56 protein-coding genes and 1 pseudogene (2 of these 57 cut by a window edge) are annotated in these 57145 nt (G+C 62.1%); 39 read left to right on the top strand and 18 right to left on the bottom strand.

Going from position 1 to position 57145, the window contains the following annotated elements:
* Both D460_RS0112985 and D460_RS0112980 read right to left on the bottom strand, forming a co-directional pair.
* Window positions 1–673: the 5' portion of a gamma-glutamylcyclotransferase gene (locus D460_RS0112985; protein ID WP_245267742.1), read on the bottom strand. It extends 38 nt beyond the left edge of the window; only the first 673 of its 711 coding nucleotides appear in the window; the start codon lies at window positions 671–673; its stop codon lies off the left edge, out of view.
* 115 nt (window positions 674–788) lie between these two features.
* Window positions 789–1259, bottom strand: coding sequence for a MarR family transcriptional regulator (locus D460_RS0112980; RefSeq protein ID WP_018898986.1), 471 nt, complete (start codon window positions 1257–1259; stop codon window positions 789–791).
* Window positions 1260–1390: 131 nt separating this feature from the next.
* On the opposite strand from D460_RS0112980, the gene D460_RS0112975 reads away from it, so the two are divergent.
* The 4 genes from D460_RS0112975 to D460_RS0112960 all read left to right on the top strand — a co-directional run bounded on the left by D460_RS0112975 (window position 1391) and on the right by D460_RS0112960 (window position 4778).
* Complete coding sequence (locus D460_RS0112975; RefSeq protein WP_018898985.1) at window positions 1391–1813, top strand: organic hydroperoxide resistance protein; 423 nt, start codon at window positions 1391–1393, stop codon at window positions 1811–1813.
* A 395-nt stretch (window positions 1814–2208) separates the two neighbouring features.
* Entirely contained in the window at window positions 2209–3540 is a 1332-nt protein-coding gene (locus D460_RS0112970; RefSeq protein WP_018898984.1) for an MFS transporter, read from the top strand.
* Between the two features lie 136 nt (window positions 3541–3676).
* Window positions 3677–4060 carry an MbcA/ParS/Xre antitoxin family protein gene (locus tag D460_RS0112965; protein ID WP_018898983.1) on the top strand — a complete coding sequence of 128 codons (384 nt, stop codon included), beginning with the start codon at window positions 3677–3679 and terminating at the stop codon, window positions 4058–4060.
* Window positions 4020–4778 carry an RES family NAD+ phosphorylase gene (locus tag D460_RS0112960; protein ID WP_026283091.1) on the top strand — a complete coding sequence of 253 codons (759 nt, stop codon included), beginning with the start codon at window positions 4020–4022 and terminating at the stop codon, window positions 4776–4778. Before D460_RS0112965 ends, D460_RS0112960 begins: the two co-directional genes overlap by 41 nt.
* Here the strand turns inward: D460_RS0112960 and D460_RS0112955 are convergent.
* The gene (locus tag D460_RS0112955) at window positions 4775–5221 is read right to left on the bottom strand and encodes a MarR family transcriptional regulator (RefSeq protein WP_018898981.1); all 447 of its coding nucleotides are present in this window, start codon (window positions 5219–5221) and stop codon (window positions 4775–4777) included. The genes D460_RS0112960 and D460_RS0112955 overlap by 4 nt on opposite strands.
* 84 nt (window positions 5222–5305) lie before the next feature.
* Between D460_RS0112955 and D460_RS0112950 the strand changes: the two genes are divergently transcribed.
* The 3 genes from D460_RS0112950 to D460_RS0112940 all read left to right on the top strand — a co-directional run bounded on the left by D460_RS0112950 (window position 5306) and on the right by D460_RS0112940 (window position 18808).
* Window positions 5306–6034, top strand: a complete 729-nt coding sequence (locus D460_RS0112950; protein ID WP_018898980.1) for a thioredoxin family protein — start codon at window positions 5306–5308, stop codon at window positions 6032–6034.
* Window positions 6035–6108: 74 nt separating this feature from the next.
* Window positions 6109–6888 carry a VOC family protein gene (locus tag D460_RS0112945; RefSeq protein WP_018898979.1) on the top strand — a complete coding sequence of 260 codons (780 nt, stop codon included), beginning with the start codon at window positions 6109–6111 and terminating at the stop codon, window positions 6886–6888.
* Window positions 6889–7144: 256 nt separating this feature from the next.
* The gene (locus tag D460_RS0112940) at window positions 7145–18808 is read left to right on the top strand and encodes a cadherin domain-containing protein (protein ID WP_018898978.1); all 11664 of its coding nucleotides are present in this window, start codon (window positions 7145–7147) and stop codon (window positions 18806–18808) included.
* 366 nt (window positions 18809–19174) lie between these two features.
* Here the strand turns inward: D460_RS0112940 and D460_RS0112935 are convergent, their stop codons facing one another.
* Complete coding sequence (locus D460_RS0112935) at window positions 19175–19801, bottom strand: GGDEF domain-containing protein (protein ID WP_018898977.1); 627 nt, start codon at window positions 19799–19801, stop codon at window positions 19175–19177.
* A 454-nt stretch (window positions 19802–20255) separates the two neighbouring features.
* On the opposite strand from D460_RS0112935, the gene D460_RS0112930 reads away from it, so the two are divergent.
* From D460_RS0112930 to D460_RS0112915, 4 genes are read left to right on the top strand one after another with little or no spacing between them, the layout of a single operon-like run.
* The gene (locus tag D460_RS0112930) at window positions 20256–21617 is read left to right on the top strand and encodes a TolC family outer membrane protein (RefSeq protein ID WP_018898976.1); all 1362 of its coding nucleotides are present in this window, start codon (window positions 20256–20258) and stop codon (window positions 21615–21617) included.
* Between the two features lie 20 nt (window positions 21618–21637).
* The gene (locus D460_RS0112925; protein ID WP_245267741.1) at window positions 21638–24049 is read left to right on the top strand and encodes a type I secretion system permease/ATPase; all 2412 of its coding nucleotides are present in this window, start codon (window positions 21638–21640) and stop codon (window positions 24047–24049) included.
* Entirely contained in the window at window positions 24046–25335 is a 1290-nt protein-coding gene (locus D460_RS0112920; RefSeq protein WP_018898974.1) for an HlyD family type I secretion periplasmic adaptor subunit, read from the top strand. The genes D460_RS0112925 and D460_RS0112920 overlap by 4 nt, the downstream gene beginning before the upstream one ends.
* Window positions 25336–25337: 2 nt before the next feature.
* Window positions 25338–25997, top strand: coding sequence for a ribbon-helix-helix domain-containing protein (locus tag D460_RS0112915; RefSeq protein WP_018898973.1), 660 nt, complete (start codon window positions 25338–25340; stop codon window positions 25995–25997).
* A gap of 6 nt (window positions 25998–26003) precedes the next feature.
* Here the strand turns inward: D460_RS0112915 and D460_RS0112910 are convergent, their stop codons facing one another.
* The 3 genes from D460_RS0112910 to D460_RS33010 form a co-directional block, all read right to left on the bottom strand.
* Entirely contained in the window at window positions 26004–26396 is a 393-nt protein-coding gene (locus tag D460_RS0112910; protein WP_018898972.1) for a GFA family protein, read from the bottom strand.
* A gap of 82 nt (window positions 26397–26478) precedes the next feature.
* A complete protein-coding gene (locus D460_RS33015; protein ID WP_018898971.1) occupies window positions 26479–26931 on the bottom strand; it encodes a hypothetical protein in 453 nt (150 codons plus the stop codon).
* Window positions 26932–26935: 4 nt separating this feature from the next.
* Window positions 26936–27229: a type II toxin-antitoxin system Phd/YefM family antitoxin gene (locus D460_RS33010; RefSeq protein WP_051110791.1), complete on the bottom strand. Its 294-nt coding sequence runs from the start codon at window positions 27227–27229 to the stop codon at window positions 26936–26938.
* A 167-nt stretch (window positions 27230–27396) separates the two neighbouring features.
* Here D460_RS33010 and D460_RS0112895 point away from each other — a divergent pair, with 167 nt between their 5' ends.
* Window positions 27397–27720, top strand: coding sequence for a metalloregulator ArsR/SmtB family transcription factor (locus tag D460_RS0112895; RefSeq protein ID WP_026283089.1), 324 nt, complete (start codon window positions 27397–27399; stop codon window positions 27718–27720).
* A 4-nt stretch (window positions 27721–27724) separates the two neighbouring features.
* A complete protein-coding gene (locus D460_RS0112890) occupies window positions 27725–28153 on the top strand; it encodes an SRPBCC domain-containing protein (protein WP_018898968.1) in 429 nt (142 codons plus the stop codon).
* Between the two features lie 118 nt (window positions 28154–28271).
* Here D460_RS0112890 and D460_RS0112885 read toward each other — a convergent pair whose 3' ends face one another.
* Entirely contained in the window at window positions 28272–29069 is a 798-nt protein-coding gene (locus D460_RS0112885; RefSeq protein WP_245267740.1) for a transglutaminase-like cysteine peptidase, read from the bottom strand.
* A gap of 414 nt (window positions 29070–29483) precedes the next feature.
* Here D460_RS0112885 and D460_RS0112880 point away from each other — a divergent pair, with 414 nt between their 5' ends.
* Both D460_RS0112880 and D460_RS37075 read left to right on the top strand, forming a co-directional pair.
* A complete protein-coding gene (locus D460_RS0112880) occupies window positions 29484–30716 on the top strand; it encodes a hypothetical protein (RefSeq protein WP_018898966.1) in 1233 nt (410 codons plus the stop codon).
* A gap of 194 nt (window positions 30717–30910) precedes the next feature.
* The gene (locus D460_RS37075) at window positions 30911–31042 is read left to right on the top strand and encodes a hypothetical protein (RefSeq protein ID WP_018898965.1); all 132 of its coding nucleotides are present in this window, start codon (window positions 30911–30913) and stop codon (window positions 31040–31042) included.
* 177 nt (window positions 31043–31219) lie between these two features.
* Here D460_RS37075 and D460_RS0112870 read toward each other — a convergent pair whose 3' ends face one another.
* Entirely contained in the window at window positions 31220–31747 is a 528-nt protein-coding gene (locus D460_RS0112870) for a DUF5330 domain-containing protein (RefSeq protein WP_018898964.1), read from the bottom strand.
* Window positions 31748–32200: 453 nt separating this feature from the next.
* On the opposite strand from D460_RS0112870, the gene D460_RS0112865 reads away from it, so the two are divergent.
* From D460_RS0112865 to D460_RS0112855, 3 genes are read left to right on the top strand one after another with little or no spacing between them, the layout of a single operon-like run.
* The gene (locus D460_RS0112865) at window positions 32201–33742 is read left to right on the top strand and encodes a HAMP domain-containing sensor histidine kinase (RefSeq protein WP_026283087.1); all 1542 of its coding nucleotides are present in this window, start codon (window positions 32201–32203) and stop codon (window positions 33740–33742) included.
* Window positions 33714–34787, top strand: coding sequence for a peptidoglycan-binding protein (locus D460_RS0112860; RefSeq protein ID WP_018898962.1), 1074 nt, complete (start codon window positions 33714–33716; stop codon window positions 34785–34787). Before D460_RS0112865 ends, D460_RS0112860 begins: the two co-directional genes overlap by 29 nt.
* Window positions 34788–34846: 59 nt before the next feature.
* Window positions 34847–35203 (top strand): DUF1491 family protein, encoded by a 357-nt coding sequence (locus D460_RS0112855; protein ID WP_018898961.1) that lies wholly within the window; start codon window positions 34847–34849, stop codon window positions 35201–35203.
* 6 nt (window positions 35204–35209) lie between these two features.
* Here the strand turns inward: D460_RS0112855 and D460_RS36735 are convergent, their stop codons facing one another.
* From D460_RS36735 to D460_RS0112845, 3 genes and pseudogenes are all read right to left on the bottom strand, one after another.
* Window positions 35210–36235, bottom strand: a complete 1026-nt coding sequence (locus tag D460_RS36735; protein WP_245267745.1) for a hypothetical protein — start codon at window positions 36233–36235, stop codon at window positions 35210–35212.
* Between the two features lie 6 nt (window positions 36236–36241).
* Window positions 36242–36661: pseudogene (locus tag D460_RS34525) on the bottom strand (DUF2336 domain-containing protein); the annotation flags it as partial.
* 224 nt (window positions 36662–36885) lie between these two features.
* Entirely contained in the window at window positions 36886–37092 is a 207-nt protein-coding gene (locus D460_RS0112845) for a hypothetical protein (RefSeq protein ID WP_018898959.1), read from the bottom strand.
* 532 nt (window positions 37093–37624) lie between these two features.
* Between D460_RS0112845 and D460_RS0112840 the strand changes: the two genes are divergently transcribed.
* Window positions 37625–37813 carry a hypothetical protein gene (locus D460_RS0112840; protein WP_026283085.1) on the top strand — a complete coding sequence of 63 codons (189 nt, stop codon included), beginning with the start codon at window positions 37625–37627 and terminating at the stop codon, window positions 37811–37813.
* A 4-nt stretch (window positions 37814–37817) separates the two neighbouring features.
* On the opposite strand, the gene D460_RS0112835 is transcribed toward D460_RS0112840, so the two are convergent.
* On the bottom strand, window positions 37818–38369 hold the full coding sequence (locus D460_RS0112835) for a membrane protein (RefSeq protein ID WP_018898956.1): 552 nt from the start codon (window positions 38367–38369) through the stop codon (window positions 37818–37820).
* Complete coding sequence (locus D460_RS0112830) at window positions 38362–38949, bottom strand: DUF1214 domain-containing protein (RefSeq protein WP_026283084.1); 588 nt, start codon at window positions 38947–38949, stop codon at window positions 38362–38364. The genes D460_RS0112835 and D460_RS0112830 overlap by 8 nt, the downstream gene beginning before the upstream one ends.
* A 142-nt stretch (window positions 38950–39091) precedes the next feature.
* Here D460_RS0112830 and D460_RS0112825 point away from each other — a divergent pair, with 142 nt between their 5' ends.
* A complete protein-coding gene (locus tag D460_RS0112825; RefSeq protein WP_018898954.1) occupies window positions 39092–39376 on the top strand; it encodes a type II toxin-antitoxin system RelE/ParE family toxin in 285 nt (94 codons plus the stop codon).
* A complete protein-coding gene (locus tag D460_RS0112820) occupies window positions 39348–39668 on the top strand; it encodes a HigA family addiction module antitoxin (protein ID WP_018898953.1) in 321 nt (106 codons plus the stop codon). Before D460_RS0112825 ends, D460_RS0112820 begins: the two co-directional genes overlap by 29 nt.
* Before the next feature lie 496 nt (window positions 39669–40164).
* On the opposite strand, the gene D460_RS0112815 is transcribed toward D460_RS0112820, so the two are convergent.
* Window positions 40165–42294 (bottom strand): PBP1A family penicillin-binding protein, encoded by a 2130-nt coding sequence (locus tag D460_RS0112815; RefSeq protein ID WP_018898952.1) that lies wholly within the window; start codon window positions 42292–42294, stop codon window positions 40165–40167.
* Between the two features lie 195 nt (window positions 42295–42489).
* Between D460_RS0112815 and D460_RS0112810 the strand changes: the two genes are divergently transcribed.
* Window positions 42490–42981 (top strand): YcgN family cysteine cluster protein, encoded by a 492-nt coding sequence (locus D460_RS0112810; RefSeq protein ID WP_026283083.1) that lies wholly within the window; start codon window positions 42490–42492, stop codon window positions 42979–42981.
* 21 nt (window positions 42982–43002) lie between these two features.
* Here the strand turns inward: D460_RS0112810 and D460_RS0112805 are convergent, their stop codons facing one another.
* Complete coding sequence (locus D460_RS0112805; protein ID WP_018898950.1) at window positions 43003–43347, bottom strand: MmcQ/YjbR family DNA-binding protein; 345 nt, start codon at window positions 43345–43347, stop codon at window positions 43003–43005.
* Between the two features lie 48 nt (window positions 43348–43395).
* Window positions 43396–44778, bottom strand: a complete 1383-nt coding sequence (locus tag D460_RS0112800) for an HD-GYP domain-containing protein (protein ID WP_018898949.1) — start codon at window positions 44776–44778, stop codon at window positions 43396–43398.
* Between the two features lie 240 nt (window positions 44779–45018).
* Here D460_RS0112800 and D460_RS0112795 point away from each other — a divergent pair, with 240 nt between their 5' ends.
* Window positions 45019–45684 (top strand): hypothetical protein, encoded by a 666-nt coding sequence (locus D460_RS0112795; protein WP_018898948.1) that lies wholly within the window; start codon window positions 45019–45021, stop codon window positions 45682–45684.
* Between the two features lie 76 nt (window positions 45685–45760).
* Window positions 45761–47278 (top strand): terminase family protein, encoded by a 1518-nt coding sequence (locus D460_RS0112790; RefSeq protein WP_348625626.1) that lies wholly within the window; start codon window positions 45761–45763, stop codon window positions 47276–47278.
* A gap of 75 nt (window positions 47279–47353) precedes the next feature.
* On the opposite strand, the gene D460_RS37070 is transcribed toward D460_RS0112790, so the two are convergent.
* Complete coding sequence (locus D460_RS37070; protein WP_018898946.1) at window positions 47354–47485, bottom strand: hypothetical protein; 132 nt, start codon at window positions 47483–47485, stop codon at window positions 47354–47356.
* A gap of 149 nt (window positions 47486–47634) precedes the next feature.
* Between D460_RS37070 and D460_RS0112780 the strand changes: the two genes are divergently transcribed.
* From D460_RS0112780 to D460_RS0112710, 15 genes are all read left to right on the top strand, one after another.
* Window positions 47635–48321, top strand: coding sequence for a hypothetical protein (locus D460_RS0112780; protein WP_018898945.1), 687 nt, complete (start codon window positions 47635–47637; stop codon window positions 48319–48321).
* Window positions 48322–48349: 28 nt separating this feature from the next.
* Window positions 48350–48658: a Dabb family protein gene (locus D460_RS0112775; protein ID WP_018898944.1), complete on the top strand. Its 309-nt coding sequence runs from the start codon at window positions 48350–48352 to the stop codon at window positions 48656–48658.
* 35 nt (window positions 48659–48693) lie between these two features.
* Entirely contained in the window at window positions 48694–48990 is a 297-nt protein-coding gene (locus D460_RS0112770) for a DUF6516 family protein (RefSeq protein ID WP_018898943.1), read from the top strand.
* A complete protein-coding gene (locus D460_RS0112765; protein ID WP_018898942.1) occupies window positions 48977–49339 on the top strand; it encodes a winged helix DNA-binding protein in 363 nt (120 codons plus the stop codon). Before D460_RS0112770 ends, D460_RS0112765 begins: the two co-directional genes overlap by 14 nt.
* Before the next feature lie 131 nt (window positions 49340–49470).
* The gene (locus D460_RS0112760) at window positions 49471–49872 is read left to right on the top strand and encodes a hypothetical protein (protein ID WP_037111316.1); all 402 of its coding nucleotides are present in this window, start codon (window positions 49471–49473) and stop codon (window positions 49870–49872) included.
* Between the two features lie 163 nt (window positions 49873–50035).
* The gene (locus D460_RS0112755; RefSeq protein ID WP_018898940.1) at window positions 50036–51193 is read left to right on the top strand and encodes a phage portal protein; all 1158 of its coding nucleotides are present in this window, start codon (window positions 50036–50038) and stop codon (window positions 51191–51193) included.
* Between the two features lie 64 nt (window positions 51194–51257).
* Complete coding sequence (locus D460_RS0112750) at window positions 51258–51536, top strand: ribbon-helix-helix domain-containing protein (RefSeq protein ID WP_018898939.1); 279 nt, start codon at window positions 51258–51260, stop codon at window positions 51534–51536.
* Window positions 51533–51844: a type II toxin-antitoxin system RelE/ParE family toxin gene (locus D460_RS0112745; protein WP_018898938.1), complete on the top strand. Its 312-nt coding sequence runs from the start codon at window positions 51533–51535 to the stop codon at window positions 51842–51844. The genes D460_RS0112750 and D460_RS0112745 overlap by 4 nt, the downstream gene beginning before the upstream one ends.
* A 156-nt stretch (window positions 51845–52000) precedes the next feature.
* A complete protein-coding gene (locus D460_RS0112740) occupies window positions 52001–52318 on the top strand; it encodes a DUF6107 family protein (protein WP_018898937.1) in 318 nt (105 codons plus the stop codon).
* A 39-nt stretch (window positions 52319–52357) separates the two neighbouring features.
* Entirely contained in the window at window positions 52358–52966 is a 609-nt protein-coding gene (locus D460_RS0112735; protein WP_245267738.1) for an HK97 family phage prohead protease, read from the top strand.
* A 26-nt stretch (window positions 52967–52992) separates the two neighbouring features.
* Window positions 52993–54252 (top strand): phage major capsid protein, encoded by a 1260-nt coding sequence (locus D460_RS0112730; protein ID WP_018898935.1) that lies wholly within the window; start codon window positions 52993–52995, stop codon window positions 54250–54252.
* A 112-nt stretch (window positions 54253–54364) separates the two neighbouring features.
* Entirely contained in the window at window positions 54365–54520 is a 156-nt protein-coding gene (locus D460_RS35930) for a hypothetical protein (protein ID WP_018898934.1), read from the top strand.
* Window positions 54517–54849: a DUF2958 domain-containing protein gene (locus tag D460_RS0112720; protein ID WP_018898933.1), complete on the top strand. Its 333-nt coding sequence runs from the start codon at window positions 54517–54519 to the stop codon at window positions 54847–54849. Before D460_RS35930 ends, D460_RS0112720 begins: the two co-directional genes overlap by 4 nt.
* Before the next feature lie 515 nt (window positions 54850–55364).
* Complete coding sequence (locus D460_RS0112715) at window positions 55365–55691, top strand: hypothetical protein (protein ID WP_018898932.1); 327 nt, start codon at window positions 55365–55367, stop codon at window positions 55689–55691.
* A gap of 574 nt (window positions 55692–56265) precedes the next feature.
* Window positions 56266–57145: the 5' portion of an AAA family ATPase gene (locus D460_RS0112710; RefSeq protein WP_018898931.1), read on the top strand. Its footprint extends 416 nt past the window's final position; only the first 880 of its 1296 coding nucleotides appear in the window; its start codon is at window positions 56266–56268; the stop codon falls past the right edge of the window.

Raw genomic sequence — 57145 nt, 5'->3', positions numbered from 1 at the left:
TCTCGGCGGCGACGAGTTCCTGCAGGCGCCAGAGGTTTCGGTCGTGGATGCCGAAATTCTCGAGATGCGTGACGGTGTTGTAGAGATATTCGGCGCAGGAACCGACATAGCCGCAGGCGCGTGCAAGCGTGGCGGCCACCAGGGGCAGGGGCTGCTTGCGGTAGATGCGGTTGCCCGTCGGCCCGATCCAGAAACCCAGCGCCCGAGCCCGGCCCTCGGGCGTCTTCACTGGCAGCCACCTTATAGTATCGATATGCTCGCGGTCGCTGATCTCGCGGCGCAGCAGCCGGGAGATCTGCGCCGCCCGGTCTCCCTGAGGCAACTGGTACATCATGCCGTCGCACTGCCCGCCGCGATCGAGCGCCATCATCAGCCCTGCCTGCTCGGGCGAGCCGCGCCAGCTCTTGATCTCCAGACAGAAGGAGCGGTGCCAGCCGAGAGCAGTCGCTCGGCTCTGGTCGACGAACTCGAATTCCGGTTTCCAGATCAGCGAGCCATAGGCGAAGACCCACAGCGGCTCGTCGCCGCTCTCTTCCGTCAGTCGCGCGGTGAGCGCGGCGAAATCGTCGTCCGTCAGCGTCGTGCGACGCGGGTCCGGACCGGGATCGGCCTCTTCGCGGTAGCAGAGTTGGACAAGATCGGGTGTGAGGCACATGGTGCGTGGTTTGGGCATGACATCTCGCAATTCCTCCCGACTGAACTGCGCGAACAGGCGTCGCGGCTATAAAATTCGCAAACTATCCCTCGGAGTCAACCCGCTTGTCGGCCCGGGTGAGGGGATGGAGCGGCTACCGCATCTCGGTCAGGTTGCCGCGCAGGCCTTGCAGCTTCTCGCGAATATCGGCCATCTCTTCCAGCGTGCAGCCGATCGCCTGGCCGATCTCGCCCATGATGTTGTCCACCTGCGATCGCATCGCGTCGCCCTCTGCCGTCAGCGTCACGATCACCTGCCGCTCGTCCTTGGGATCGCGGGTGCGCACGATGAGCCCGCTCTGCTCGAGGCGCTTCAACAAGGGCGAGAGCGTGCCCGAATCGAGATCGAGCTGCTCGCCTATCGTCTTCACCGGCAGCGCCGACTTCTCCCACAAAACGAGCATGACGAGATATTGCGGATAGGTGAGGCCCACCTTGTCGAGGATCGGCTTGTAGGCGCGCGTAAAGGCATGCGCCGTCGAATAGACCGCGAAACAGAGCTGTCGCTCCAGCCGCTTTTCCTCTTCCGGAATTTTCATCGTCTTAGCCATCTGCGCTTTGGTCATCGTCTTTCCCCGATACCGCATTGTCGTCTTTTCGGATTTCGAATGCAATTTGCAAAATTCACTTGCATACAATTTAATTGCGCGATATACAAAATCCAGCCCCAACGAAGGAGCCAATGAAGGAGACTCACATGCCGATCCTCTACACAACCAAAGCTTCCGCCACCGGTGGCCGCGCAGGCCGCGCCGTTTCCGAAAACGGCGTTCTCGATGTCACGCTGACGGTGCCGAAGGAACTTGGCGGCGACGGCGCCACCGGCACCAATCCGGAACAGCTCTTCGCGGCCGGCTACTCGGCCTGCTTCCTCGGTGCCCTGAAATTTGTCGCGGGCCAGCAGAAGGTCAAGATTCCAGAAGACACGACCGTATCGGCCACCGTCGGCATCGGCCCGCGTGAAGATGGCGGCGGCTTCGGCATCGAAGTGGCGCTGACGGTCAACATTCCGGGCCTCGACAAGCCGACCGCTGAAAAGCTGGCCGCTGCCGCCCACATCGTCTGCCCCTACAGCCACGCCATGCGCACCTCCACGGAAGTGCCGGTGACCGTCGCCTGATAAGGCCGGGCCTATATCCATCGCCAAAGGCGCCGCGCTCCTCCGAGTGCGGCGCCTTTTCGTTATGCGGTGCGATTCAGTGCTTCCTGATTTTGTGTATGTTCTAATATTCTGTTAAAGAATACTCACTATCTCATCATACCAGTTGACGAGTGGCTGGTAATTTGACAGGAATGTGTCGCTCGCTAGGGGAGGAGGCATGTCCGTTGGGGCTCGTGCAGCAAGGCGCATTCGGTGACGGGGCGCGGTCAGTTGCACAGGTTGCGGACATAGGAGACCGACTTTCGCGGTAGGGCTAGAGATCAACATCCAGCATTCCCGACACAGCGGGTCTGCATAGCGCAAGTCGCAATCGTAGGCTCGATGGGCCGCAGCGGTCTTGTCGGGAGGACTATGTGAACGCGACGTTTAAACTATCAGACCAGGAACAGCAGGTCGAAAAATCGGCGATCCGCAAGATCTCCATTCGCCTGGTGCCCTTCATCGCCTTGATGTTCTTCATCAACTTCCTCGACCGTACGGCAATCTCCTTTGCCGGCCCGAACGGGATGACGCAGGACCTCGGCATGACCGCGGCCCAGTTCGGCTTTGCCGCCGGCATCTTCTTCGTTGGCTATATCGTTCTGGAAATCCCCAGCAACCTGGCGCTTCACAAATATGGCGCCCGCCGCTGGCTCGCCCGTATCATGGTGACCTGGGGCGTCGTTGCGATGCTCTTCACCTGGGTCAGCAGCGTTACCGGCCTTTATTCGCTGCGCTTCCTGCTCGGCGTTGCCGAGGCGGGCTTCTTCCCCGGCGCCATCCTCTATCTCAGCACCTGGGTTCCCGGCCGCCATCGCGCCAAGATCCTGGCGCTCTTCTATCTGGCCCAGCCGCTGACCACAGTTATCGGTGCACCGATCGCCTCGCTGCTCATCCAGGCACACGGCCTGTTCGGCTATGAAGGCTGGCGCATCATGTTCTTCGGCGTCGCCGTTCCTGCGATCATCGTCGGCATCATCACCTGGTTCTACCTGCCCGACACCCCGACCGCCGCCAAGTGGCTGACCTCGGAAGAGCGTGACTGGCTGAACCGCGAACTCGCCAAGGAAGAAGCAGGCAAGCTCTCCGGCCACGGCTCGATGACCCTGCAGGCGCTCAAGGACAAGCGCGTCTGGCTCCTGTCGGTCATCTACTTCGGCCTGATTTACGGCCTCTATGCACTGGCCTTCTTCCTGCCGACCATCATTGCCGGCTTCGAAACCAAGTTCGGCACCAAGTTCAACGTCTTCGACAAGGGCCTGATCACGGCGATCCCGTATCTGCCAGCCGCCGTCGCGCTGTTCTTCTGGAGCCGCGATGCATCCAAGCGTGGCGTCCGCGCCTGGCACGTCGGTATCCCGGCTCTGGTCGGCGCAATCAGCATACCGCTCGCTCTGCTGATGTCGTCTCCTGAGGCAACCGTCATCGCCATCACGCTCACCGCCTGCGCGATCTTCTCGGCGCTGCCGAACTTCTGGTCCTTCCCCTCGCGCTTCCTCACGGGTGCCGCGGCTGCCGCAGGCATCGCGCTCATCAACACCGTGGGCAACATCGCGGGCTTCGCGGCGCCATACATCACCGGTGCTGTCAAGGATGCCACGGGTCTCTACGAGATGCCGATGTTCATCGTCGGCGCCCTGATGCTGATCTCGGCCCTTCTGGCCTTCTCGATCGGCAAGACCATCAAGGACCCCTCGGCGAAGTAAGCCTAGCCGTCACGACTATTGGCAACCCGGTCCGCACTCGCAGGCCGGGTTGTTTTCGTTTCGGGCGGAATTTCCGCCAACCATCTTTCCATTGGAAATATAATCGCTATATTATTTCCAAGGAAAGGAGATCGCCATGGCCATCGCCCAGCCGCTATCAGGCACGCATCCCCAGGAAGCCGTCGTCATCACCAAGGCCGCCGTTGCCGCTGCCGAACGCCTTGGCATCAGTGCCCGCACGCTGTCATCAGTGCTCGGCCTGTCGGAAGCCACCGTTTCGCGCATGAAAAGGCAGGACTACCTGCTCGAGCGCGGCTCGAAATCCTTCGAACTCGCCATCCTGCTAGTCCGCCTGTTCCGCTCGCTCGATGCCATCGTCGGCGGTGACGAGGCGGTTGCGCGCTCATGGCTGCGCAATTCCAACACCGCGCTCGGCGCCACGCCGCTCGAAAAGATCGTCAGCATATCAGGATTGACCGATGTCCTCGCCTACCTGGACGCCCGCCGCGCTATCGTCTGAAGCGCGACCCGTCTCCGGCCGCTTCTGGCGATTGGTGGAGGCGCAGCATCAGATCTCGACCCTGAAGATCGTCGACACACTGGAAGAGCAGGCCCTGCTCGAAACGCTGCTGGAAGAAAGCAAGCCGGTCCTGCCGCCGGAATGCAAGGGTCTCGACTACCTGCTGGCGACACCCTTCCGCTACGGCGCCATCTATCCCCACGGCTCGCGCTTCCGCCGGGCAGGGCGCACGCTCGGCGTCTATTATGCGTCGGAAGCAGTCGAGACCGCGATCTCCGAGATGGCTTTCTACCGGCTGCTGTTCTTCGCCGACTCCCCCGATACACCGCTTCCCGCCAACGCCGCCGAATACACCGCCTTTGCCGCGGCCATCGAGACACCGCGCGCAATCGACCTCACCGCGCCGCCGCTCGACCGCGATCATGCGGTTTGGAGCGACCCTCAGCGCTACGAGCCCTGCCAGGCGCTGGCCGATTCCGCCCGCGACGCCGATTGCCAGGCGATCCTCTACGCTTCGGTCCGCGATCCCGGCCATCGCCGCAACATCGCGCTGCTCACCGCCTCGGCCTTTGCCGCGCGCGATCCAGTCGAGCGCCAGACATGGCGCCTGCGCCTCTCCGCATCAGGCGTCCAAGCGCTCTGCGAATTTCCGAAAGCGAGAATTGGGTTTACCCGCGCCGATTTCGGCGATGACCCGCGCATCGCAGCGCGGAGCTAGGCCAGCGCCTGCAAATCCTGCCGCAGCCGCTCGGCATTGCCCTCGGGCAACGTCTTTTCCAGCGCCGCATGCGTGCTTTCCCAGATCGGCAGCGCGGCGGTCAGCACGCGCATGCCCTCGGGCGTCAGCCGCAGCAGCCGTCCGCGCTTGTCCCTCGGGTTCGGGAAGACCTCGACCCAGCCGCGCCGCTGCAGCGGCTTCAGCGCCGCCGTCAGCGTCGTCTGGTCCATGGCAAGCAGCTTGGCGACCGGCCCCATGGGCGGCGGCTCCGGCCGGTTCAGCGACATCATCAGCGAGAATTGCCCGTTGGTCAGCCCGGCCGGCCTCAGCGCATCGTCGAACAGCCGCGCCAAGGCCCGCGCCGCCCGCTGCGCGTGCAGGCAGAGACATGTGTCGCGCACCAGAAGCGTCGTCGCGAAAGGAATCTCGGTAGCGTTTGACATGGTCAATTTCTATTGATATCAATATATATAGTCAAGGAAAAGGAGAATGGACCGTTTCGGTCGCGCCGGAGGAGGGCGCACACGATGCAGAACCAAGTCGTTTCCCGCGAAGAATGGCTCGAAGCCCGCCGCGCGCTGCTTCTCAAGGAGAAGGAAGCAACGCATCTGAGGGACAAGGTCAATGCCGAGCGCATGGCGCTTCCCTGGGTAAAGGTCGAGAAGGACTATGCCTTCGACACGCCAGATGGCAAGAGATCGCTCAGCGAGCTCTTCGATGGCCGCAGCCAGCTGATCATCTATCATTTCATGCTCGGTCCCGACTGGGAGGCCGGCTGTCCCGGTTGCTCGTTCCTGTCCGACCATGTCGATGGCGCGCTGCCGCACCTGAACAACCACGATGTCACCTGGGTCGCCGTTTCCCGCGCCCCTGTCGCCAAGATCGAGGCCTACAAGACCAGGATGGGCTGGAAGTTCCCCTGGGTATCCTCGGCATCGAGCGACTTCAACTTCGACTATCACGTGTCGTTCAGCCCGGAAGATCTCGGCAAGGATAAAGTATTCTACAACTTTACTTCGATCCCGCCGGAAGATGCCAATGACGAACTGCCGGGATTGAGCGCCTTTTATAAAAACGAGAAAGGCGAGATCTTCCACACATACTCCAGCTACGCCCGCGGCCCGGAAGAGCTGATCGGCACGCTGATGATCCTCGACCGCGCCCCGAAGGGCCGCAACGAGGACTCGACGATGAACTTCGTCAAGCGCCACGACGAATATGCTGAGGCGCCCAAGACGTCATCCTGCTGCCACTGAGGCCTGAGATCATGGGCTCCTGAGATCATCAGCGCCCATATCGACGCAACGAAGAACGTGAAAGGGAGATCACGATGTCGGAGACCCACGGCAAGTTCATCTGGTGCGAATTGATGACGCCCGATACCAAGGGCGCCAAGGATTTCTACACAAAGGTCGTCGGCTGGACGACCAGCGAAATGACCGTCCCCGGCATGCCGCCCTATAATATCTTCGAGGCCGATGGCGTCGGCCGCGCCGGCATGATGGTCTTTCCCGCAGAGCTTGAAGGCACCGGCATCCCGCCGAACTGGACCGGCTATGTCGCCGTCGACGATGTCGATCAGAGCGCCCGGGATTTCGCCGCCAATGGCGGCTCCGTCCGCCGCCCGCCGGAGGATATCCCCGAAATCGGCCGCTTCGCCGTGGTCGCAGACCCGCATGGCGCCGTGATCTGCATCATGACACCGGCCCCGATGGACACCCCGCCGCCCGAGGCCGCGATGGGCGCGCCGGGCACGCTCGGCTGGAGCGAACTCTACGCCGGCGATGGCGGTGAGGCCTTCACCTTCTACGAAAAGCTCTTCGGCTGGACCAAGGACCATGACTTCGACATGGGCCCGATGGGCGTCTACCGCATCTTCGCCGAGCACGGCACGCCTGTCGGCGGCATGATGACCAAGCCGGAGAATGTGCCGATGCCGGCCTGGGCCTATTACTTCAACGTCCCCGCCATCGATTCCGCCATCGAGCGGGTCAAGGCCGGCGGCGGCCAGGTCGTCAACGGCCCGATGGAAGTGCCCGGCGGCAGCTGGGTGATACAGGCGATCGACCCGCAGGGCGCCTTCTTCTGCCTCGTGGCGCCGGCCCGCTGAGGCCTGGCAAGCCTTCTTGCAAACACCTGAAACACGCTCGAATCGGCCCCGGAAACGGGGCCGCTTTGCTGTGGCCGAATAGCCTCTATCGTTCTATTTTTATTAGAATTTTACCGACTAAGCGGTTTTGCGGTTAACCGTTCTTAAACATTTCTGGGTGGATGCATAACCGGCTATATCGGCGCCTATAAGGCAGTATTGCTTTTGTATCTTCGGCAGAATTATTTGGCCTCAGTTTCTCATTGGGGTATTTTGTATGTCTATCGAAGATTCTCGCATCTCTGTCGTTGAAAATGAAAACGCATCGCATGACTTGATCTCCGATATTCATCAGGACGCCCGCCTGCAGACTTCCGCCCGTGATGGCGTCGAGGTCGCACAGGCCGATACCACTCAGCCGGCCGACCAGCAGGGCGCCCAGTCGACTGAAACGACCGGCCGCTTGCCGGCAGCCCAGGAAGCCGCTGCAGCCGCACCGGCAGGCCAGGTTGTCCCGGATCAGAACAACATCGCCCACCTGCCGGCCGGCACCGCGATCGACGATATCCACGTCCGCGGCAACGACCTCGTCCTCGTCCAGGCCGATGGCACCGAGATCGTCATCGTCAACGGCGCGCTCCACGTTCCGACCTTCCTGCTCGGCGAAGTCGAGCTGCCGCAGCAGGCCGTGATCGCGGCTCTCGAGCAGAGCAACATCAACGTCGCCGCCGGCCCCGACGGCTCCTACTCCGCCAGCTCCTCCCCCTCGAGCTCCGGCGCCAACTTCCAGGACACGACACCCGGCAACGGCGGCGCGCCAACGCAGCTCGCTTCGCTGCTGGCCGATACGCAGCAGCCGGACTTCACGCCCGAGCGCACGCCTGATCTCAACAACGATACCCCGACGGCACTTGCCAATGCCGTGGTCCTGCTCGACGACAGCTCGCTGCCTGGTGGCAACGGCGAAGCCACGCTCCTCAACACCACTGGCACGCTCGGCTTCCTCTCCGGCAACGACGGCATCGGCTCCGTGCTCTTGACCGGCGCCGGCCTCGCCACGTCGCCTGCAGGCGAAGGCTCCTTCTTCCAGGCCGTCGGCGCCGATGGCCGCAGCATCGTGATCTCGCAGGTCCAGCATGGCACTAACGTCACGGTTCTGACCGTCACGCTCAGCGACACCACCTCCGGCATCTACACGATCGTCCAGAACGCCGCGATCCAGCACGCGGCCGGCCAGGGCGAAAACACCCAGGCCTTCACCATCGGCTACCAGGTCAAGGATCAGGACGGCGATATCGCCAACGGTACGCTGACGCTGAACGTCAAGGATGACGTCATCGCCTGGAGCCCGTCGGAAGACAGCAACACGACAGTCGACGAGCATAATCTCGGCAACGGCGGTGAAACGCCGGTTCTGCTGCGCGAGGCCGTCTCCTCGTCATCCACGACCGCTTCCGGCGACCTTCACATCTCCTGGGGCGCCGACAACTATGACGTCGCAGGCGCCAATGACGGCGTCGGCCGCTCGCTCGTCTTCGCCTCGGCTGCAGGCGATACCTCCGCGCAAGTCGCCGCTATGTCGGCGGTCGATGCCAATGGCGAAACCGTTGCCCTGACATCGAATGGTATCGCGCTCACCTATTCCCTTTCGGATAACGGCACGACGCTCGTCGCCACCGCCGAAGGACAGCCGATCTTCACCGTCACGTTGAACGATGACGGCAGCGGCACCTACGAATTCACGCTGACCGGCCCGTTGGACAACAAGTTCAAGGGCACCGACGCGCTGACACTGACCTTCCATACCGTCGCCACGGATTCGGATGGCGATGCGGTCCCGGTCTATTTCTCCGTTGCGGTCGCCGACGACATTCCTGTGAATCCAAGCGATGCCACGCTGTCCGTCGACGAGCACAACCTTGCGTCCGGTGCGATCGAGGCGACGGGCCATGTGTCGGCGCTCGCGCCTGGCGCCGATGGCTACCAGGGTGGCTCGCTGGCCACGGCGATCCACTTCACGACGGTTCCTTCCGACCTGAAGACGACGGCAGGCGTTGCGATCGACGTGACGCAGTCGGGCAACGTGCTGACCGGTAAGGTCCACGACACCGGCGCCATCGCGTTTACGCTGACGGTCAATGCCGACGGCACTTACAAGTATGTGCAGAACGTTGCGCTGTCGCATCCGACGCAGGGCACCGACGTCAAGGAGATCGGCTTCGGCTTCACGATCACCGACGGTGACGGCGACGTCTCTGCGCCGGCGACGATCACGGTCAAGGTGACCGACGACGTGGCGGCACCGAACCAGATTGCCGATGCGACTGCAAACCATGTCGGCGAGATGGCGCTGACGACGAAGACGCCTGCCGACAACACGATCACCGGCAGCCTGATCGACGGCAACGCAGGCGACGGCGAGATCAACTTCGGCGCCGACGGTTACAAGACCGGCTCGCTCGCCTTCGACGGCATCGCCGGCCAACCTGCGGTGACCTCGCATGGGGATACGGTTCGCTACGTCCTCTCCGGCAACACGCTTTACGGCTATGTCAGCCCGATCGCGCTTTCGGCCAAATACGTTTCCGAACATTCGGGCGTGCAAGTATTCAAGGTTGTTCTGGACCCGGCGACGGCATCCTACAGCTTCACGCTTCTGAAGCCGCTTGACCACGTCAAGGGCGACGACCTGTCGCTTGGCTTCAAGCTGACGGCGCAGGATGGTGATACGGATGCGGTGAAGTTCACGCTGAACCTGCATGTCGATGACGCCAACCCAGTCGGCACGCAGGTCAACGACGTCAACACGACGATCGACGAGCATGCGATCCTGACAGGCAATCCGCTGGATGAAGTGCGCATCGGCTCTGTGGTCGAAGGCTTCCTGTCGAACGGCGCGGTCGACTTCGGACCCGACGGCTACAAGGCGGGCTCGCTGAGCTTCGGCGCGCTGGTCAACCAGCCGCAGTTGACGTCCGGCGGTGCGGTGGTTCACTACGTCGTCGTCGGCAACACGCTTTACGGCTATGTCGGCGCAGACCCGCAGGCCGGCCATGTTCCCTCGCAGGGCTCGCAGGTGTTCACCCTGTCGCTGGCGCCCGCGCTCGGCGGCTACGTCTTCGAACTGAAGGGCGCGATCGACCACCTGGGCGACGACGCCGTCGCAAAGGAACTGAGCTTCGCGCTCACAGGCAAGGATTACGACGGCGACACCGTCAACATCGAGCTGCAGTTCCATATCAAGGACGACATCCCCACGATCGGCGCGCCGACGCTCGGCCATGCCGCTGAAGTCGGCTCCTCGCAGATCCTCGCCAACGGCACCTTCGAGCACGACAGCCTGGCAACCGGCCCGAAGGACGTGCACGAGGACTCCAACGGCAACTACAGCTACAACGCCCCGACCGGCTGGACCATCACCGGCGGCGTCGGCGGCCTGTTCGCACCGGCAACATCGATCGTCTCGGCTGAAGGTCACGATGGCGGCAACGTCGTCTGGCTGCGCGAAGGCGCAACGCTTGCCAAGGACACCGGCACGACGCTCGCCGCGGGCCAGGTCTATTCGTTGCATTTCGACGTCGGCAACCGCTCCGACCAGGCTTTTGGCGGCGGCGTCGCCAAGCTGATCGCCACCAACGGAAACCAGACGGTCGTGCTCTCCGAGGTCACGCTGACGGAACCGGCCGACGGCAAGTGGGGTTCGGTCGACCTGAACTCGCCTGTCATCGGTAGCGACTATGCCGGCTGGCAGCTGCGCGTCGAAATCACCCAGACGAGCGGCACCGGCGACCAGATCCTGATCGACGACGTCGAGCTGCGCCAGTTCACGCCGTCGGTCGCGACCGGCTCGCTCGGCATCAGCTGGGGTGCTGACAACAATGTCGACCTGCGCGGCGTCACCTTTGACGCGCAGCAGCCGACAGGCCTGACCTCTAACGGCGATGCGATCCACTACACGCTGTCTGCAAACAACACCCTGCTGACGGCGATCTCCGCCGATGGCCGCACCATCTTCACCGTCGAGCTGTCGAAGACGACGGGTCAGTACAAGCTGACGCTCATCGACACGCTCGACCATCAGTCGATACCCCAGGGCGGCCTGCAGTTCGCCTTCACCGCGACCGACGCCGATGGCGATCCGACCTCCAGCCACTTCACGGTCATCGTCGCCGACGACAAGCCTGTCCTCTCCAACGCGGACGGTATTTCACAGGCGCTGCTCTCTGAAAGCGGCATCGTGGCGGTCGGTACCCAGCCCGCCGGCACCGACGCCGGCCATGGCAACGTCGCATCCGGCAATCTGGCGGTTAATTTCGGCGCGGACGGCTTCGGCTCGACGGCCTTTGCCGGCGGCTTCACCGTGAACGGCGGCGCAAGCGGCTCGCTGGTTGCCGGCGGCGCCGGCGTCGACAGCGGCCTGACCTCCGACAAGCGTCCAGTCTTCTTTAGCCTCTCGTCCGACGCCCACACGATCGAGGGCCGCACCGCGAGCGGCGAAGTGGTGCTGCGCGCCGTCCTCAACCAGGGCGATGCCGGCTGGAAGGTTACGCTGCTCGGCAATATCGACCATCAGCCGGGCAATGCCGGGCGCGGCGCCGACCAAGCGCTCAGCTTCACCGTTGTCGCCAAGGACGGCGACGGCGACAGCGTCAACCTGACGCTTTCGACCACGATCCATGACGACAAGCCGGTGATCGCGGCGCCTGTCGATACCGGCCACCTCGCCGAGAGCGGCCTGCCTTTCGTATCGGTCGACAGCGGTTCGTTGCATGTCAATCTCGGCGCCGACAACAAGGCGGCGAACCATGTCGAGATCGGCCTGGACACCGATGGCAACCCTGTTATCAACGCCGGCCTGACCTCCGACCGCATTGCGCTTGAATACCTCGTCCGCCCGACCAACGGCGGCGACCAGGAAATCGTTGCCTTCAAGCACGGCGAGAGTGCCGACAACCCGGTCTTTATCGTTTCCGTCGTTCGTAACGGCACATTCGTTGCAACGCTGTTCCAGAACCTCGACCACGCGCCGGGCAGCGACACGCTGACGCTCAACCTCGTCGCCCGTGTCTATGACGGCGACGGCGATTATGTCGATCAGAAGTTCTCGGTCGTCGTGGCCGACAGCCAGCCGACAATCACCGGCCCGCTGCAGAACGTAAACCTACTCTCGAACGGCGATTTCACCGGCGGCACCTGGGCGCATACCGCAGACTGGGGCGCATGGGCGACGGAATCGACCGGCTGGAAGATTGAGGGCACCGCTCCCGGCCAGGCCGGCGTTCAGCTTGAAAAGATCGTCGGAACCTACTTCGGTCTCTCCGGAGCCAATAGCCACCCGATGGTCGATCTCGGCGCTTCGCCGGGCAATATCGCGATCTCGCAAAGCGTTGCCGGCCTGACGGCGGGCGACAAGTACACGATCAGCTTCCAAGTTGGCTCGCACGATCCAGACTCGTCGGCTCTTGAGGTTCATTGGAACGACAAGGTCTACTTCGTGCCGGTAACGGCTGAGATGAAGGTCGTAAGCCTTGATGTGACGGCGGGAAGCGGCAGCAATACGCTGACCTTCAAGGAGGTCGGCAACCCTGACGACAACACCGGCACCTATCTCGCCAATATCAGCCTGACGCATGGTGCTGCCGTTCCTGTCTTCACCGGCGCGACCGTCGAAGACAGCGGCGCGATCAAGTTCAACCTGCATGCAGGCACGGACTTCAATTTCGGCGCCGACGAGAAGGGCTCTGTGAACTTCGACACGACGCATATCACTATCTCGACGCCCTCGGGTACGACGATCACGCTCCCCACGACTGCTTACAGCTACGATGACAAGACCGGTGTCTTTACGATCAATCCTGGCTACAGCTTCGACGGCCTGAGCGAAGGCGAAGTCGCCAAGATCACCATCCCGTTCACTGTCACCGACGGTGACGGCGACAGCAAGTCGGCTGTTTACCAGCTGACCGTGACAGGCAAGAACGATATCGTGCGGACGTCTGAGGGTTTCCCGGACGGCGGCACGATCACCGAATACCAGGCGACCGATCCTCGCGCCGGCTCCACCACCGATCGCACAGTCTTCGACAACGCACCGAGTGGCGCTTCCGGCCACAACGGCGGCGGCTTCTATATCTATGACGACCAGGGCGACAAGCATTCGCTGACGATCAGCCCCGGCGGCACCGGCTATTTCGGCACCTTGACGGCTGTTGTCACCGAGGAGACCGCCAATGATGGTCGCGGCTGGGTCGACTGGAAGTACCATGTCGACGACGCGACGCTGAACAAGCTTGCCGAGGGCGAGACCCGCACGGAAGTGTTCCGCGTCACGGTCGACGACGGCCACGGCTCGACCACGTTCCGCGATATCACCGTCAAGCTCGTCGGCACCAACGACAAGCCGGTCTTCGACATCGTCGACCCCGCTAAAGGCTCCGTCATCGAGGACACCACCCCGACGGCAACCGGCACGATTGCCTTCACCGATGCCGACCTGATCGACACCCATACCGCGACCGTAACGGCGCCGCAGGGCCCGACCTACGGCACCTTCACGCTCGGCGCCGTGACCGAATCCGCCACCACGGCGGGCGGCAGCGTCGGCTGGACCTACAAGCTGAACAGCTCGGCTGAGGCTTTGGCTGAAGGCGACATTCGCACCGAGACCTACAAGGTCACGATCAACGACGGCCATGGCGGCGTGATCACCAAAGACGTGACGATCACCATCACCGGCACCAACGATGCCGCCGTGATCGGTGGAACGACGACGGGTTCGGTGACCGAGGACGTCGCGACCATCAACACTTCGGCACCGCTCTACAAGGAAGACTTCAGCTCCGACAGCTCGGCCAGCGGCTGGGGCAAGAACGCTCTCGTGCAGACCCGCGGCTTCTCGCAGCATCTCTCCGAAAACAACTTCGGCGATTACGATGGCCGGGAATCGATCTCCAAGACGATCACGCTTGCACCGGCCGGTTCCGCCGGCCCGGCCGTGGCCCAGATCGAGTTCGACTTCATCAAGATCGACAGCTGGGACAGGGGCGAGCAGCTCAAGGTCTACCTGAACAACGGCATGGCCTTCGCCTTCACGCCGAAGAACACCGGCAACGATGGTCTCGACGGCACCACGGGCACGTTTACGGTAGGCGGCATCACCGGCACCTATGTCATCACTTCGAGTGGTGTCGACACGCAGATGGGCGGCAGCGGCCTCTATCTCGACCGCATCTACCACATCAGCATCATTGCCGAGGGGGTCGGTAACAAGGTCACACTCGGCTTCGGCAACACCCTGAACGAGCACTACACCAACGAAGACTTCGGCATCGACAACATCGTGATCCGCGATGCGACCGCCGGCCAGCTCTTCACCCAGGGCAACCTGACGGTTGTCGACGTCGACCACGACCAGTCCGCCTTCATCGCCCAGCAGGCGACGGCAGGCAAATACGGCACCTTCACGCTGGATACGGCCGGCCACTGGACCTACACCGCCGACAACGCCAACCCTGATATCCAGGCGCTCAAGGCCGGCGCGAGCACGGTCGACAGCTTCACGGTACAGTCGATCGACGGCACGTCGAAGATCGTCACCGTGACCATCAACGGCACCAACGACGCGCCGACGGCGATTGCCCTGTCGAACAACACGGTCGACGAAAACGACGCCGGAGCCATCATCGGCAAGCTGACGACCACCGACAAGGATGTCGGCGACACCCATACCTACACGGTATCGGATGACCGCTTCGAAGTGGTCGACGGCTCCTTGAAGCTGAAGAACAACGTGTCGCTGGACTACGAAGCCAAGCACAGCATCGACATCACCGTCACATCGAAGGACAGCGGCAACCTCACGACATCGCAGACCTTCACCATCCAGGTCGGCGACGTCAATGAGAAGCCGACGACACCGATCGATAGCAACAAGAGCAACAACACCATCGCCGAAGGTGCGGCGAACGGCACGACGGTCGGTATCACCGCGAACGCAACCGATCCCGATGGCGACCAAGTCCGCTACAGTCTCGCGGACGATGCTGGTGGCCGCTTCAAGATCGACGCTAACTCAGGCGTCGTGACGGTGGCGAACGCTTCGCTCATCAACTACGAGGATGCGAGGTCTCACACGATCACCGTCCTGGCTTACGACGGCAGGGGCGAAAGCTCCACGCAGACCTTCACGATCAACGTCACCAATGTTGCTCCGTCGGGGCTTGCTGACACCGACAGCAGCAACAACACGGTTGCAGAAGGCGCTGCCAACGGCACGGTGGTCGGCATCACTGCCAACGCAACCGACGTCAATGGCGGCACGGTGACCTATTCGCTCTCCGACAGTGCCAGCGGTCGCTTCGCGATCGACAGCACGACCGGCGTGGTGACGGTCGCCAACGGCGCGCAGCTCAACTACGAGAGCGCAACCTCGCACTCGATCACCGTCGTGGCGTCCGATCCGAGTGGTGCTACAACCTCGAAGACCTTCATTATCGGGGTCAGCAACGTCGCGCCAAGCACGCCCATCGACTCCAACACCGCGAACAACACGGTCGCGGAAGGCGCTGCCACCGGCACGACCGTTGGCATCACCGCGAGTGCCGCGGATGTCAATGGCGGCACGGTGACCTATTCGCTGGTGGACAATGCAGGCGGTCGCTTCGCAATCAGCAGCACGACGGGTGTGGTCACGGTCGCCAACGGAGCGTTGCTCGACTACGAAACCGCGACGTCGCATTCGATCGTCGTCAAGGCTTCCGACCCGAGCGGCGCCTTCACCACCCAGACATTCACGATCGATGTCGGCAATGTCGCGCCGAGCACTCCGACCGACACCAGCAGCGCTGCCAATACTGTCCTTGAAGGGGCTGCAAACGGTACGCTCGTCGGCATCACCGCGAGTGCAACGGATGTCAACGGCGGCACGGTGACCTATTCGCTCGCCGATGATGCCGGTGGCCGCTTTGCCATCGACGGCAAGACGGGTGTGGTCACGGTCGCCAACGGAGCGTTGCTCGACTACGAAACCGCGACGTCGCACTCGATCGTCGTCAAGGCTTCCGATCCGAGCGGCCTTTACGCAGCCCAGACCTTTGTGATCGCGGTCGGCAACGTTGCTCCGAGCGCACCGGTTGACGCCGACACCACCAACAACACAGTCGCGGAAAACGCCGCGAACGGCACGCTGGTCGGCATCACCGCCAGCTCCTCGGACGTCAATGGCGGCACAATCACCTACACGCTGACCAATGACGCCCAGGGTCGTTTCAAGATCGACAGCACCACCGGCGTGGTGTCGGTCGCCAACGGCACGCTGCTCGACTACGAGACGGCGACCTCGCACACGATCACCGTCAAGGCGGCCGACGCTGCTGGTGCGTTCACGACCAAGGACTTCACGATCAACATCAGCGATGTCTACGAAGGCCCGGTCAACACCGCGCCGGATGCAGGTGGTCCGGTCAAGGTCATCACCGGCAATACCACGACCGCAATCCCGGACTGGGCGCTGCTTCACTTCGCCCGCGATGCGGATGGCGACACGCTGAAGATCACTGGTGCCAGCGCGACATCCTCGAACGATACTGCAAGCCATACCGGCAACGTTACGCAGGTGACGTTCAAGGATGGAGGTCAGAGCGGCGGATCGTTTAGCTATGTCGTCTCGGATGGCTCGCCGAAGGACACCGATACGGGTTCTGCCAGTGTCGTCCGTGCCACCGGTCCGCTTATCGGTTCGGCCGGCGCTGAAATTATCATCGCTTCCAACAACGGTACGACAATCGATGGAAAGGGCGGTGACGACATCATCATCGGCGGTTCGGGCGATGATGTGATCTATGCCTACAATGGCATGTTCAAGGTCGATGGCGGCGCCGGATCCGACACACTGCAGATCAACGGTGACAAGGCCATCGTCGATCTGTCTTCGACGGAGATTGTCAACGTCGAAAAACTGGTGGGTCAGGATGGCGGCAAGTCCGACTACAATCAGACGGTGACGCTTTCGGCCACGCAATGGGCCGGCTTCTCGAGCATCAACATGAACGACGGCACTGACACCGTGAACGTCAAGGTCACCGGCAACATGGATATCTCCGGTGCCTCGTCGACATCCGTCAACGGCGTCGAGATTGGTCATCTGGTCGGCAGCGATGGCAACGATACGATCACCCTGACAGGTGCTCAGTTGAACTCCATTCTGGTCGGTAGCGGCGACATCAATCTCGGTTCCGGCATTGACACGATCAATCTGACCTCAACGTCAAGCGATCTGAATAATCTGGACGACAACAGCCTGAAGGGTGTCGAAGTCATCTCAGCGTCCTCGGCGACATCTGGTGTGACCATCAATCTCTCCAGCCAGTCGGAAGGTTTCACGATCGTTGGCGGTAGCGGTGGCGATACGCTTGTCGGCGGCAACGGGAACGACATTATCATCGGAGGTGGCGGTGCCGATATCATGACTGGCGGCACGGGTGCTGACATCTTCAGGATCGCGGCCGGAGATTCGAAGCCTTCCATAGAATTGTCTAGCTCTATCTTTAGTTCGAGCTACTCGGTGACCGGTTACGATCAGATCACCGACTTCGATGCCAGCCAGGACAAAATCGAGCTTCCAAACAGCGGAAGCTTGAAGATTGCCGCTGATGTTTCGAAGGGCGATTTTGCCGATGTGACGCTCAAGGAAACCGCGCTCTTCGGCAATGGTGCCAGCTCGACAATTACGGGTCATTCCATTGTCAACGGCGTCGTTACCTTCAAGAGCGGCAACGGCAACGGCGTAGTCCCGATCAACTCGATGCTAGATTTGGCGGTGGCGGTAAAGTACCTGCAGGCGCTTGGGGACAACACGATCGTTGCCTTCAAGGCCATGCTCAAGGATGATGGCTCCAACAAGACGGTTGAACACACCTTCCTGTTTGAACACCAGACAGGATCCGACTACACCCTGGTCGATCTCAAGGGCTACTCGCTTCCGAACGATGGCTTGAAGTCTCTCTTCGGCACCACCACTTCCGCCATCGACCCCATCATCCTCGACCTCGACCACAACGGCGTCGCGCTCACCACCCTCGAGCATGGTGTCTCCTTCGACATCAATGCCGATGGTCACCAGGACAAGATCGCCTGGACGGCCGGCACGGATGGCATCCTGGCTTACGATGTGGATGGCAACGGCAAGATCGACAATGGCAGCGAGATCTTCTCGCCGCACTTTGCCGGCGGCAATTATGTCGATGGTCTTCAGGCGCTGGCGACGCTCGACAGCAACCATGATGGCAAGATCGATGCCAATGACGAGGCCTTCTCCAAGCTTCTCGTCTGGCAGGACCTGAACCACAATGGCATCAGCGATGCCGGCGAGCTTTCGAGCCTTGCCGATCATCAGATCGCCAGCCTGTCGCTCGATGCGCATGCGTCGGATAGCGCGATCAACGGTCAGGCGATTTTGGCCGATGGCAGCTACACGCTGACGGATGGCTCCACCGGCCACTTTGTCGAGGTTGCCTTCGATGCGACGCTCGGCAGTGCCGACGACAACCATGCCTACTCGCTGATCGGCAGCGATGGCGATGATATCCTGTCGGGCGCCGGCGGCATGTATACGCTGACGGGTGGCGCAGGCGCCGACACGTTCGTGCTCGATGCCGACGCGCTTTCGGACGTGAAGATCGCCGACGTGATTACGGACTACAAGGCCGGCGAGGGCGATACGCTCGACGTGTCGAAGCTCCTCGACAGCCTGCTCGGCCACCAGTCGACCGAAGCCGAGGCGCTCTCGAGCGTCAAGACGACGGTCCAGGGTGCCGACACGGTGGTCAGCGTCAACGCCAATGGCGGCTGGCACGACGTGGCGGTTCTCCAGAACACCACGGAAGCGGTCAAGATCCTGTTCGACGACAAGCACGACACCACCACCGCGCCGCATGTCGGCTAAGCGGTGACGGACAGGCGGAACGCTCCGCCTGACATGACAAGGGAAAAGGCGCGCGAGCGCCTTTTTCGCGTTTTGAGGGGGGATGTGAGGGGTGAGGGGAGCCCGTTCCCGATAGTGCTGTTCGAGGTATGGCGGATGGGTCGGGCGGTCGGTTGCTGCGGCCCGCCAGTTTGCGACCGATTGATGGCGAATGAAACCAAGCAGACTGTTTCCCGCGGAATAGCCGGTGGCGCCCTGATCCACGTCGTGGGTGGCGCCCGGCAGGGAGGGCGGCTTTCCTGCGCGCACCAATCGCTCCAAACGAAAAGAGGCGCCCGATGGCGCCTCAAGATCACGTCGCGATTATCACCTTGTCCGCCGCAGTCCTCAGGCCGCCGGCAGTCTCGAGATCGGCACGATCTCGTCGCCCTCTCCGCCGCCGCGGTCCATGGCCATCTCGTCGGCCAGCTGGCGGATGTGGTTGAAGTCGGTCGGGCCGTCGAAAACCGCGCCGCCGAGGCGGATGTCAAGCGAAAGCGGTGCGTCGCCGGCGGTAAATGCCGCCTGTTCGCAGCGGCGGCGAATGCGCATGCCGACATCCTGGGCGTTCTCGATGGTCGCGCCGGGCAGGAACACGCCGAGCTCATTTGTGGCGAGGCGCGCAACGAGGTCGCCCGAGCGCACCGAGGATTGGGTGATCGCGGCAAGCGACTGCATCACGGTATCGGCCCATTGCGGCCCGTAGCGGCGGCTGATGGCGTCGAGCGTGTCGATGACAACAGCGATCATCACGCCGCCCGCATCAGTAGAGATTCGCTTGCGGCGGTCGATATAGTGTTCGACGGCGGCCGCGAAGGCTGTTCCGTTGAGCGCCTTGGTAACGCTGTCGTGCCGCTGAGAATAGTTAACGGCATCCTGCAGTTTTCTGAGCTCGTTATTCTTGATCTGCAGCATCATCAGCAGCGGAAATGCAACAAAAAGCGAAATAGCGGTGGCTCCGACGAATCCAACCAAAAATGGTCGCTCCGGCATCAGAAGGTTTAAGATAAGTAAAAAACCGACCGAGCAGGCCGCGAAGCAGATCGAAACGATCGCGGCAATGCGGAGAGCGGAAAGGTTTGTTGCGGATTGGTAACTCTGACGGAATTTCATCGCGGGGCAGGTCCCTGTGGAAGTAACGGCAGATAAACACGGACGGGAAAAGTTGGCGTTAAAAAACCCTGTAAAATTCTAGCTTTAGCGCTTGATACTAGGGAATTAACCGTCTCCGCAGGAAAGACCTGTACCGGAATTGGAATGTGGAAAAATAGGTGTTACTTGTTTGCCGAATGAAAGCGTTCGGTATACGGGTTCACTCGGTGAATTTAGATGTTGAGGGGCATCCGTCTTGTTTAAAACCAAAAGCATTATTGCAGCATTGTCTGCCACTGTTGCTCTGAATTTCTCGTTCTTCGTTGACGCTAACGCGATGTCTTTGCAGCAAGCCATCGAAACGACGATGAAAACCAATCCGCAGATACTTCAGGCTGCAAAAGACAAAGAAGCAATCGAGTTTGAACTTCGCCAGGCGCGTGGGCTTTACTTGCCGTCGGTTGATCTGGAGAGCGGCATCGGCCGCCGCCGGTTGTCGAATTCGACCACGGGCACGCTGACCTCGAACCATGATTACCTGTCGCCCGGCGATGTCGGCGTGACGGTCACGCAGACGCTGTTTGATGGCGGCGCGCGCAAGTCGCAGGTCGATCAGCAGGCCTCGCGCGTCGATGGCGCCTCCTTCCGGGTCCTCGAGCGCTCCGAAGCGCTGGCGCTCGAAGTAACCCAGGACTACCTGGAATATATGCTGCAAAACCAGATCGTTGCCGCCGCGAAGGAAAACGTCTCCTTCCACACGGCGATGGTCGGCGATATCAATGAAAGCATCAAGGGCGGCGCGCTCACCGATGCCGACCGTCTTCAGGGCAGCGAACGTCTGCAGGCCGCCAAGGCCCGCATGCGCGAAGCGCTCGAAGAACTGGAAGCAACGAAGATCCGCTTCATGAAGGCCGTCGGCCAGCCGATCGTCACTGCCCAGACCCCGCCATCGGTCGCCAAGTATATCCCGAAGACGCTCGACGATGCACTGTTCGTCGCAAACAAGAACAGCCCGCGCATCTTCTCCGCCAACGCCGATGTTGACGCGGCCGATGCCGGTGTTCGCGGCGCCCGCGCCAATTACCTGCCGAAGGTCAATCTTGAGGGTACTGCCCGCGTCGGTAACGACATCGATGGCGATGAAGGCAACACCAACGATTACCAGGTGCGCGTCGTCGCCCGCTGGAACCTTTATCGCGGCGGCATCGATGTCGCCCGCGAGCAGGAACAGATCCGCCGCGCCGGCGAAGAGCGCTATGCGCTTGCCCAGGTGCAGCGCGAGGTGAAGGAATCGGTCAGCTCCGCCTGGAACGAACGCGTCAGCCGCGGCGAACTGTCGGGCATTCTTGCCAAGCAGTCCTCGATCAACAACCAGCTGGTCGGTTCGTACCGCGAGCAGTTCAAGGTCGGCCAGCGCTCGCTGCTCGACGTGCTCGACGCGCAGAACACCCGCTTCAACACCAAGGTGCTGGCTGATACCGCCCGTGTTGCCTCGCTGTTTGCGGAATACAAGATCCTCGCCGCATCCGGCAATCTGCTTCAGACCATGAAGCTGAAGCCGCTGGATCAGGCCAAGCCTTACGCACGAGAAGAGTTCGCTGTTCCAGCGGCCGCTCAGAATCCCGGATATGCCGAAGTCGACTCTCATCAGAAGGCTGGCATGCCTATGGACCTGCTGGCGCCGATCCGGCAGCAGTAGTAGTCAGGTGACCATAGAACATGCGGAACGTTGCATCTGAGACGAACGGCAGCATGCCGCTTCAAACATTCAAGGCCGCGTTCAAGTCCGTGGCAGCGTTCTATGGTCGACCAAGCTCCGATACGGTGCTCTTCTCCGGTCTTCCGGATGAGATCACCGAATCGCTTGAGGGCGATGATGTCGAGCAGATGGCCGAGCGCATCGGCCTGCAGGTCATCAAGCATCCGGAGCGCGATTGCCGGCTGGGCAATTTCGATTGTCCCGCCATCGTCGCCTTCGCCGATGGCGGCGTTCTCCCGCTGCTGGAGATGGCCGAGGACGGCTCCTACATCACCGACATCGTTCCCGTCGCCGGCGTTTCCTCGCGCCTGTCGCGCGAGGACCTGATCGCGCTGAAGCCTGAGACGGCTTTCGCCTTCACGCTCTACTATCAGAACGCGTCGGAAGAGGCGCTGGTCGGCAATGCCGTCGAGATCGAAAAGCGCCACTGGCTGGCAACGACGCTGGCGCCTTATTGGCGCACCTATGTCCGCGTCATGGTGGCCGCGCTCTTCATCAATCTGATCGCGCTCGGCTCGCCACTGTTTACGATGAACGTCTATGACCGCGTTCTGCCCAACAAGGCGATCCCGACGCTCTGGGTTCTCGCCGCCGGCATCACGCTTGCCTATCTCTTTGATTTCCTGCTGAAAACCGCGCGCTCCTCGCTGATCGATTATGCTGGCCGCAAGGCCGATCTGCGCCTGTCGCAGATGCTGTTCGACAAGGTACTGAACTCGACACTGGCCTCGCGCCCGATGTCGACCGGCGAATATGCCAACCGCGTCACGCAGTATGAGTTCGTCCGCGAATTCTTCACCTCGAACACGATCGGCGTCATCATCGACAGCCTCTTCGTCTTCATCTTCCTTGCCGTCATCTATCTCATCTCGGGCTGGCTGGTCGTCATCCCCGCCGTCGCCTTCGTGCTCTCGGTCGTGATCGGTCTTTACGCCCAGGCCGCCATCGGCAAGCGCATGGCGACCGCCGCAAACGAGGCCTCGCGCCGCCAGTCGCTGCTGGTCGAAACCATCTCGACGATCGAGACGCTGAAGAGCCTGCGCGCCGAAGCCACCATGCTGCGCCGCTGGCAGGAACTGACGAAATATTCCAGCCGCACCAGTGAAGAGATCAAGCACGTCTCCACCAATGCCATCAACATGACCATGTTCGTGCAGCAGATGGTGAGCGTTCTGATCGTCATCGCCGGCACCTACGAATTCTCGGAAGGCCGCATCGCCATGGGCGCGATCGTCGCGACCGTCATGCTCGCAAGCCGCGCCGGGGCGCCGCTTGGCCAGATCGCCATGACGCTGGCGCGCTTCCGCCAGGCTACCATGTCGCTGCGCATCCTCGACAAGATCATGGAACAGCCCGATGACCGCCCCTCGACGGTCGGCTTCGTCAATCGCGAGATCACCCGCGGCGCCTTCTCTTTCCAGGATGTCTCGTTCCAGTATCCGGGTTCGGATTATCCCGTCATCAACAAGCTGTCCTTCAACGTTAATCCCGGCGAGCGCATCGGCATCATCGGCCGCATCGGCTCCGGCAAGACCACGCTGGGCCGCCTGCTCGATGGCCTCTTCGCGCCGTCGGGCGGCCGCGTTTTGATCGATGGCGTCGATATCCGCCAGTATCACATGGCCGAAGTGCGGGCCAACGTTGCCGTCGCCGGCCAGTCCTCCGATCTCTTCTCGGGAACGGTGAAGGAAAACCTTCTGCTCGGCCGCGCCGACGCCACCGATGAGGACCTGCTCGAAGTCGCCCGCATGACTGGCGTCGACGAGTTCGTCGGTACCCATCCGCGCGGCTTCGACATGCCCGTCGGCGAGCGTGGCAGCAATCTGTCGAGCGGCCAGAAGCAGGCGCTCACCATTGCCCGTCTCCTGCTCACCCGCCCCAAGGTCGTCTTCCTCGACGAGCCCTCGGGCGCCATGGACCTCGCGACCGAGCGCAACCTGATCGCCCGTCTCTCCAAGGCCTTCGATCGCAAGACCACGCTGATCATCGCTACCCATCGCTACAGCATGCTGGATCTCGTCGATCGCCTGATCGTTATCGACAAGGGCCGCATCATTGCCGATGGTCCGAAGCAGGCCGTCATCGAAGCCATGCAGCGCAAGCCCGGCCCACCCCCGGCGGCCGTGGCCCCGCAGGCTGTGCCGGTCGCAAGGCAGGCTCCTGTCACGCCGGTCGCCATGTCCGTCGCTCCGGTCACCTCGGTCGCGCCGGCCCCTGCAGGCTCCGCCGCCATGCCGGTTGCCCAGGTGGCGACGGCCGCGCCCGCCCACGCGCATCCGATCCCGCTCGCGTCAGTCGCCTCCGGCGCGCCTGTCGGCCCGGCGACGGCCGCAAACGTGACGCCGATCGTACCGGGGGTTAAGCTGTCATGAAGAACAAGCACGACAACCCGCCCTTTCTCGCCCGCGCCATTCTCGGCCTCGTGGCGCTCGTCATCGCCAGCTTCGTTGCCTGGGCGGCGATCGCCAAGATCAACGAGATCGCCCGTGGCGAAGGCAAGGTTATTCCCGTCTCGAAGACGCAGATCATCCAGTCGTCGGAACCCGGCGTCGTCCAGCAGATCGCCGTCGTTCTCGGTCAGGTCGTGCGCAAGGGCCAGCTCTTGGTCCAGCTCGACAACACCACCACCACCTCGACGCTCGGTGAATCGGTCGCCAAGGCCCGCGCGCTCGGCGCCAAGGTGGCGCGCCTGAAGCTCGAGGAAGAGGGCAAGTACGACGAGCCCTATAATTGCCCTGAGGATATTCTGGCCGTCGCCAAGGAAGTCTGCGCCAACGAAGCCCAGCTTTTCGCCGCCGATCGGGCCAGCTACACCAACAAGCTCGGCGTGCTGAAAGAGCGCGTCCGCCAGCGCGAAAACGAGCTCAGCGAGGCTCACGCCAATATCGACCGCCTGACGCAGAACATCGACGGCGCCCAGCGCCAGTACGACCTGATCAGCCCGCTCGCCAAGAAGAAGCTGGTGGCCGAGACCGAAGTCTTGAAGACCGAGCGCGATCTCACGGATCAGCAGGGCCAGCTCAAGGTCTATCAGGAAAGCATCGATCGCCTTCAGGCCGCCGTGCAGGAAGCCAAGCTGCAGCTCGGCGATCTCGCGCTCGAACTGCGCCAGCAGGCGCTGACGGATAAGGCGCAGGCGCTGGCCGAGCTCTCGGTCGTCGACGAAACCGTGCGCGGTGCATCCGATCGCGTCAAGCGCACCGACATCCGCTCGCCGGTCGATGGCATCGTCAACACGCTCGAGGTCAACACCATCGGCGCCTATGTCGATCCCGGCCGCGTCATCGCCGGCATCGTTCCGACGGCCGATACGCTGCTCGTCGAGGCCAAAATCTCGCCGCGCGACGTCGCCTTCATCCGCCGTGGCCAGCCGGCCATCGTCAAGATCACGGCTTACGACTTCTCCATCTTCGGCGGCCTCGAAGGCATCGTCGAAAACATCTCGGCCGACAGTCTGGTGGAGAAGGAAAAGGGCGAGACCTACTATCTCGTGCAGGTCAAAACCGACAAGTCGGAGCTCACGCGCGACGGCAAGACCTATCCGATCATCCCGGGCATGGTCGCCTCGGTGGAAATCATGACCGGCAGCAAGACCGTGCTCAGCTATCTCATGAAGCCGATCAACAAGGCGCGCACCGAAGCGCTGACGGAGCGCTGACCATGCTGATCGTCAAGCCCGGAATTCAAGACGCAACCGATCTCGAACCATCAGACGAGCAACTGCCCGCGATCGATGCCGAAGAGATCGAGCCGCGTTTCCGGGCTGTGGCGGGTCGTGGCGGCGAGCGTCGTGGCATCCGGCTGGAGCGCATCTATTGGGACGGCCTCAGCCGCATGTCGGCCTCCGGCAAGATGTCGACCGCCGATCTCGTGCACTACACCGCCTCGCAGATGCCGGAATCCGGCAATCTCGCCTCGCTTCTGCGCGTGCTCAGCCTCAAATGGGCGCTGCGCCGGCTGGATACGGTCGAGGACATTTCCTCGCTCGCCAATGTCAACGCCATCATCCAGGCCTCGCCGTCGCCGGCGATCCTTTTGACGCATGAAAAGAAGGTGCAACTCTTCAACGACGCCTTCCTGTCGATGCTGCGCCAGCGCCTGCCGCTCGGCGATCTCGCGCAGCTGACCAAGAGCCTGCGTTTCTCGATCGATACCCAGATCGAGGAAGCCATCGCCACCCTGTCGCGCAACAAGGGCAAGACGCTGGCGACAGGCTTCACCATCACTGTCGGCAACCAGACGATGAAGGGCCAGATCAACCTGGCTTTGGCGCCCACGCACGAGAAGTCGATGCTGATCGGCTATATCTCCCGCTACTGATCCACCTCAATCCTCGAAACGCCCCGCCGCATCCCGGTCGCGCTCGTATCGATGCTTCAACGGAAACGCCGGAAGCCACCCCTCGCGGCGGATGGTCCACAGCTCATAGCTCGGCTGAAACTGGTCCTTCTGATCGAGCGACCCGAGATTGACCTCGACCTCATCGCCGCTCCGCCCAAACACCGGCGACCCGCAACGCGGGCAGAAAAAACGCCCATTATACTCCCCCGTCTCCCCTTCGACCCGCACTGCGTCCTCTGGAAAGATCGCCGACGCATGAAACAGCGCCCCATGATGCTTGCGGCAATCCATGCAATGACAGATGCCGACCCGATAGGGTGCACCGGATAAAGCCAAACGAACGCGGCCGCAGAGGCATCCCCCGGTAACTTCGCTCATTGCCGTTTCTCCTCAGTAAGCGAATCCTGGAAGCCAAACGGCGTCGCAGCGCAAAAGTTCGCAATCATGCTGCAAGCCTTGGCTACAAGGTTCGTTTCGTCAGCCTCATGCGATCGAGCCTGTAGCTCTCATGGAAATGGTTCTTGACCAGATTGAACCAGTCTTCAGGCAACGCGCCGAGCACGCAGGTGTCTTCGACGATCCGGCGCTGGGATATCCATTGCGCCGGGCGCAGGTCCGGACCTGGCCAGACGAAAGCGTTGACCTCGTCGGTGTAGATCCATTGCGGTCTGGCATCGAGCCCGATGTGGTGGCGCAATTTCGCGGGCACCTCGAGCGCTCTGCGGCCCTCTGGCGGTCGCATATGGGAAATGCCAAGCGCATAGACGAATGTCGACCCGAGTTCGTCACGCGTCGATAGGATCAGCGCGGTCGGATAAACCTTCTCGCCGTCCTGCCGTGACTTGGCCTTGCTGGCCCACAGATATTCGTAGGCAACGACATGACCGATGGGCGGCAGGGCGGGGATTTTCATCGCGTCATCGCTTCCGCTTGGGTGACACGTCTTCCTCTTCGATATCAGGCAGGTCATCCAGATTGTAAGGCGTGTCGGTCTCCACGCGCGCCTGCATGATCAGGTCTACTTCGCTTTCCGACAGAGCGCCCACGGGAAGCGAAACCCTGAAACGCTCCCAAAGCTGATGAAACATCTCAGCCGAGACGAGGTAGGCTGTCGGCCTGCCGTATTTGGTGATCTCGACCGGCGCCTGGTGGACCTTGTCGTGCCACTCGCCAAAATTCTTCTGAAACTCCGAAGCAGGGACACGCGGCATGTTGGCCTCCATTTTCCGTAACATCCGTAACATACACAAGATCGGGACGTTTCTCAAACGGCGCAAAAAGTTTCAGGGGAGGGCACGTTTCGCCTCTGTAAAGATATTCACCCATGTGGTTGACTATCGGTCGGATATACGTATATTCAACCATATGGGTGAATGAAATGGATGAAGACGCACTGTCACGGATATTGAAGGCCGCGGGGGATACCACGCGGCGGCAGATCCTGACGCTCCTCGTGCAAGAGGGGCCTCTCAGGGTGACGGGGCTCGCTGCTCATTTCGACATGTCCCTGAATTCCGTCTCCAAGCACATCAAGGTTCTGGAGGAGGCGGGGCTGGTCACCCGGCGTACTTTGGGCCGCGAGCATTTCATTGCCGCGGAGCTTGAACCGCTGAAACTGACGGAAGACTGGTTCGCGCAACTGAAGTCGATATGGGAGCTGCGCCTGACGGCGTTGGAAGAGTTACTCGTTTCAAAGGAGTGAAGTCATGTCCGAACTTGAACTGACGGTAAGCCGTAAGATCGCCGCCTCGCGCGAGAAGATTTTCAACGCCTGGCTTTCGCCAACAGCACTGGCGAAATTCATGAAGACGCCGGCTGGCAATTTCGATGCCCGAAATGTCACCACCGATCCTGTCAAGGGCGGCCGGTTCATGATCGTGATGGTCACACCGGAGCGCGAGATTCCGCATTCCGGCACCTATCTCGAAGTCGATCCCTATTCTCGCCTGTCCTTCACCTGGGAATCCCCGCATTCGCTGGATGACAGCGTCGTCACCATCGACCTCAAGGAAATCGGCCCTGAAACGACGGAGCTGACGCTGAAGCAGGTGAAATTCCGCAGCGAAGGCGCCCGCGACGGCCATATCCAGGGTTGGAACTCGATCCTCGGCGAACTCGACAAATATCTCGGCTAAGTCAGGGGACCGACATAAAAAAGCCGCCGGCAATGCAGCGTCGGCGGCTCCATTTCGCCTCGGTATCGAAGCGGGATGCGAGAGGAGGCCAGCCCCGGCCCTCGCCATTGCCTTCCAATCAGAAGGCAACACCTTCGCCAGGCGCGACCTTTTCGATCGGCATGGCAGATGCCATCTGGCTGCCGCCAACGCGCGAGCCGTGCAGGTAGCCCTTGCCGCCGGCAATCGAATAGAGCGGCATGTAGTCGGGCAGGCGGCTGTCGGCCAGAACCTCGTCGCGCATGTTGTCGAGAATATAGTGGTTGCCGCCGGCCGAGACCGAGAGAACGGCGTGGTAGAAATGGCGCTTCTGGTCGAACAGAACGACGACCGCCATGTCCTTCAGGTCGACGCCCTCGGCATTGAGTGCCGCCATCTTCAGGATCGCGAAATCCTCGCAATCGCCCTGCTGGCGCTTCAGCGTCTCGGAAGGTGTCGCCCAGTAATCGGCGACCTTGTAGGTATCGATGTCGCGGGCGTAGCGGATCGTGTGGTTGATCGTGGTGTTGATCGCATTCATCTTGTCGCGCAGCGATGCCTGCGATGTCCTCGTGAAAGATGCCTTGACCGCGCTGACGGCCTCAGTGCACTTGCCCGCGCCGCAGGAAATGGCGGTGCCGCTGGTCATTTCGTCCAGCGAAGGCGCCAGCCGCTTCAGCGCTGCCAGGCGCTTGAAGGGGATCGCCACCGATCCGAACACGCCGCCGTCATCAGGGCGCGCGGCGATCGAGGGGCGGGTTGCCGGCTTCACGGATGCGGTGGTCTCGGGGCTGAACGCGGCGGCCGCAACCGGCGCCGGCGTCTTCAGGGTCGCGAGATCGATCGAGCCGAAAGCCTGTGCGAGACCGCGTCCGGCAAGCGTGACGAGGCGTGCCATGCCACCGACGCTGACAGCGCTTGCCGCCTGCTCGGCGATGCTTGCCGAAATATAGCTGGAGTAAGATGCGCCGTACGCTTCTGTATTGTAAAGAACAGATGCCGATACGCCGTTGTAAGAAAAAGAAGAAAATGCCGAAAGAAGTGCGACAAAAGCGATTTTGTTTGTTTTTGTTCTTTTGGTCACGGGACTTAATTTCTCCACTTGTTGGGAGAAATGTACCGATCAGCCATAAATATCGGGTTTGGAAGCGTGGATAACTTAGAACGAAGTTATCCGCTCAAAAAAGCTGAAAATTTTAGCTTCTCCGTCAACCAAGTTTGGGGGAAGGGTTTGCTTTCGCCAGATGCCTATGCAGATATGAGGCCGCGAAATGGCCGCTATAGACGGCCTGATGAGGGTCTGGGGGAAGCAGTGATCGTTAAGGGCAGGGATGAGGCGCGTGGCGCGCATGGTTTACGCGGCGTCCTTCGCGGAGCCCGCAAGGGCGCGCAAACCGCTCGATCGCTCCTGCTTCTCTCCGTTGTTCTCTCCTGCGGCGCACTTTCCGCCTGCCAGTCCGACGTCGATGGCATCGCCAGGAACGTCAAGACCAACGATATCAAGCCGCCGTCGAGCGACGTCGAGGAAAGCTTCGGCGAAAACGGTGCCGAGATAACCTTGCTGATGCAGAAGGGCTCGAACGGGCTCTTCGAGGGGCCGTCGCGCGATGTGAGAGATGCCGCGGCCCTTGGCATCGGCGAGCTCGGCGCCAACCAGGCCTTCGTCAAGGTGATCGACGTTGCGAGCCCCGCCGCAGCGCCCGCTGCGGTGGCCGCCGCCAAGTCCAGAAGCTCGGCGATCCTTATCAGCTATTTGCCGCCAGCGACCACGGCAGCCGTCGCCGCCATGCCGTCCGACCAGCGCCCGCCGCTCCTCAATATCGGCCAGCCCGTGTCGGCAACATCAGGCAATGTCTACAATCTCGCATCGAGCGAAACCGACAGCGCGCTGGAAGGCCTGCGCACAGCCGCCGCCAGCGGCCACAAGAAGGTCGTCGTGTTCGCCCAGCGTGATCTCCCGCAAACTGCCGATCTGAGGCTGGCGGACGCCATCCGCGCCTCCGGCGGCACCTTTCTCGGCATCACCAGATATGACCTGACGGATTCCGCTGCCGCTGCCGCCGTTGGGACGGCCAAGCCGCAGCTGCAGCAGGCCGATACGGTGCTCATCCTCGGCCGCACGGCGATCACCACCACCATCGAAGGGGCGATCAAGGCCGGCGGCCAGAGCAATCTCAATTTCATCGGCACCAGCGCCTGGCCGCCGCAGACCTACCGTGAACCGACCGCCAACGGCACGCTGATCGCCATGGTCGAGCCCGAGGCCACCTCGCTGATCTCGGAGCGCTACCAGCGCCACTACAAGCGCCCGCTCTCGGCCGACGCCGCCTATGGCTACGACGCGATCGCCATCGCCTCGGGCATCATTCGCACCAAGGGGCCGACGGGCCTCAACGCCGAAACGCTGACCAGCAAGGTCGGCTTCCGCGGCGTCACCGGCCTCTTCCGCCTGTCGCCATCGGGCCAGGTCGAGCGCCGCTTGAGCCTTTACGCGATCGGCGGCGGCAAGCTCAACGTGCTGGCCGCCGCACCCGCTTCGTTCTGAAGCAAGCCAGCGGCCAGAGCCTTTCCATGCTCTATTGAGGCATTCCGCTGGCTTGTCTCACGACACTTCAGCGCGATGGATCATTGCGAGATGACGACAGGCAGCTCGAACCCGCCAGTCGTGGATGCCTCTCCGCATGGATGCCTCTCCGCAGGCGTCGCAATGGCGAGCGGCTCTCCAAGATGGAGAGGCAGATGGCGGCAGCAGCGAAAGAGATCGCCACGCTTGTCGACGGTGCCCCTGATCCGACAATGGCGATCGTCCCTCACGTACCCGGACTGCGCCCTTCGCCAATCGCCTTTGCCCTGACGAAGGCGTTCGCCTAACGAACCGGTTTCATCTGGCAATGCACCGCTCCCCAAAAAGAAACGCCGCGAAGGATGGGCATCCTCGCGGCGCAGCAAATTGCTGAAGAATAAACAGGGCAGGCACGTCAGGCACAGGGCGGGGCCATTGGCCGGCGCCGGTGCAAGCTTTGGGTGCGGCGGTGGCCGCGGAATTCGTTAGATCGCCGGACGCGGGGTCGGCAGCGGAATGGTGCCGGTCGTGACCCGGTCGGTCGCGACATGGGCGGCGGCCGGGCTGTCCTCGCCGTCGTCGACAGGCGGGCGGTAAGGCATCGGCTGGTTCAGCGCCACGGTGCGGTCATCGCGCAGCTGCTGCGGAGCGGCTGCCGTTGCCGGCTCTACGGCCGTCGCAGGCGCCAGGCCAACGGAAGGCGTCGCGGTCGTTGCAACCGTGGCGCTCTTGCCGCTGCCGAACTTGCTGTCGAGCAGTTCAAAGGCAACGAGGGCGCCGGAGCGTGCCCGCTCGCCGAGAACGCCGAGCGTGTTGGCGCCCTTGGCGCAAACCTCGGGCTTCTCGCCGCACATGCCGCTCAGATAGTCATAGGCGCCGGTCACGGCGACGAAAGCGTCTGCAATCTGCAATGTCGATCCGGTCTGCGTGTTCGTCTGGCGCTCGCCGCTGAAGAACGACAAGGCGACGAAGAGAAGCCCGAGCCAGATCGATGATTTGAATAGAAACCACATGTTCGTTGCCCATCCTGTTTTCCCGCTCGGTCTTGCCGCCGAATCAGGTCCGTCTTCCGGTGTGATTTCACCCTAGCCAAAACTTGCGAATGCCGGTTTTCGAAACTCGGTGGCATTTGCGTCAAATTTAGTTCAAATTTTAATCGAAACCGCATTCGGCGCATTTCGGTCGAATTGTAGCCATTGGCGTTAAGCATGCCATGAGCCACCTCCTGTAATTGCAGGCTTTCCTTGAAGCGCGTTCGCCCCAAGCGTTAACGACTTGCCGAAAAATGAGCGAAATCCGTCGCTTACTCGCTGTTAACCGTAAAAAACAAAGGGCCCTTCCGGTGGCCCAAAATGGGACTTTTCGCGCTTTCCGGCCGGGGAGCGGCACTTTCCCTTATTCTTTCCTTAAGCGCCCGGGGCCTATTCTTGGGCCTCTGTGAAGAGCCTTTTTAGGGCGGGTATTGCGTGCTTGTATTGAGTGACATCGTGGATCGGGCGACAGCCCTCGTGGACCGGGCGGCGGATCGCTGGCTCTCCCGGACGGGAGGAAGTGCCGCGGTGCGCCAGCGCGAGCTGACCATCCTGCGCCGGCTTGCGCTTCTGTCTTCGGCAGCACTTGTCGTCGCCCCCGCTGCGCTCTCCATCGTCACCAGCCCGGCCGTTGCGCTTCCGGCAGGCGTCGCCGCCGTCGTCGGCGGTTTCCTGTTTTCGGCCGTCGGCAGCATCGCGCTGTCGCGCCAGAGCATCGTCACCTCGGGTGTCGCCACCCAGTCCGCCGAAGAGTTCTTCATGGAAGCCTCGGCCGGCCTCATCCTGTTTCTCGATCCGCAAGGCTCCGTCGTCAATGTCGGCGGCCGCGACAAGCGCGATTATCTCGCCTGGATGCGCGCGCCTGACGGTCGCGGCTTCATAGAGCAGATCCACGTCTCCGACCGCATCCTCTTCCTGCAGGCGCTCGACCGGCTGCGCCAGGGCGAGGAGCAGGCGGCCGTCGATCTCCGGCTCGAGCGTCCGTCGGTCTCGGTCGACAATCGCCAGTTCTCCCATCTCAGGACCGATCTCACCGCGCGCCGCGATAGCGATGGCGCGCTGATCAGCGTCGTCGCCCAGCTGCGCGATGTCTCCGCCGAGCATCAGCTCCGCGTCGAGGCCGAAGCCCATGCCGCCGATGCCCGCTCGGCCAATGACGCCAAGTCGCGGTTCCTGGCGGCCGTCAGCCACGAGCTGCGCACGCCGCTGAACGCCATTCTCGGCTTCTCCGATATCCTGATCGGCGAGTATTTCGGCAAGCTCGCCAATGAGCGCCAGCGCGAATATGTCGGCCTTGTGCGCGATTCCGGTGCGCATCTACTTTCCGTCGTCAACACCATGCTCGACATGAGCAAGATCGAGGCCGGCCGCTACGAGCTGGTGCTCGAACCTTTCGATATCGCCACCGTCGTGCGCTCCTGCGAGGCCATGCTCGGGCTGCAGGCCAAGACCAAGGGCGTGTCGCTGACGAGCCGCATCCAGCGCGGCCTTGACGAAGTCGTGGCCGATCAGCGCGCCATCCAGCAGATCCTCATCAATCTGGTCGGCAATGCCGTCAAGTTCACCGAAGCCGGCGGCGCGATCTCGCTCGACGCCTCGGTGCGCGATGGCATCCTGACGCTCTGCGTCTCCGACACCGGCATCGGCATTCCGGCCGATAAGCTGCAGCTGCTCGGCCAGCCTTTCGTGCAGATCCAGAACGATTACACCCGCCGGTTCGAGGGCACGGGGCTCGGCCTGTCGCTGGTCAAGGGCCTGGTCGCGCTGCATGGCGGCGATTTCGCCATCGCCAGCACGCCGGGCTCCGGCACCATCATCACGATCTCGATTGCGGCGGATGGCTCCGGCGTTCCCGTCGTGGATCTCTCGGCCAATCACCCGGTCGAGTTTCCGCCACGGCTGAAAGCGTCGACTGGCATGACCGACATCTTGGAAGAGGGGCTTTTCGATGGCCGTGAGCAAGCGAAAATCGCCTAAGGGAAAGAGGGGCAGGCAGAAGCCGAGCCTTCTTCTGACCGGGGCTGCCGCCGTTGGCGGTTTGGGGCTGCAGGGCATTGGCGTGCTCGGCGGCGTCATCGGCCGCAATCCGTCGATCACAGGCGGCACGGCCGCCTTCCTCGTCATCTTCTCCTTCGTCGCCGCCAATGCGCTCTGGTATCAGCCGGGCGTGCACCCGCACCCGTTCCTGCGCACCCGCGACAGCCTGTTTCCGAGCGCGCTGATCGGCCGCCCGCCGGTCGAGGAACACACCGGCGAGGTCACCACCTTCAAGATCGAACGTGAAGGCGAGGGCGAGGCGAACAGCGCCGAGACCACCAATGCCGTCCCCCCGGCGCCGGTCGCCGGCCAACCCGCCAACCAGCTGGTCATGGATATCCAGGCCGAACTCGTCCGCCGCGGCCTCTATAACGGCGCGCCCGACGGTGTCATCGGCCCGCGCACCAGCGCCGCCATCCTGTTCTTCGAGGAAACCGTCGGCATGCCGCAGAGCGGCGACGCCACACCCGAAGTGCTGGCAGCACTCAGAACCGACGCCATCGGTCCATCCGCCATCCCCACCGAGCGCCCACGCGAGGATGTCTCGGCGCAAGCGCTCGCCGAAGACCCTGTCGCCGCAGCCATCCGCAGCGCCGAGCACCAGGTGAAGACCGCGCCAACGCCGAAGGTGGCCCCCAAGCCCGCCCCGGTTTCGGCCCAGGTGCCGGTCAGGCAGGTCCCGGTCCAGAAGATCTCGGCCCCGAAAAATGCGCTGGAACCCGTTCCGGCCAGGCAGACCTCCGTCGCCCGCGCCGCCGCAACCCCATCGACCTCGCCGTCCTCGACCTTGAACAGCGTCGATCTGGTCCTGAAGATCCAGCAGGGCCTCGCCAACATGGCCTACACCAATGTCGGCGTCGACGGCGTCGTCGGCGAACAAACCCGCGTCGCCATCCGCCATTTCCAGAAGCACTACAACCTGCCCGAAAACGGCGAGCCCTCCGAGGCGGTGCTGAAGAAGCTCAAGGACATCGGCGCGCTCTGAGCGGGCAGTGTAGTGGCCGCCGCGTTGCGGCTCCGCGCTCACAGGTCTATACCGCCTGCATGAGACTTCGCACCGACATCTTCGTATCCGCGCTGCTGCGCCGTGTCTTCGCCAAGGGCGATTTCGCCGCCGTCGAGAAGAAGGGCGCCGACGAGGCCGGCGCGGTCTTCATCCGCCAGCGTTTTCGCGATGGCTCCGAGACGCTTTATGGCCCGGCGCCGCAGAGCTTCTTCGATGAGGAAGCCAGTGGCGAACGGCTGTTCGAGATCAGGCTTGAGCGCAAGGATGCGGAGGAGGTGCGGACGATGCTGGAGCGCGAGCGCAAGTTCGACAACGACCTCTGGATCGTCGAGCTCGAAACCGATGATGTCGCCGATATCGTGCCGCTCGCCAAGGAGCGCGACGCCCGTCTCTGATCGACTTTAGCGCGAACGTCCGACGAGCCGCATGGCGCGTGCCGGCGGCTGGTGGACGGCGCGGGCATGCGAGGTCTGCTGCGTGACCGGATGGGGCGCGGCCGGCGCCTGTTCCGGCAGATAGGTATAGCTGTCGGCCCGGCGCCATGCTTCGACGCGATCGCGGCACTCTTCCGGATCGAGCGCATCGAGCACCATCCAGGCGCGGGTGACGCTGTGTTGCGCCTCGGCCAGATGCGGATAGAGCTTTTCCAGAACGAAGACGGCGTCGGAGAAATCCATGCCGATGCTGGTCAGCGTCGTCGCCATCTGCTGGCCCGACGTGTCGAGCATGATGCGCTCGGCAAGCCAGCGGCTGGCCGACAGCGTATCGGCAAGCGCCGTCGCGAAGGCCACGGCCTCGCGGCTGCGGGCAAAGCGTACCAGGAGTGCGGACTGCAATGTCGAAAGGGTGCGAAGACCGAGCCGGTCGTTATCGTCACGACCGAGATGGCGCGCCAGGCCACGCAGCGTGTCGCGAACCTCTTCCTCGCGCGCGCCGCCGGTGGCGGGCGTTTCGGCGGTCTCCGCTGGGGCAGGGGAAGGTGTTGACTGAACGCTCTGCTGCTCTGCTGCTGCAGAAGGCGCCTCGGGGGTGACCATCGGTTCGACCGGGTGCACGGCGATCGTCTCGACCACCACGACCTCGGCGGCGGTTTCGATGGCTACGGTCTGCACTTCGACAGCAACAGGCGTAGCGGCAACAACGGACACCGTTTCGGTGGCCTCGGACGCCATTTCGGTGGCCAAAGGTGCGGCCTCTGGGGCAGCGACCACCACCTTGTCGATCACCGGCGTAGCCTCGACAACTGCAGGCGCGACAGCCTCGACAGCCACAGCAACCGGTTCGCTGATCTCGACCTTTACGCTCGCGGTCTCCGCGATGGCCTTAACCTGTCCAGCCTCCGCCGCAACGAACGGCATCGCCGCGCTGGCGAGCGCTTCGGCGACCTCGGCTCTGTCGACTGTTGGCGCCGGCTCGATCGTTTCCACCTGCCGCTTCGGCGCGGCATGGCGCAGCCCGACCAGTACGTCGATCACCCGCGGCGACAGCGCATCGCGGCTGACGATGGCGCGCATGTGCTCGACGCCCTGCGTGCGGGCAACCGTGATCAGCGTATCGTCGTCGATGGCCGGCGAGGAGATGAGGAAGGGGGCGGAAATGGCGATCGGCTGGCAGCCGATGAACAGCGCGACCGCCTGCGGAATGGCGGCGCATTGCGAGAGTGCTGCCACGGCCTGGCGCTTGGCGTCATCGGAGGAGGCGACGAAGAGAGGGGTGAACAATTCGGCGAACTGGCGAAGCTCCGATCGGGTCGGCGGCTGCAATCCCTCGAAACTGCTCACTGTCGCCATGAGAACCACGTCCTTCTTCCGGCTCGCGGAGGGGGCCTCTAGGTCTCGAAACCGGTCACGCACAAAACACACCCTGAACACGCTAGAGGGATGCCGCTGGCCTGGACGCGAAGACGCCTCTACCACATACGGGATATGAACAAATCCTACAGGGACACGGTTAACCGTTGCTGAAGATTTGAGGGGAATCGTCCCGAAATGGTGCTGCGCAACATCAACGGTTACGGCGTCGGCCGGCCCGTTCGGTGCCCGTTAAACGAGTGATATGGATAACTTGTATGGACGGCTTAAAGCGCCCGGTGTCCGCGCAGCGCGGTGAGCAGCCTGTCGGGATCGTCATAGCCGGACTGGTAGAGATCGAGCGCCGTGGAGGCGGCGACCTGCGCCTTCGAGCTCTTGATGTCGATGCGCTTTTCCGCGCACCAGGCATCCAGCGCGTGGCGCAATATATCGAGATCCTCAGGCGAAAATGTCGACCCAATCATCAGAGACATCTGTCTGCCCACCCTGGTTAACCGTCAGACCCAGTCCCCAGATCAACTCCAGGGTCGGCCGCGTTTTGCCCTGCAGCCGATAATGCGACCTTAGCGGCATCTCGGCGAACTGCAATTAATATTTTTGTGAGGTAAATTTGCAACATCGGTGATGGCGGAGCCCGTGTCTGACGCTGTATCGCTAACTATATGATTTAAAGCTAAAATTTGTAACCGATAAAAGCGGCGGATCTTTGCGATCGGCATGCAACCAAAGGGCGGACCCCTGCGTTTTAGTAGAGACGTCGATCGACAGGGATTCTCCGGCCGAATTTTAATATTCTGTTAACCACCGTCTGTCTCAATCCGGGAAGCAGAACGTGCTCCTTGAGAGGGGCGCCATCATATGCATCACGGTATTGTTCACGATATGCCGTGAGAAAGGCGCGAATGACCCGATGCCGGCAGACCCGGCCAAGGGTGCGCCGGTCCGCGCAGGCGGGCAGGGTGAGATCTGAGCTTCATCCGTCTCGGGCAGTGCAGGGAGACGACAATGGCAATAGTCATCGCATTGGCTGATCGTCTATCTCGGACGCCAGGCCGCAAGGAAAGATCATCAAGCGTGGAAGGATCGCCGCTCGAAGCGCAGATCCTGCTTTATACCGGCGTGCGCTACGAACGCCTGACCGACCCCGACAAGCCGGCGTCGGTTCGCCGCGCCTCGCGCTCGAAGGGTAAGTAAGGCTCTAGTTGGAGGGAGCGAATTCCTCGCAACCGGCTTCCGACAGGAAGCTCTTGGCCGCCGCGTCGAAGCTTGTCTGCGGCGCCAGTGTTCGCAGAACCGCGTATCCGCCCGACCGCGTCGTCTCGACCAGGATCGTCCGCTGAAGCTCCTGCGGCAGCGACTTGCGCAATTCCGTGAGCTGGATCGGGCTGCCGATCAATATGTCCACGGCGCCGCCGACCGAGGTCCGGTCGTTCATGCTGAAAATCTCGTTTGACGCATCGTCGAACAGCGCGATCGACCAGAAGGGCACGTTGCCCCTGGCCGTGAACCGCACCGGGTTCTCCTCGATATCGAAGGAACAGACGGCGGTCCGCACGAAGGGATCGTCGTTGGAAAGCCCCGCCGTGTCCTCGGTGCCTCCGAGCAGGTAAAACGTGTCGAGATCGCCCTCGGAGGCGACGCGTGTCGCGGCGTCCTTGCCGGTGAAATGCGGCAGCGACAGGATGATGACGAGGTGCAGCAAGGCGGCGCCGAAAAGGCCCGCCAGAAGCGCGAACAGGACCCTAAGCATTGCCGCACCCTGTCTTTTCAAGCTTCGGCATCGCCAGATCGATGACGCCGGAACTGCCGGCCGTCGGCGTGTCGAACAGCGTCAGCACCAGCTGAAACGTGCCAGCCGCCGGAAGCGCCAGCCAGTTGTTCGGCCGTGCCCGGGTCGAGATGTCGATGGTGAAGCTGCTGTCTGGCTGGCGCAGCACCGTCCACGAATTGAGCGCACCCGGCAGCCCCGGCTGCAGCGAGGCGGGATTGCCGGAATTATCCGATGTGAACAGCGTCCAGATCCGAGCCGGCGGCGTCTGCCCGGTGATCCGGTAGCTGCACCCCGCCTCCAGCCTATTGCCGGCGTCATCCACCTTGGCGGTAAACATCAGCCCCTCGGCCGAGCCATAAAGCAGCCGGCCTGCGCGCGCGCGGTGCGATTTCGCGTAAGGATCGGCATTCTCTGTCTGCAACTCCGGAAACGCCTCCCACGCGCCAAGCTTGATGGCGCCGAAGCCCGCGGTCGCATTCAGCGCATAAAGCGAAACGAGTATCCCGCCGCCGAAAGCGATTATCAGCGTCATCGCGATAAAGAGAGGAAATCGAAACACCGGTCGCCCTTGATAGCCAAATCAGTTGAAAGGGTTACCACTGATTCTGGCTGGGCGGAATGGTGGAGGGGGAAAAGGTGGGGGCGGTTTGACAGTATGACGCGCGGCGTTATATAACGTATGGCGTCATGATGGATGGCCGATGATCACCAGCTTTGCGAATGCCGAAACCGAAAAGATCTGGAACGGCGTCCGCAGCCGCAAGCTGCCATCGGACATTCAGGCTGTTGCGCTCAGAAAGCTGCGTCTGCTCAATCAGGCGCGATCCGTGGACGATCTGCGCATACCGCCCGGCAACCGGCTGGAAGCCTTGAAGGGAAACCGCCGGGGTCAGTATTCGATCCGCATCAACGACCAGTGGCGCATATGTTTCATCTGGCATGAGGGAAGGGCAAGCGATGTCGAAATCGTCGACTACCACGACTGAAAGCGATCTTCTCCCCAACCCGCATCCGGGAGAAATCCTGCTGGAGGAGTTCCTCAAGCCGCTGGAATTGAGCCAGAACGCACTGGCTCGCGCGCTTCAGGTTCCGCCGCGCCGCATCAACGAGATCGTTCTCGGCAAGCGCGGTGTGACCGCCGACACTGACCTGCGTCTGGCGCGCTATTTCGGCCTGTCGGAAGGCTTCTTCCTCGGCCTGCAGGCCGATCACGACCTGATGCAACGCCGCCGGGAAATCGGCGAAGACCTTCAGGCAATCGCGCCAAGGGCAGCCTAGCCTGCCTCTGCGCTCGCCGCCGTCTGCGGTGCCAGCGTCGACGGCAACCCACCCACGACGTCATGCTCGGTCTTGTGCCGAGCATCTGCCGACGGCGCGTCTCGGGCGACGGTAATGGACACGTGGCGCCGTAGCGTGCATCCGCACCGTTGCACCCGTTGAGGTGTGCTTAGATCCTCGGGACGAGCCCGAGGATGACGTCGTGCGTGGGGATTCCGCTGCGGAAACAAGCTGTTGCCGGTAGTGCTCACCCGTTGTAAGCGCGGGCGGCAACCCCACCCTCGACGTCATGCTCGGCCTCGTGCCGAGCATCTGCCGACGCTGCCTCTCGAGCGACGGTAGTGGACACGTGGCGCCGCGCCGGGCATCCGCACCGTCGCGCCCGTTGAGGCGTGCTTAGATCCTCGGGACGAGCCCGAGAATGACGCCGCGTGTGGGGTTTTCGCTGTGGGAACAGGCGCTTGCCGGCCAATTCGCCCAAGGGCAGCCTAATCCCTCACTCCGCGCTAGCCACCTTCTGCACCGCCAGCGGTGCGGCGGTCTTCAGCTCCTCGCCGATATCCTTCAGCAACTTCGTCGATTCCACCGAGAGCATCCGTGGACGCACCAAGGGAGGAGGCGCGCCGGCGGCGGGTTTGGTGGCGGCGATGGTCTTGGGGGGCGGGGGGGCGGTGACGCCGGGGATGGCGCGCAGGGTGATACCCTGGTGGGCGTAGTCCATCAGGCGCTTGAAGGTCATGGCGGGCAGCGTGCCGCCGGTCATCTTGTTGGTCGAGGTATAGTCGTCGTTGCCGAACCAGACGGCGGTGGTGAAATTGCCGGTGAAACCGATGAACCAGGCGTCGCGATAGGCCTGCGTCGTGCCGGTCTTGCCCGCCGTCAGAATGCCGTTGTCGAGGGCTGCGCGCCTTGCCGTGCCGACATAGGGCACGCGCGACAGCATCTGGTTCATATAGGCGTCGGCCTGCTCGGAGAGCACCCGCTTGGCCGGCGGCTCGTCCTTGTCGAAATCGTAGAGGACGTCGCCGCCGTAATCGAGGATCTGGGTGATGCCATGGCGCCGCGACTGGTAGCCGCCGGCCGGGAAGACCGCATAGGCGGTCGCCTGGTCCATGACGGTGACCTCGGAGGTGCCGATCGGGATCGTCACGTCGTTTCGAACCGGCGATTCCACGCCGAGATTGGTGGCCATGGCTCGGATGGGGGCGATGCCGAACTTCTCCTTGGCGAGACGGACCGGGATGGTGTTGATCGACTGCGCCACGGCGGTCGCGATCGTGATGCGGCCGGCATAGCGGTTTTCGTAATTGTGCGGGCTCCAGTTGCCCCAGGAGATCGGCGCGTCGACGACGATGCTGTCGGGCGTCATGCCGTTCTCCATGGCCACCGAATAGGTGTAGACCTTGAAGGAGGAGCCCGGCTGGCGCAGCGCCTTGGTGGCGCGGTTGAACTGGCTCTCGCCGTAATCGCGCCCGCCGACCATGGCGCGCACGGCGCCGCCGTTTTCGATCATCACCATCGCGCCCTGCTTGGCGTGATAGCTCTCGCCATATTCGCGCAGCGACGTCTCCATCGAATCCTCGGCCGCGTGCTGCAGGCCCATGTCGACGGTGGTGCGCACGATCAGCGAATGCTGGTGGAAGCGCGGCGAAAGCCGCATGGTTTCGTCGAAGGCCCAGTCGAGGAAAAAGTCGGGCGATTCCACCTGGTTGCGGTCGACGACGGTGGCCGGGCTGCGGCGTGCCGCGATCACCTGGCCCTCGGTCATCATGCCGCTCTGCACGAGATTGGTGAGAACCTCGTTGGCGCGGCCGCGCGCGGCGGGCAGGTTGACGTGCGGCGCGTACTTCGCCGGCGCCTTGAAGAGGCCGGCGAGCATGGCGGATTCGGCAAGGTTCACATCGGTGATGTTCTTGCCGAAATAGAACTGCGCCGCCGCCGCCGCCCCAAACGTGCCGCCGCCCATATAGGCGCGGTCGAGATAGGTGGAGAGGATTTCCTTCTTCGACAGATTGGCTTCGAGCCACAGCGCCAGGAAGGCCTCGGTGATCTTGCGGTCGATCGATCGCTCGTTGGAGAGGAACAGGTTCTTGGCGAGCTGCTGCGTCAGCGTCGAGCCGCCCTGGACCACGCCGCCGGCCTGCGCGTTGGTCACGATGGCGCGGAAGAGGCCGATGACATCGATGCCGAAGTGGCTGAAAAAGCGGCGGTCTTCGGTGGCGAGCACCGACTTGATCAGGCTGTCGGGCAGCTCGTCGATCGGCACCGAATTCTGGTGGATGACGCCGCGATGGCCGATCACGTTGCCATAGCGGTCGAGAAAGGTGACGGCATAATCGCCGCGATTGCGCCAATCTTCCTTGGTAGCTTCAAAGGCGGGCTGGGCAAGGGCAAGCATCAAGACGGCGCCGACCGAACCCCATGTCAGGCCTTCGCCGGCGAGTTCGAACACGATGCGCTTCCAGCCGCGAACGCGGAAGCGGCGGAAGAAGATGGTGATGTCTTCCCAGATTTCGGCGGAGCGGAAACCGGCGTTCCAGATGGTGGAATCGATCCATGAATCGATCTTCAGCAGCAAGTGGCGTTTCTTGCGAGGCTGCTTTTCTGGATTGTCCGGATCCGTCACGTCTTATATTCCCGCCCGATCAGTCAGTTCGACACTGGCTAGCTGGGGCTATCCTGAGGTCGAACTATGGCAAATCTGCCGCTCGCATCCGGGGTAACCGGCGCAGGGTGAATCTTTGGTTGATTTGCCACCGAAGAACAAGAGAAATGGAAAGCACTCACGCGATTTTGCGGGTGCTGTTGCAAGAACGGAATGATGGAAGAGCAACCCTTCTGGAAGCAAAAGACGCTGAACGAGATGACCAATGCCGAGTGGGAAAGCATCTGCGACGGCTGCGGTCTCTGTTGTCTCAACAAGCTCGAGGAGTGGGATAGCGGCGATATCTACTTCACCTCGATCCGCTGCAAGCTGCTCGACAGCGAAAGCTGTCAGTGTTCCAGCTACCCCAATCGCTGGGATTTCGTCCCCGATTGCGTGCAGCTGACCAAGCAGAATGTCGACGAGATCCCCTGGCTGCCGCCGACCTGCGGCTACCGGCTGCTGAACGAGGGGCGCGACCTCTACTGGTGGCATCCGCTGGTATCGGGCGACCGGGAGACCGTGCACATCGCCGGCATTTCGGCGCGCGGCCGCACCATCGACGAGACGGGCATCGATGTCGACAATTACGAGGACTATGTCGTCGACTGGCCGCTGACGGTTGGCGACGATGCGCCGAAGACGCCGGATGAGGTTGGTAATCGCTGAGTGGATTCTGGCTGAATCGACTTATGGGGAAGGGATGACAACGAACTGTCTTTGCAGGGTTTTCGGCGCGGCGTTCTGCCAGGAGCGGCGCACCAGATCCTGCACCAGCGCGTCGCTTGCCAGCTGAAAGAACAGCCGCGTCGAGCCGCGCAGCCCCCAGCCGCCGGGAACCGCGATCGTCTCCTTCGGCGAAACCGCCAGCGTCATGTGCTGCTGCTCCGGCGTCAGCCTGACGACGCAATAATCCTGCTCCGGCATGGTGAGAAAAATCCTCGTCCGCACGCGAAAATCGCGTGTGCCGTGATGCGCGCTCTCGACCGCCTCGGGCAGGCTGAGCGCGAAGGATGCAAGCTCTTCGCGGGTCATGATCTTTATTTTAGCACAATAGAATATTGCGAGGCCAATCAGAAAAACTCACGCAGCCGCGCGCTGGTCTTCCCTTGCGCCGTCAGGCCGCTCCAGATCGGTCCTCGCAAGCGCCCGCTGCAGCGCCTCGATGCAGATGGGGTCATGCGCCTGGCCGGCACCGTCCCAGAGGATCGACAGCGCCTTGGAGATCGGCAGGGCGGCGCGATAGGGGCGGTCGGCGGTGAGCGCGTCGAATACGTCGGCGGTCGAGACGATCCTCACTTCCATCGGGATCTCATCGGCCATCAGCCCGCGCGGATAGCCCTTGCCATCCAGCCGCTCGTGATGGGCGCCGCCGATGCGGGCGAGGTCGGAGAAGGCGCCGATATGGGAGAGGATCATTTCCGAGAACTCGGCATGGCGCTTCATCTGGCCCCATTCCTCGTCGTCGAGCTTGCCCGGCTTGTCGAGCACGCTGTTGCTGACACCGAGCTTGCCGATATCGTGAAGCAGGGCAGCGCGGCGCAACAGCCGGCGGCCTTTCTCGTCGATCCCCATCTCCTCGGCGATCAGATCGGTAAACAGCGCCACGCGGTCGCTATGGCCTGACGTATAGGGGCTCTTGGCATCGATGACGCGGGCGAAAGCGGCAGCGATATCATCGAGATAGTCGTCGTCGGCCATGATCGCCTGCTGGCCGGGTTCGCTGTCGAGCACGATCGTCTCCAGCGCTAGCGAGCGCAGCGTTTCCCAAAACGTTTCGCGGCCGGCGATGCGGATGAAGGCGGCGGCAAGCGCAGGGTCGAACCAGCTGCCGGCGCGCTTGTTGATCTCGGCGATGGCGGCCTGCGGCCCGGCGCTCATCTGGAAGATATCGGCCACCTGAGAGAGCAGCGCGATGCGCGAATAGAGCGGGATCTCCTCGCCGGAGATGCCGAGCGGCTTGCCGCCGCCGTTCCAGTGTTCGTCGAGGCTGAGGACGCCATTGGCGACGCCCTCCGAAAAGCGCATCTGTCTGGCGATCTCGGCGCCGCGCTGGCAGCGGGTCTGGATCAGGTCGGTGGCGATGCGTCCGCCGTTCTGCAGGATGTTGACGATCCCGCGAAACCGCTCGGCAAGGCCGGCCTGCATGCCGGTATGCGAGAGTACGAAGCGCAGCACCTGGCTGAGGCTGCCATCGACCAGCTTGAAGTCGCGCTTGAAGGAGAGGTCGTCGGCCATATAGAGCTCGCAGATCCGCGCCGCATTGCTGCTGCAGCCGAGATCCTTGAGGAGCAGCGTGTAGTAAAGCTCCTGCAGCGCGTCATCCGCCATGCCGATCTCGCGGCCGATATGGGTGCCGATATAGCAGGCGCGGATGCAATGGCCGGGCGGCTGGCCCTCCGTGAGGTCGAGCGCCTTGCTCAACGCCTCGATAATCTCCGCTAGTCGTATCTGGATGGCCTGCATGTCGATCGCCCTTTCCTGCGATCCGTTCTAGCCGTGGCTTTCTTGAGGATTCATTGAAATATCGGGAGAAAGGCGAGAAAACCTATATTTATCAATAGATTAGACATAGATAAATTGCAATTCGACGCGGCGTTGCAGGAGGATTTTCCGATAATAGGAAAATAATCCTTGACGGCGTAACGGTGCTTTGATAGGGTTATGCCATAGTCGGAAAGTTGCGGGCAGGACGCGGCGAGGGGCATGGTCTCCTGGCTGATCGACAAGCGCCGCCGCCACCGCCGCTTCTCCACGCAACGCCTGTTGCAACGGGATCTCCCCATGACCGATATCGACGATTTCGCGCCGGAGCTGTTTGGCCTCTGGCCGGCTCAGCATACTCCCCAATACCAGGCTTATGACGGCGATCCCGCGCAGGCTCTCGACGTGGACAGGGCCAAGATGGTGGCCGAGGCCTGTATGCTTGAGACCAAGTCCGCAGCATCGCCGGCCGAAGAGCTGCGGGTGCTGCTCAACGAGATGACGGCCGAGATGCGCGAGCAGTTTTCGGCCTTTCGTGACCTGCGAAGGGCGGCCGAGCAGGCGGCCTCCAGCGGTGGCGACGATGCCGCTGCCAAGCTTGCCCGCGCCGATTTGAAGGCCGCGACCGATGCCATGTCGCTGATCGTCCGCACGCTGGAGAAGATCGACCAGCTGCAGCGCCAGTTCGCCCGCGACCGCGAGCAGGCCGCTGAGGAAAGCGAAGCGGCGAGGGGGCTCGACCATGTCAAAGCGAAATTCCTCGCACGCATCGAAGAGCGAGCCGAAGCCCGCGCCCGGCAATTGCTGGCCGAATGGCAGCGCGACGGCGCTCCCCCAAACATTGACGACGGACCAGCCCTCGCCAGCCGCGAAGCCGAACCGGGTTGAGCGGCGCGTCGCGGACGCCAATACGGGCAAGGTCGCTGGCGCCTTGCTGGACTACAGTCATAAAATGGATGCGATCGTGGCGAAACGGGCTGATGACCGCGCGGTAATCCTGGACGCCGTTGCGCGTGGCGCCGCGTTGGCCGGGGCGATGTCGCAGCCGGATAGCGGGACGGTAGCGGCGGCGGTTTTCGGTGAGGCGCCGGTGGTTGACGCTGTGGCGAGCGGTGTGCCCCGGTCCGCCAAGGCCAACGTCCATACCAGCGCAAACGCCAATATTGAAGCTGGCGCCGTTGCCGATACCGGCGAACCCAATCTCTCGCTGGCCGACATGCTCGACCTTCCCGCCGAGGACCTCGCGGAACGGCTGAAGCTCTGGCCATCGCTTGGCAATCTCTGGGCCTTCACCGGCCGCGACGAACAGCAGCCGCCGCCGGGAGACTGGCGCACATGGCTGATCATGGGCGGGCGCGGTTCGGGCAAGACGCGGGCAGGGGCCGAATGGGTGCATGCGATTGCCAGCGCCGGACGCTCCTCGGATCTGCGCATCGCGCTGATCGCCGAGACGCTGGGCGATGCCCGCGAGGTGATGATCGACGGCATCTCGGGGATCATGCGGATCGCCCGCAGCCGTCGTCCCGAATTCGAGATATCCCGCCGCCGGTTGGTCTGGCCGAACGGCGCGGTGGCGCAGATATTCTCGTCGGAAGATCCCGAAAGCCTGCGCGGACCGCAGTTTCATTTCGCCTGGAGCGATGAGCTCGCCAAGTGGAAACACGGGCAGGAGACCTGGGACATGCTGCAGTTCGGCCTGCGGCTCGGTTCAGCGCCGCGCCAACTGGTGACGACGACGCCGCGCCCGGTGCCGCTTTTGAAGGCGCTGATATCGGACCCGACGACGCTGACGACGCGCATCAGCACCCGCGCCAATGCACATAACCTGGCGCCGGGCTTCATCGACGCGCTCGCCAACCGCTATGGCGGCACGCGGCTGGGGCGGCAGGAGCTGGATGGCGAACTGATCGAGGATCGCGAGGATGCGCTCTGGCGCCGCGAGATGTTCGATGCCGTGACGATACGCTTTTCCGGCGACCTCCGTCGCATCGTCGTGGCGGTCGATCCGCCGGCGGCGGCGGGGCCGACGTCTTGTTGCGGCATTGTCGTGGCCGGGCTGGATGCGAGCGGCCGCGCGGTGGTGCTGGCCGATTGCTCGGTGGAGGGCGCAAGCCCGGCGGGCTGGGCGGGTGCGGTGGCGAAAGCCTATCGCCGCTTCGCCGCCGACCGCGTGGTGGCCGAGATCAACCAGGGCGGCGATATGGTGACCGCTATGCTGAAAAGCATCGACGAGACGCTACCGGTGACGACGGTGCGCGCCACGCGCGGCAAATTCCTGCGCGCCGAACCGGTGGCCGCACTCTACGAGCAGGGGCGTGTCGCCCATGCCGGGCGCTTCATGGCGCTGGAAGATCAGATGTGTGATTTCGGCCCTGACGGTTTATCCCAGGGCCGCTCTCCCGACCGGCTGGATGCTCTGGTCTGGGCGCTGACGGCTTTGATGCTTGAGGGCGGCGGGGAGCCGCGTGTGCGGGGTATTTGAAGCCTTGCGGCTGTAATTGCCGCTCCGGGAGAGGGTGGCCGTGAGGGGGTGTTTGACACCCCCAGGCACTTGCGCTTAACGCTGCTGTTGCTGCGTCGCCGGGCGTTGTGCCTGCGGCACGGGGCGAACCTGACGCCACTCGCTTTCGAGTTGGTCCGTCACGTGCTGGGGAATGATCGGCTGATTGCTGTGAACGGGCTGCGTCATGCGGTCCTCCGAAGACGAATTGAATGATGGATCATCACTGCCATGCGCCAAACGGTCTGTAAATCAGGGCTTTAAACGCTTTAAACGATTAAAATAAATTTAATCGATTAAGGACATCAAGTCCTCATCAGCTTTTAGGATTACACGCTATGGTTATCCACATCGACAGGCGGTTTTTCTTCGACACGGTGCGCGAGGCGCTGTTCAAGGGCACGCTCTCGGCCCCGCAGGTCGAGGGCATGACGGCTATACTGAATTTCTGGGAAGAGCGGATGGCCGACGCCGATCCGCGCTGGCTGGCGTATATCCTCGCCACCGCCTTTCACGAGACGGCCTACACCATGCAGCCGGTGCGCGAGACGCTGGCGACAAGCGATGGGCGCGCCGTCGAGATCCTGGAAAATGCATTCGCGAGCGGCAAGCTCTCCTGGGTGAAGACGCCCTATTGGCGGCCCGACGAGGACGGCAAGAGCTGGCTTGGCCGCGGCCTCGTGCAGCTCACCCACAAGCGCAATTACGAGGCGATGAGCGCGCTTACGGGCATCGATCTCGTCGCCGAGCCCGACCGGGCGATGGAGATGGGGCCGGCGGTATCGATCCTGATCGAAGGCATGGTTCAGGGCAGCTTCTCCAAGCACAAGCTCGCCGACCATCTGAACGCGACGAATGACGACTGGATCAACGCCCGCCGCATCGTCAACGGCACCGACAGGGCCGAGAAACTGGCCGGCTACGGCAAGACCTTCCTCGCCGCCATAAGGCCCGAGCAGCCGACAGGCTGGTTCGCCCGGTTGAAGCAGTGGCTGTGCCGTGGTATCGCCCGGCTTACGGGCTAAGCCCAACCAGAATTTACAGGAGTTCCGCGTGATCCGTCACATCGTCTTCTTCACGGCGCCGATCGAAAACCTGGAAAAGGTGCGCGAGGGCCTGTCGATCCTGACGGCCATACCGCACGCCCGGTTGCTGGAGATCGGCACCAACGTGAAGACGGACCAGTTCGGCACCGAGGTTGACCTGATTGTCTACGGCGAGTTCGACGACGAAGCAGCCCTTGCCGCCTACAAGGCGCATCCGAACTACGATCTCTCCACCAGCCTCGTCCGCCCCATCCGCGAGATGCGCATTGCAGCGGATTATGAAAGCGACCTGGCGGTGAAGCAGCCGCTGGGGTGATTGATGGCTTCTAGGGCATATGTTATATAGAGCATATGCCGCCTGCCACACTGTTTTACAGCCGGAAGGTTGTTCTAGAAGACGGAGCGATCTTGCAGATAAGGGTTTGGCGGCTGCAGTCGCCGAGCCTTGAGCGACCGCACGGCCTCAAATATTCGCTCTTCTACGGCAGGCCGGGAGAGCGGATTGTCGCTTATGACAATGAGGCGGGCAAAGGCGACCACAGGCACTACCGCGATCGGGAGGAGCCTTATGTGTTCAAGACGCTGGGGCAATTGCTTCGCGACTTCGACGAGGACGTCAGACGGGAGATTGCAAATGCGAGAAGTTAAGCTGCATGTCACCGATCTCGACGGGTTCTTCGCTGATGCGATGGAAGGCGCGCGCCGCATCGACAGCGGCGACTTCAGCGAGCAGCCGGGCGTAGTCGCCTTCGAGAACATGGAAACGCTGCTGAAGATCCTGACCGCCAGCCGCTGGCAACTGCTGCGAACGCTGAAGCAACAGGGTAAAACCTCCATTCGCCAATTGGCGAAGCTGCTTCAGCGCGACTATCGCGCCGTGCACAGCGACGTGCATGCGCTGATGGCAATCGACCTGATCGAGCGTGACGACGGCAATCAGATATTCGTTCCGTGGGACAGGATTACCGCGGAAATGGCGATCGATCTGGCAGCCTGATCGTCGCTGCGGCCTATTCGCAAACGCACCGGTTGCCGCCGCGTGCGTATTTCCGGTTTTAATTCAACCTGAAGTCGGATATTCCCATTGAGTTGGGAAAACACACGTTTCAGGAGATAAAATTGAAGATCATGGTGATGACGGCGGCGCTGCTGCTTTCCGGCGCGGGCTTAGCCGAGGCGGCTTCCTGCGAGGCGAATTTCAAGGTGTCGGGCGTGCCGATGATGACGGCGCTGAGCTACAAGACGTGGCAGGAGTTTCCGAAGGCGAAATCCGCCGCCGTCTTGAAGAACCTTGCCCAGGCGGTTGCCGCCGAGGGCTTTTCCGGCATCAAGGTGAACAAGGAACTCTCCTCGGTGGACGCCTACCAGGAAACGACAGGCAGCGGCCGCATCCAGACCCTGCGCGTCGTCGCCCGCCAGAAGGGATCAGGCGTGCGCGTGGATGCCGTCTTCGATATCCAGGCCGGCCAGCTGACCACCAAGGAAGTGGTGCGCACCGGGCTTTGCAACATCATCGGCTCGGCGCTGTGATGCTGGCGGCCGGACAGGATCCGGCCGCGCTTCATTGTTGAGCATCAGGTCGCGGGGGCATGCCCGCGACCGCCGTCCTTGCGGCGGCTCGGGCCTAATCGCCCTGTACAGACAATAGCATCGGCCAATCGAGTGCCGGTCGCAAACATCAGGAAACCGGATCATGAACCTTCGATCTCTCCTGCCGTGGGGCTCCGCGGCGGGCCGAACACCCGTGCCCGAACGCAAGGCCGCGGGAGGCTTCCTGTCGCTGACATCGGAGGGCAGGGCGAGCTGGACCGGCCGCTCCTACGCGGCCTTGTCGCGCGAGGGCTTCATGCGCAATCCGGTGGCGCATCGCTGCGTCAGGATGGTGTCGGAGGCGGCGGCTTCGGTGCCGCTGCTGATCTACGAGCAGGAACGTGAGAGGCCGGATCATCCGCTGCTTCATTTGCTGCGCCAGCCGAATGCCCGCATGAGCGGCCCCGATTTCTTCGAGGCGCTCTACGGCCATCTGCTGTTGTCGGGCAATGCCTATGTCGAGCCGGTCGAGATCGGCGGCGCGCTGCGCGAGCTGCATCTGCTGCGCCCCGACCGCATCGGCATCGTCGAGGGGCGCGACGGCTGGCCGGAGGCCTATGACTACCGCGCCGGCGGCCTGGTCCGCCGCTTTCCCGTCGAGACCAACGGGCTTGGCCTGCTGCACCTGAAACTCTTCCACCCGCTCGACGATCATCTCGGCTTTCCGCCGCTGGCGGCCGCCCAGGTGGCGCTCGATCTCTCCAATGCGGCCGCCACCTGGAACAAGGCGCTGCTGGATAATTCCGCGCGTCCCTCCGGCGCGCTCGTCTACCAGCCCAAGGAGGGCGGCAATCTCTCGCCCGATCAATATGAGCGGCTGAAGCAGGAGCTCGACGAGGGCTATTCCGGCCCGATGCGCGCCGGCCGGCCGCTGCTGCTCGAAGGCGGGCTCGACTGGAAATCGATGGGGCTCTCGCCCAAGGACATGGACTTCGTCGAGGCCCGCAACGGCGCCGCCCGCGACATCGCGCTCGCCTTCGGCGTGCCCCCCATGCTCCTCGGCATCCCCGGCGACAACACCTACGCCAACTACCAGGAAGCCAACCGCGCCTTCTATCGCCTGACGGTGCTACCCATGCTGACCCGCACGCTGGCGACGCTGTCGACCTGGGCGGCGGCAGGCTATGGCGACGGGCTGCGGCTGGAGCCGGATCTCGACAAGGTCGCGGGTCTCTCGGCCGAGCGCGGCGAGCTCTGGAAGCGGGTGGGGGACGCGGCGTTTCTGACGGATGAGGAGAAGCGGCAGGCGGTGGGGTATTGAGGGGGGCGTTGAGACCGGCCCGAAAATTTGTTATACAGCGTATTACAAATTGAGGAGCCAGCCGATGACCAAGCCCGTTCTCTCCGACCCGATTGCCCTGCGCATTCCAGAAGACATGCTGAAGGACATCGAGACCATCGCCAAAGCCACCGACCGCAGCCGCAGCTGGGTCATCGTCCGGGCGCTGAAATACTACCTAATGGAAGAGGGAAATGATGTTCTGCAGACGCTCGCCGCTCAGGAAGAGGTAAGGCAGGGCAACGTCATGGATATGGACGATTTCCTGGCGGAGCTTGAGGCGGAAGACCGTATCGAAAACACCAAGCGGGATGACGCCGCATGAAAAAGGTGCGGATCGCGGCGCCAGCCATGCGTTTCGTCCGCCACGAAAAGGCCTATCTGAAGCGCGTCAGCAGACACGCTGCCGTTCAGTTCGCGCAACAGCTCAAGCAAATGACGAGGACGTTGTCCGAGTTTCCCGGCGCGGGCGCGCCGACACTCGCGCCTGGCGATGTCAGATGCTTCGTATCGCCGCCTTATCTTTTTGAATATGAAATCCACCCCGACGAGGTGGTGATCCTGCTGATCTACCACGGGCGCCAGGAGCGACTGCTCCAGATCGACGAAGACGGCGATCTTTCAGACAGTTAACATCGAAATCTGAATCGCCCAAACAAGATGGGCCATATTCGGCGCCCACGCGCAACAGGCGCATGAGCTGCCACAGCCAACCGATTCAAAAGACTCGGCGAAAGCCTGACGCGCGCCTCGCGCACTCCCACCCCCACATCACAAAGGCCCAAACCAATGGCCGATTTCTCCAACGATACCAGCCTCTGGGCGACCAGGGCGCTGGGCGCGTCGGCGGGTGCCGCCGTGTCGCTGATCTATCTGCTGCCGAAGAGCCGGCGCGAGGCGGCGAGCCGGTTTTTTACCGGGCTTTCCTGCGGCATCGTCTTTGGCGGCCCGACGGGGATCTGGATCGCCGAGCGGCTGGATCTGGTCGATCGGCTCTCTGCTGTCGAAGTGATGCTGTCGGGCTCGGCCGCCTCCAGCCTCTGCGCCTGGTGGGGCCTCGGCATTCTCCAGCGCATCGCCGGCCGCTACGGCGCGCGCAACCGGTAAGCTGGCCGGCCAAATATCCATGAAACGAGGAGCATGATCATGACCGCAAGCCGCGCGCTGGCGCGATCTCCCACGCGCTTGTCCACCCGGGCCATTCCCGGCGCGGATACGCGCAAGTTCGCCAATCTGGAGCTGCGCGGCCTCAGCCGCGACGGCACCTTTTCGGGCTATGCCAGCGTCTTCGGCGAGGTCGATCTCGGCAAGGATGCGATCGAGCGCGGGGCCTTTCTGCGGTCGCTGAAGACACGCGGCGCCGGTGGCGTGCGCATGCTCTTCCAGCATGACCCGGCCGAGCCGATCGGCGCCTGGAAGACGATCCGCGAAGATAGTCGCGGGCTCTATGTCGAGGGCGTGCTCGCCGATGGCGTCAGCCGCGCCCGCGAGGTGCACCAGCTTTTGAAGAACGGCGCGCTCGATGGCCTGTCGATCGGCTTTCGCACCGTCCGCGCCAAGACCGACGCCAAGTCAGGCGTGCGCCGCATCCTCGAGGCCGACCTCTGGGAGATCTCGGTGGTGACCTTCCCCATGCTGCCGTCCGCCCGCGTGCAGAACATCAAGAATGCGCGGTGGTTCCGCGACAAGGAGACCGAGCTCGTCCGCGCCATGCGCCGGGCCGCCCGGATGATGCTGCAAGACACCTTCAAGTAGACCCTTCACAAAAGGATGATCCCGCAATGACCAACACGCAGATTGCCGATAAAACCGCCCCCGAAATCAAGGCCGCGCCGGAAATGACCGCTGCCTTCGACGAGTTCATGGAAGCCTTCGAGGCCTTCAAGGAAACCAACGATGCCAGGCTCGGCGAGATCGAGCAGAAGCTGACATCTGACGTCGTCACCCGCGACAAGATGGATCGCATCAGCCGCGTGATGGACGAGCAGAAGAAGGTGCTCGACCAGCTGGCGCTCAAGAAGGCCCGCCCGCCGCTCGGTCGCACCGCATCGGTGGGCGCCGAGATCACCGAGCACAAGCAGGCTTTCGAGCAGTATATCCGCCGCGGCGACGAGGCCGGCCTGCGCGAGATCGAGGCCAAGGCCATGTCATCGGGCTCCGGCGCCGACGGCGGCTATCTCGTGCCCGACGAGACCGACAGCGCCTTCGGCCGCCGCCTCTCCGTCGTGTCGCCGATCCGCTCGATCGCGACGGTGCGCCAGGTCTCCGGTGCTGTGCTGAAGAAGCCCTTCGCGATCTCCGGCATGGCGTCGGGCTGGGTGGCCGAGACCGCGGCGCGGCCGCAGACATCAGGCGCCCAGCTTGCCGAGCTCTCTTTCCCGACCATGGAACTCTACGCCATGCCGGCCGCCACCCAGGCGCTGCTCGACGATGCCGCCGTCGATATCGAGGCCTGGATCTCGAGCGAGGTCGATACCGTCTTCGCCGAGCAGGAAGGTGCGGCCTTCATCGCCGGCGATGGCATCAACAAGCCGAAGGGGCTGCTGGCCTACACGGCCGTCGCCGACAGCGCCTGGAGCTGGGGCAATCTCGGCTATATCGCTACCGGTGCCGCGGGCGGCTTCAAGGCGACCGGCGCCTCCGACACGCTGATCGACACGATCTATTCGCTGAAGGCCGGCCACCGCCAGAACGCCAACTTCGTGATGAACCGCAAGACCCAGGCCGAGGTGCGCAAGCTGAAGGACGCTGAAGGCCGCTACCTCTGGCAGCCGCCGGCAACCGCAGGCGAGGCCGCCTCGCTCGTCGGCTTCCCCGTCGTCGAGGCGGAGGACATGCCCGACATTGCCGCCAATGCGATGGCCATCGCCTTCGGGGATTTCCGCGCGGGCTATCTGGTGGTCGACCGCACGGGCGTGCGGGTGCTGCGCGATCCCTATTCGGCCAAGCCGTATGTGCTGTTTTACACGACGAAGCGGGTGCGCAACGTGTGTATTGTGCATAATTTGGATTGGGGCGCAAATCCTAATTTTATGCAGTGAAAACAGCAGCATAAAGCATCTGAAAAGAGTTGAACCCTTTGGCAGTCTTTGCTCGCATTCCAGGACATTGGAAATAGAGTGCTCGCGTAAGTTGAAAACACGGAGCAGACAAATGCAAGTAGAAGCGAAATCGGAATTCAAAGTTTGGGGCAAGATCGATGGTAAGTCGTTCACTGCGATCTTCCAGAGCGTCAAGGAATGGCGTGCAGAGCGCAAGCTGATCGAGCAGCAGTTCTCGGTGGAAGTGCAGGGGATGGCTTCGGTATGATACTGTTGACCCCGGAACTACGTGCGCAGTTGATCCGCAACAATGTTGAAGCACGCGAAGCTGATCATATCCCGGTGGTGAAATGGTTCACGCCGTGGGCAAACGCGACGTGGCTGGTCACGGAAATGGAACCAGACGGCCGTTGCTTTGGGCTTTGCGACGTGGGCCATGGAACGCCCGAACTCGGGTATGTAAGCGTCGAGGAACTAGAGAGCATCAAAGGGCCGTGGGGATTGAGGATTGAACGTGATCTTCATTTCCGTGCCACTCGCCCTCTGTCCGAATACACGATAGCTGCACGGGCGGCACAACGGATAGTAGATCTTTAAGGGTTACGTCGTAGAACGAGATTGGCCGATCGGGCCACTCCTCAAATTGATACCACTAACTTAGGCCCGCTCTGTCCAGCGGGCCTCTTTTGTTTTGCGGACAAGAAAAAACCCTTCCCGGGAGACAAAGCACGAGAAGGGTCAAAGGAAAATATGAGAACTGCCATGCAAGCAACTGTCACCCTCTATTTATGCCGAGGGTAAAGAAGTCCGCTGCATTGGGGCGTCAGCGGATCTCGTCGGGTTGGGTCCAGGCAGAACCAACACCAAAGTAGCATATTCTAATATTCTTGGAAGTGTGCGCGGCTAAATAATTCGTCGTATATGCGATGGCTGCTCAAACGGGTTCGGCGTGAGGTCGAGCCTTTCGCGAGCAGCTAAATAGATTGTGAGCGCTTTAAGCCGGCCCTTACACTCCATAACTACGGTACGGCCCCTTCTCTCAACGCTCCGAGGGAAGGGGTTTTTCTTTGAGCCGGTAAATACGGCAACACAACAAGAAGGAGCGAATTCCCATGACCGAACTATCCCGCAACGATGCCGCTGCATTCACCCTGTTCAAGAAGATGATGGCCCGCTTGGCTGAGAACCGCGAGGAATACACGGCGCGGCTGGCGGTGCATCAGCATGCCTATGCGGTCTTCAACCAGCTGAACGGCATTGTCTCGGCAAGCGGCGTGTCGCATCCGACGACCTTCACGTTCATGCCGGGCCATAGCCACAGCGTCAGCCCAGTCATCGCGGAATGGACCCCGTACATGCTGCCATCGGAATATGAGGTGTTCGAAGCCTACATGCGCGGCGAAGACGTTATCCTGCATGTGCTGGCCGAGGAACGATAGGCTACCTCAAAAGGAGTAGCCACCAGCTGGGAACTTTCGAGTTCGACGTTGGTAAGAGCACATGCCGACCCCCCAAGCGTCTTGCCTGTTGTGACGCTCGGCACACGGGAGGGGTAGCATGCTGACGAATGCCCCTCCCGCCCTCATTTAGCCGTTAAAATTCGTCCGATTTCGGCGGGCGGAACTCTCTTCCTTCCGAAGGAAGCCTGAAAACCAACCAAAGACGGAATAACCCAAGCCCTGTGGAACCAGCAGGTTCCAAAGGAAACAGGGCGTCAGCCCTCGCGACCAGTCGGACAAGCGGCTTTGAGTGAAACGAAAAGACGCGGTGGACGACGCCGTCGCCGTTGAAGTACGGAGATGTAGTAGGGGCGTTGCGTCTATCTACTACTACGTAGTAGATGGATGTAATGTTCTTATTACTTCTTCGTGCTGCTGCGTTTAATATACTATGGCGCTAATGTTCTAATTATTGCGACATCGAAACCATCCCTTTCATTTTCCCAGTCTCCGCATTAACAATGGTTGCGTTGTGCTGAGGAGACTTACTTAAGCGAGTGACAGAGGGAAGTACGTGAGCGACATTATTTTCAAACGACTTGAAGTAGGGCTATGGAGGCAGTTTCAAAGCGTACAAATCGATTTCCATCCACGCTTAACTGTAATTACTGGTTCCAATGGAGCGGGCAAAAGCACCCTGATCAGTCTGCTGTCGCAGCAGCTGGGATGGGCTAGGCAATATCTTTCAATCCCGCTCCGATCCGAGGACGGGACGCTTTCATATCGAAACGGCGTAATTCAAGATTTCTTAAGGCAGATGGAAGCCCGAAATCACACTCATAATGCCGTCGGTTCGATAACCTATTCTAACGACAGTAAGTCGACGCTCGCGCTTCGAGAGAGCAACGTTTGGCAAACCGACATTTATCATTCGAATGCCCAGGCAGTCGAGGGGATGCTTATCGATTCTCATCGGCCTAATCCGACTTATACACCAGTGGGCACGATAAGCATGCAGCCGATGACGGCCAGTCACTCGTTCCAGCTGTACAACCAAGAGATGTTAACCAGGTTCAACGGCGGTTACAGCGGAAGCACACCGATCTTTCGAATGAAAGAAGCGTTGATCTCGATGGGCATATTTGGCGAGGGAAACGCTACAATCGGAGGTGGCAATCTTGCACTACGGAGCACCTTCGAGAGTTTTAACCATACTCTGCGCGAACTTCTACCAGAAAGTCTTGGGTTTCGGGAGATTGCGATCCGCCCCCCTGAGGTGGTTTTAGTCACTGACACAGGCGACTTCATGATTGATGCCTCGTCCGGCGGTATCATGGCGATCATTGATGTGGCGTGGCGAATCCACATGTTTTCGCAGGGTAAGAGCGCTTACGTGGTGCTGATGGATGAGCCTGAGAATCATCTACATCCCTCGATGCAGCGGACTCTACTGA

It is taken from the genome of Rhizobium sp. 2MFCol3.1 (assembly GCF_000377565.1).
GTDB lineage: Bacteria > Pseudomonadota > Alphaproteobacteria > Rhizobiales > Rhizobiaceae > Rhizobium.
This window is presented reverse-complemented; position numbering and strand designations above follow the sequence as displayed.

Coding starts and splice junctions, on each gene's coding strand:
- D460_RS0112980 (WP_018898986.1), bottom strand. CDS start 1,259: ATGACCAAAGCGCAGATGGCTAAGACGATGAAAATTCCGGAAGAGGAA.
- D460_RS0112975 (WP_018898985.1), top strand. CDS start 1,391: ATGCCGATCCTCTACACAACCAAAGCTTCCGCCACCGGTGGCCGCGCA.
- D460_RS0112965 (WP_018898983.1), top strand. CDS start 3,677: ATGGCCATCGCCCAGCCGCTATCAGGCACGCATCCCCAGGAAGCCGTC.
- D460_RS0112960 (WP_026283091.1), top strand. CDS start 4,020: ATGTCCTCGCCTACCTGGACGCCCGCCGCGCTATCGTCTGAAGCGCGA.
- D460_RS0112955 (WP_018898981.1), bottom strand. CDS start 5,221: ATGTCAAACGCTACCGAGATTCCTTTCGCGACGACGCTTCTGGTGCGC.
- D460_RS0112950 (WP_018898980.1), top strand. CDS start 5,306: ATGCAGAACCAAGTCGTTTCCCGCGAAGAATGGCTCGAAGCCCGCCGC.
- D460_RS0112945 (WP_018898979.1), top strand. CDS start 6,109: ATGTCGGAGACCCACGGCAAGTTCATCTGGTGCGAATTGATGACGCCC.
- D460_RS0112940 (WP_018898978.1), top strand. CDS start 7,145: ATGTCTATCGAAGATTCTCGCATCTCTGTCGTTGAAAATGAAAACGCA.
- D460_RS0112930 (WP_018898976.1), top strand. CDS start 20,256: ATGTCTTTGCAGCAAGCCATCGAAACGACGATGAAAACCAATCCGCAG.
- D460_RS0112925 (WP_245267741.1), top strand. CDS start 21,638: ATGCGGAACGTTGCATCTGAGACGAACGGCAGCATGCCGCTTCAAACA.
- D460_RS0112920 (WP_018898974.1), top strand. CDS start 24,046: ATGAAGAACAAGCACGACAACCCGCCCTTTCTCGCCCGCGCCATTCTC.
- D460_RS0112915 (WP_018898973.1), top strand. CDS start 25,338: ATGCTGATCGTCAAGCCCGGAATTCAAGACGCAACCGATCTCGAACCA.
- D460_RS0112910 (WP_018898972.1), bottom strand. CDS start 26,396: ATGAGCGAAGTTACCGGGGGATGCCTCTGCGGCCGCGTTCGTTTGGCT.
- D460_RS33015 (WP_018898971.1), bottom strand. CDS start 26,931: ATGAAAATCCCCGCCCTGCCGCCCATCGGTCATGTCGTTGCCTACGAA.
- D460_RS33010 (WP_051110791.1), bottom strand. CDS start 27,229: ATGCCGCGTGTCCCTGCTTCGGAGTTTCAGAAGAATTTTGGCGAGTGG.
- D460_RS0112895 (WP_026283089.1), top strand. CDS start 27,397: ATGGATGAAGACGCACTGTCACGGATATTGAAGGCCGCGGGGGATACC.
- D460_RS0112890 (WP_018898968.1), top strand. CDS start 27,725: ATGTCCGAACTTGAACTGACGGTAAGCCGTAAGATCGCCGCCTCGCGC.
- D460_RS0112885 (WP_245267740.1), bottom strand. CDS start 29,069: ATGGCACGCCTCGTCACGCTTGCCGGACGCGGTCTCGCACAGGCTTTC.
- D460_RS37075 (WP_018898965.1), top strand. CDS start 30,911: ATGGCGGCAGCAGCGAAAGAGATCGCCACGCTTGTCGACGGTGCCCCT.
- D460_RS0112870 (WP_018898964.1), bottom strand. CDS start 31,747: ATGTGGTTTCTATTCAAATCATCGATCTGGCTCGGGCTTCTCTTCGTC.
- D460_RS0112860 (WP_018898962.1), top strand. CDS start 33,714: ATGGCCGTGAGCAAGCGAAAATCGCCTAAGGGAAAGAGGGGCAGGCAG.
- D460_RS0112855 (WP_018898961.1), top strand. CDS start 34,847: ATGAGACTTCGCACCGACATCTTCGTATCCGCGCTGCTGCGCCGTGTC.
- D460_RS0112845 (WP_018898959.1), bottom strand. CDS start 37,092: ATGTCTCTGATGATTGGGTCGACATTTTCGCCTGAGGATCTCGATATA.
- D460_RS0112840 (WP_026283085.1), top strand. CDS start 37,625: ATGGCAATAGTCATCGCATTGGCTGATCGTCTATCTCGGACGCCAGGC.
- D460_RS0112835 (WP_018898956.1), bottom strand. CDS start 38,369: ATGCTTAGGGTCCTGTTCGCGCTTCTGGCGGGCCTTTTCGGCGCCGCC.
- D460_RS0112825 (WP_018898954.1), top strand. CDS start 39,092: ATGATCACCAGCTTTGCGAATGCCGAAACCGAAAAGATCTGGAACGGC.
- D460_RS0112820 (WP_018898953.1), top strand. CDS start 39,348: ATGTCGAAATCGTCGACTACCACGACTGAAAGCGATCTTCTCCCCAAC.
- D460_RS0112810 (WP_026283083.1), top strand. CDS start 42,490: ATGGAAGAGCAACCCTTCTGGAAGCAAAAGACGCTGAACGAGATGACC.
- D460_RS0112805 (WP_018898950.1), bottom strand. CDS start 43,347: ATGACCCGCGAAGAGCTTGCATCCTTCGCGCTCAGCCTGCCCGAGGCG.
- D460_RS0112800 (WP_018898949.1), bottom strand. CDS start 44,778: ATGCAGGCCATCCAGATACGACTAGCGGAGATTATCGAGGCGTTGAGC.
- D460_RS0112795 (WP_018898948.1), top strand. CDS start 45,019: ATGGTCTCCTGGCTGATCGACAAGCGCCGCCGCCACCGCCGCTTCTCC.
- D460_RS37070 (WP_018898946.1), bottom strand. CDS start 47,485: ATGACGCAGCCCGTTCACAGCAATCAGCCGATCATTCCCCAGCACGTG.
- D460_RS0112780 (WP_018898945.1), top strand. CDS start 47,635: ATGGTTATCCACATCGACAGGCGGTTTTTCTTCGACACGGTGCGCGAG.
- D460_RS0112770 (WP_018898943.1), top strand. CDS start 48,694: ATGCCGCCTGCCACACTGTTTTACAGCCGGAAGGTTGTTCTAGAAGAC.
- D460_RS0112765 (WP_018898942.1), top strand. CDS start 48,977: ATGCGAGAAGTTAAGCTGCATGTCACCGATCTCGACGGGTTCTTCGCT.
- D460_RS0112760 (WP_037111316.1), top strand. CDS start 49,471: ATGGTGATGACGGCGGCGCTGCTGCTTTCCGGCGCGGGCTTAGCCGAG.
- D460_RS0112755 (WP_018898940.1), top strand. CDS start 50,036: ATGAACCTTCGATCTCTCCTGCCGTGGGGCTCCGCGGCGGGCCGAACA.
- D460_RS0112750 (WP_018898939.1), top strand. CDS start 51,258: ATGACCAAGCCCGTTCTCTCCGACCCGATTGCCCTGCGCATTCCAGAA.
- D460_RS0112745 (WP_018898938.1), top strand. CDS start 51,533: ATGAAAAAGGTGCGGATCGCGGCGCCAGCCATGCGTTTCGTCCGCCAC.
- D460_RS0112740 (WP_018898937.1), top strand. CDS start 52,001: ATGGCCGATTTCTCCAACGATACCAGCCTCTGGGCGACCAGGGCGCTG.
- D460_RS0112735 (WP_245267738.1), top strand. CDS start 52,358: ATGACCGCAAGCCGCGCGCTGGCGCGATCTCCCACGCGCTTGTCCACC.
- D460_RS0112730 (WP_018898935.1), top strand. CDS start 52,993: ATGACCAACACGCAGATTGCCGATAAAACCGCCCCCGAAATCAAGGCC.
- D460_RS35930 (WP_018898934.1), top strand. CDS start 54,365: ATGCAAGTAGAAGCGAAATCGGAATTCAAAGTTTGGGGCAAGATCGAT.
- D460_RS0112720 (WP_018898933.1), top strand. CDS start 54,517: ATGATACTGTTGACCCCGGAACTACGTGCGCAGTTGATCCGCAACAAT.
- D460_RS0112715 (WP_018898932.1), top strand. CDS start 55,365: ATGACCGAACTATCCCGCAACGATGCCGCTGCATTCACCCTGTTCAAG.